Origin of the sequence: Streptomyces sp. NPDC087901 (genome assembly GCF_044742205.1) — a bacterium.
In the GTDB taxonomy this organism is placed as follows: domain Bacteria; phylum Actinomycetota; class Actinomycetes; order Streptomycetales; family Streptomycetaceae; genus Streptomyces.
In genome coordinates this window covers 1-57,531 of the sequence record NZ_JBIUUC010000011.1, presented here as the reverse complement: position 1 = coordinate 57,531, position 57,531 = coordinate 1, and the positions used below count along the sequence as shown (strand labels likewise).

The 57,531-nt window shown below is 70.2% G+C and carries 47 protein-coding genes, 1 tRNA gene and 1 pseudogene (1 of these 49 only partly in view); 19 read left to right on the top strand and 30 right to left on the bottom strand.

The window, feature by feature from the left end; translation table 11 throughout:
* The 3 genes from ACIOEW_RS28885 to ACIOEW_RS28875 all read right to left on the bottom strand — a co-directional run.
* Positions 1-576 carry the beginning of an HD domain-containing protein gene (locus tag ACIOEW_RS28885; protein ID WP_362549327.1) on the bottom strand. Its footprint begins 1,554 nt before the window's first position, so 576 of the gene's 2,130 nt are visible here — the first part of the coding sequence; it begins with the start codon at positions 574-576; its stop codon lies beyond the left edge, outside the window.
* Between the two features lie 141 nt (positions 577-717).
* On the bottom strand, positions 718-1,590 hold the full coding sequence (dapF, locus tag ACIOEW_RS28880) for a diaminopimelate epimerase (protein WP_401967157.1): 873 nt from the start codon (positions 1,588-1,590) through the stop codon (positions 718-720).
* Between the two features lie 95 nt (positions 1,591-1,685).
* Entirely contained in the window at positions 1,686-2,126 is a 441-nt protein-coding gene (locus tag ACIOEW_RS28875; protein WP_362549531.1) for a hypothetical protein, read from the bottom strand.
* Positions 2,127-3,193: 1,067 nt separating this feature from the next.
* Between ACIOEW_RS28875 and ACIOEW_RS28870 the strand changes: the two genes are divergently transcribed.
* Together ACIOEW_RS28870 and ACIOEW_RS28865 are read left to right on the top strand one after the other, a co-directional pair.
* Positions 3,194-3,514: a nitrilase-related carbon-nitrogen hydrolase gene (locus tag ACIOEW_RS28870; RefSeq protein WP_401967154.1), complete on the top strand. Its 321-nt coding sequence runs from the start codon at positions 3,194-3,196 to the stop codon at positions 3,512-3,514.
* On the top strand, positions 3,445-3,912 hold the full coding sequence (locus ACIOEW_RS28865) for a nitrilase-related carbon-nitrogen hydrolase (protein ID WP_401967426.1): 468 nt from the start codon (positions 3,445-3,447) through the stop codon (positions 3,910-3,912). Before ACIOEW_RS28870 ends, ACIOEW_RS28865 begins: the two co-directional genes overlap by 70 nt.
* 379 nt (positions 3,913-4,291) lie before the next feature.
* On the opposite strand, the gene ACIOEW_RS28860 is transcribed toward ACIOEW_RS28865, so the two are convergent.
* The gene (locus ACIOEW_RS28860) at positions 4,292-4,609 is read right to left on the bottom strand and encodes a transposase (RefSeq protein ID WP_401967151.1); all 318 of its coding nucleotides are present in this window, start codon (positions 4,607-4,609) and stop codon (positions 4,292-4,294) included.
* 202 nt (positions 4,610-4,811) lie between these two features.
* A complete protein-coding gene (locus ACIOEW_RS28855; protein ID WP_401967148.1) occupies positions 4,812-6,041 on the bottom strand; it encodes a PP2C family protein-serine/threonine phosphatase in 1,230 nt (409 codons plus the stop codon).
* A gap of 320 nt (positions 6,042-6,361) precedes the next feature.
* Between ACIOEW_RS28855 and ACIOEW_RS28850 the strand changes: the two are divergent.
* Positions 6,362-6,517, top strand: a pseudogene (locus ACIOEW_RS28850) (IS1380 family transposase); the annotation flags it as partial.
* Positions 6,518-6,582: 65 nt separating this feature from the next.
* Here ACIOEW_RS28850 and miaA read toward each other — a convergent pair.
* A complete protein-coding gene (gene miaA, locus ACIOEW_RS28845; protein WP_401967145.1) occupies positions 6,583-7,521 on the bottom strand; it encodes a tRNA (adenosine(37)-N6)-dimethylallyltransferase MiaA in 939 nt (312 codons plus the stop codon).
* Positions 7,522-7,757: 236 nt separating this feature from the next.
* On the opposite strand from miaA, the gene ACIOEW_RS28840 reads away from it, so the two are divergent.
* Positions 7,758-8,021 carry an antitoxin gene (locus ACIOEW_RS28840; protein ID WP_350997310.1) on the top strand — a complete coding sequence of 88 codons (264 nt, stop codon included), beginning with the start codon at positions 7,758-7,760 and terminating at the stop codon, positions 8,019-8,021.
* A gap of 79 nt (positions 8,022-8,100) precedes the next feature.
* Here ACIOEW_RS28840 and ACIOEW_RS28835 read toward each other — a convergent pair whose 3' ends face one another.
* A complete protein-coding gene (locus ACIOEW_RS28835) occupies positions 8,101-8,814 on the bottom strand; it encodes a class III extradiol dioxygenase subunit B-like domain-containing protein (protein WP_401967142.1) in 714 nt (237 codons plus the stop codon).
* Between the two features lie 76 nt (positions 8,815-8,890).
* A complete protein-coding gene (gene miaB / locus ACIOEW_RS28830; RefSeq protein ID WP_362549311.1) occupies positions 8,891-10,411 on the bottom strand; it encodes a tRNA (N6-isopentenyl adenosine(37)-C2)-methylthiotransferase MiaB in 1,521 nt (506 codons plus the stop codon).
* Between the two features lie 123 nt (positions 10,412-10,534).
* Here miaB and ACIOEW_RS28825 point away from each other — a divergent pair, with 123 nt between their 5' ends.
* Positions 10,535-11,533, top strand: a complete 999-nt coding sequence (locus tag ACIOEW_RS28825; RefSeq protein ID WP_362549308.1) for a TAXI family TRAP transporter solute-binding subunit — start codon at positions 10,535-10,537, stop codon at positions 11,531-11,533.
* 25 nt (positions 11,534-11,558) lie between these two features.
* Here ACIOEW_RS28825 and ACIOEW_RS28820 read toward each other — a convergent pair whose 3' ends face one another.
* Both ACIOEW_RS28820 and ACIOEW_RS28815 read right to left on the bottom strand, forming a co-directional pair.
* The gene (locus ACIOEW_RS28820; RefSeq protein ID WP_362549305.1) at positions 11,559-12,953 is read right to left on the bottom strand and encodes a HAMP domain-containing sensor histidine kinase; all 1,395 of its coding nucleotides are present in this window, start codon (positions 12,951-12,953) and stop codon (positions 11,559-11,561) included.
* 15 nt (positions 12,954-12,968) lie between these two features.
* On the bottom strand, positions 12,969-13,661 hold the full coding sequence (locus tag ACIOEW_RS28815; protein ID WP_356322011.1) for a response regulator transcription factor: 693 nt from the start codon (positions 13,659-13,661) through the stop codon (positions 12,969-12,971).
* A gap of 320 nt (positions 13,662-13,981) precedes the next feature.
* Between ACIOEW_RS28815 and ACIOEW_RS28810 the strand changes: the two genes are divergently transcribed.
* From ACIOEW_RS28810 to ACIOEW_RS28775, 8 genes are all read left to right on the top strand, one after another.
* Entirely contained in the window at positions 13,982-14,770 is a 789-nt protein-coding gene (locus ACIOEW_RS28810; RefSeq protein ID WP_350997293.1) for an amino acid ABC transporter ATP-binding protein, read from the top strand.
* A 69-nt stretch (positions 14,771-14,839) separates the two neighbouring features.
* The gene (locus tag ACIOEW_RS28805) at positions 14,840-15,682 is read left to right on the top strand and encodes a glutamate ABC transporter substrate-binding protein (protein WP_362549301.1); all 843 of its coding nucleotides are present in this window, start codon (positions 14,840-14,842) and stop codon (positions 15,680-15,682) included.
* A gap of 74 nt (positions 15,683-15,756) precedes the next feature.
* On the top strand, positions 15,757-16,422 hold the full coding sequence (locus ACIOEW_RS28800; protein WP_362549298.1) for an amino acid ABC transporter permease: 666 nt from the start codon (positions 15,757-15,759) through the stop codon (positions 16,420-16,422).
* Positions 16,419-17,309: an amino acid ABC transporter permease gene (locus tag ACIOEW_RS28795; protein WP_401967135.1), complete on the top strand. Its 891-nt coding sequence runs from the start codon at positions 16,419-16,421 to the stop codon at positions 17,307-17,309. The genes ACIOEW_RS28800 and ACIOEW_RS28795 overlap by 4 nt, the downstream gene beginning before the upstream one ends.
* Before the next feature lie 241 nt (positions 17,310-17,550).
* Positions 17,551-19,164 (top strand): FAD-dependent monooxygenase, encoded by a 1,614-nt coding sequence (locus tag ACIOEW_RS28790; RefSeq protein ID WP_401967132.1) that lies wholly within the window; start codon positions 17,551-17,553, stop codon positions 19,162-19,164.
* A 32-nt stretch (positions 19,165-19,196) separates the two neighbouring features.
* Positions 19,197-19,283: a putative leader peptide gene (locus ACIOEW_RS28785; RefSeq protein WP_362549525.1), complete on the top strand. Its 87-nt coding sequence runs from the start codon at positions 19,197-19,199 to the stop codon at positions 19,281-19,283.
* 74 nt (positions 19,284-19,357) lie between these two features.
* Positions 19,358-19,894 (top strand): cysteine dioxygenase, encoded by a 537-nt coding sequence (locus tag ACIOEW_RS28780; protein ID WP_362549289.1) that lies wholly within the window; start codon positions 19,358-19,360, stop codon positions 19,892-19,894.
* Entirely contained in the window at positions 19,891-20,301 is a 411-nt protein-coding gene (locus tag ACIOEW_RS28775; protein WP_401967129.1) for a rhodanese-like domain-containing protein, read from the top strand. Before ACIOEW_RS28780 ends, ACIOEW_RS28775 begins: the two co-directional genes overlap by 4 nt.
* A 218-nt stretch (positions 20,302-20,519) precedes the next feature.
* Here the strand turns inward: ACIOEW_RS28775 and ACIOEW_RS28770 are convergent, their stop codons facing one another.
* Positions 20,520-23,075: an FtsX-like permease family protein gene (locus ACIOEW_RS28770; RefSeq protein WP_401967126.1), complete on the bottom strand. Its 2,556-nt coding sequence runs from the start codon at positions 23,073-23,075 to the stop codon at positions 20,520-20,522.
* Positions 23,072-23,737 (bottom strand): ArsR/SmtB family transcription factor, encoded by a 666-nt coding sequence (locus ACIOEW_RS28765; protein WP_401967124.1) that lies wholly within the window; start codon positions 23,735-23,737, stop codon positions 23,072-23,074. Before ACIOEW_RS28765 ends, ACIOEW_RS28770 begins: the two co-directional genes overlap by 4 nt.
* Before the next feature lie 507 nt (positions 23,738-24,244).
* Between ACIOEW_RS28765 and ACIOEW_RS28760 the strand changes: the two genes are divergently transcribed.
* Positions 24,245-24,880, top strand: coding sequence for a hypothetical protein (locus ACIOEW_RS28760; protein WP_401967122.1), 636 nt, complete (start codon positions 24,245-24,247; stop codon positions 24,878-24,880).
* A gap of 124 nt (positions 24,881-25,004) precedes the next feature.
* Here ACIOEW_RS28760 and recX read toward each other — a convergent pair whose 3' ends face one another.
* From recX to ACIOEW_RS28740, 4 genes are all read right to left on the bottom strand, one after another.
* Positions 25,005-25,754 (bottom strand): recombination regulator RecX, encoded by a 750-nt coding sequence (gene recX / locus ACIOEW_RS28755; RefSeq protein WP_362549274.1) that lies wholly within the window; start codon positions 25,752-25,754, stop codon positions 25,005-25,007.
* 3 nt (positions 25,755-25,757) lie between these two features.
* Positions 25,758-26,888 carry a recombinase RecA gene (recA, locus tag ACIOEW_RS28750; protein WP_362549271.1) on the bottom strand — a complete coding sequence of 377 codons (1,131 nt, stop codon included), beginning with the start codon at positions 26,886-26,888 and terminating at the stop codon, positions 25,758-25,760.
* A gap of 301 nt (positions 26,889-27,189) precedes the next feature.
* Positions 27,190-28,401 (bottom strand): AI-2E family transporter, encoded by a 1,212-nt coding sequence (locus tag ACIOEW_RS28745; protein WP_401967118.1) that lies wholly within the window; start codon positions 28,399-28,401, stop codon positions 27,190-27,192.
* A 184-nt stretch (positions 28,402-28,585) separates the two neighbouring features.
* Positions 28,586-28,780, bottom strand: a complete 195-nt coding sequence (locus ACIOEW_RS28740; protein WP_362549265.1) for a DUF3046 domain-containing protein — start codon at positions 28,778-28,780, stop codon at positions 28,586-28,588.
* Between the two features lie 79 nt (positions 28,781-28,859).
* Here ACIOEW_RS28740 and ACIOEW_RS28735 point away from each other — a divergent pair, with 79 nt between their 5' ends.
* On the top strand, positions 28,860-29,774 hold the full coding sequence (locus ACIOEW_RS28735) for a hypothetical protein (protein WP_401967116.1): 915 nt from the start codon (positions 28,860-28,862) through the stop codon (positions 29,772-29,774).
* Positions 29,775-29,807: 33 nt separating this feature from the next.
* On the opposite strand, the gene ACIOEW_RS28730 is transcribed toward ACIOEW_RS28735, so the two are convergent.
* From ACIOEW_RS28730 to ACIOEW_RS28720, 3 genes are read right to left on the bottom strand one after another with little or no spacing between them, the layout of a single operon-like run.
* Complete coding sequence (locus ACIOEW_RS28730; RefSeq protein WP_401967113.1) at positions 29,808-30,113, bottom strand: AzlD domain-containing protein; 306 nt, start codon at positions 30,111-30,113, stop codon at positions 29,808-29,810.
* The gene (locus tag ACIOEW_RS28725) at positions 30,110-30,943 is read right to left on the bottom strand and encodes an AzlC family ABC transporter permease (protein ID WP_401967111.1); all 834 of its coding nucleotides are present in this window, start codon (positions 30,941-30,943) and stop codon (positions 30,110-30,112) included. The genes ACIOEW_RS28730 and ACIOEW_RS28725 overlap by 4 nt, the downstream gene beginning before the upstream one ends.
* A gap of 10 nt (positions 30,944-30,953) precedes the next feature.
* Positions 30,954-31,817, bottom strand: coding sequence for an AraC family ligand binding domain-containing protein (locus tag ACIOEW_RS28720; RefSeq protein ID WP_401967108.1), 864 nt, complete (start codon positions 31,815-31,817; stop codon positions 30,954-30,956).
* 183 nt (positions 31,818-32,000) lie between these two features.
* Between ACIOEW_RS28720 and ACIOEW_RS28715 the strand changes: the two genes are divergently transcribed.
* The 3 genes from ACIOEW_RS28715 to ACIOEW_RS28705 all read left to right on the top strand — a co-directional run bounded on the left by ACIOEW_RS28715 (position 32,001) and on the right by ACIOEW_RS28705 (position 38,541).
* On the top strand, positions 32,001-36,668 hold the full coding sequence (locus ACIOEW_RS28715; RefSeq protein WP_362549251.1) for a DEAD/DEAH box helicase: 4,668 nt from the start codon (positions 32,001-32,003) through the stop codon (positions 36,666-36,668).
* Between the two features lie 173 nt (positions 36,669-36,841).
* Positions 36,842-37,669, top strand: coding sequence for a DNA-formamidopyrimidine glycosylase family protein (locus ACIOEW_RS28710; RefSeq protein ID WP_401967105.1), 828 nt, complete (start codon positions 36,842-36,844; stop codon positions 37,667-37,669).
* Positions 37,670-37,776: 107 nt separating this feature from the next.
* Positions 37,777-38,541, top strand: coding sequence for an SDR family NAD(P)-dependent oxidoreductase (locus ACIOEW_RS28705; RefSeq protein WP_362549245.1), 765 nt, complete (start codon positions 37,777-37,779; stop codon positions 38,539-38,541).
* A gap of 676 nt (positions 38,542-39,217) precedes the next feature.
* Here ACIOEW_RS28705 and ACIOEW_RS28700 read toward each other — a convergent pair.
* The 10 genes from ACIOEW_RS28700 to ACIOEW_RS28655 all read right to left on the bottom strand — a co-directional run bounded on the left by ACIOEW_RS28700 (position 39,218) and on the right by ACIOEW_RS28655 (position 54,086).
* Positions 39,218-39,412 (bottom strand): CsbD family protein, encoded by a 195-nt coding sequence (locus tag ACIOEW_RS28700; RefSeq protein WP_362549242.1) that lies wholly within the window; start codon positions 39,410-39,412, stop codon positions 39,218-39,220.
* 109 nt (positions 39,413-39,521) lie between these two features.
* On the bottom strand, positions 39,522-39,992 hold the full coding sequence (locus ACIOEW_RS28695; RefSeq protein ID WP_362549239.1) for a DNA starvation/stationary phase protection protein: 471 nt from the start codon (positions 39,990-39,992) through the stop codon (positions 39,522-39,524).
* A 244-nt stretch (positions 39,993-40,236) separates the two neighbouring features.
* Complete coding sequence (locus tag ACIOEW_RS28690) at positions 40,237-40,620, bottom strand: helix-turn-helix transcriptional regulator (RefSeq protein ID WP_362549236.1); 384 nt, start codon at positions 40,618-40,620, stop codon at positions 40,237-40,239.
* Between the two features lie 109 nt (positions 40,621-40,729).
* Positions 40,730-41,239 (bottom strand): nicotinamide-nucleotide amidohydrolase family protein, encoded by a 510-nt coding sequence (locus ACIOEW_RS28685; protein WP_362549233.1) that lies wholly within the window; start codon positions 41,237-41,239, stop codon positions 40,730-40,732.
* Positions 41,236-42,048, bottom strand: a complete 813-nt coding sequence (pgsA, locus tag ACIOEW_RS28680; protein ID WP_401967100.1) for a CDP-diacylglycerol--glycerol-3-phosphate 3-phosphatidyltransferase — start codon at positions 42,046-42,048, stop codon at positions 41,236-41,238. The genes ACIOEW_RS28685 and pgsA overlap by 4 nt, the downstream gene beginning before the upstream one ends.
* On the bottom strand, positions 42,045-43,523 hold the full coding sequence (gene rimO / locus ACIOEW_RS28675; RefSeq protein ID WP_401967097.1) for a 30S ribosomal protein S12 methylthiotransferase RimO: 1,479 nt from the start codon (positions 43,521-43,523) through the stop codon (positions 42,045-42,047). Before rimO ends, pgsA begins: the two co-directional genes overlap by 4 nt.
* Positions 43,524-43,657: 134 nt before the next feature.
* Positions 43,658-44,458, bottom strand: a complete 801-nt coding sequence (locus ACIOEW_RS28670; RefSeq protein ID WP_362549227.1) for a helix-turn-helix domain-containing protein — start codon at positions 44,456-44,458, stop codon at positions 43,658-43,660.
* Between the two features lie 204 nt (positions 44,459-44,662).
* Positions 44,663-47,437 (bottom strand): DNA translocase FtsK, encoded by a 2,775-nt coding sequence (locus ACIOEW_RS28665; RefSeq protein WP_401967094.1) that lies wholly within the window; start codon positions 47,435-47,437, stop codon positions 44,663-44,665.
* A gap of 242 nt (positions 47,438-47,679) precedes the next feature.
* Complete coding sequence (locus tag ACIOEW_RS28660; RefSeq protein ID WP_401967091.1) at positions 47,680-48,357, bottom strand: two-component system response regulator; 678 nt, start codon at positions 48,355-48,357, stop codon at positions 47,680-47,682.
* Positions 48,358-48,602: 245 nt separating this feature from the next.
* Positions 48,603-54,086, bottom strand: a complete 5,484-nt coding sequence (locus ACIOEW_RS28655) for a HAMP domain-containing protein (protein WP_362549218.1) — start codon at positions 54,084-54,086, stop codon at positions 48,603-48,605.
* Positions 54,087-54,500: 414 nt separating this feature from the next.
* Here ACIOEW_RS28655 and ACIOEW_RS28650 point away from each other — a divergent pair, with 414 nt between their 5' ends.
* Positions 54,501-57,119: a SpoIIE family protein phosphatase gene (locus tag ACIOEW_RS28650; protein WP_362549215.1), complete on the top strand. Its 2,619-nt coding sequence runs from the start codon at positions 54,501-54,503 to the stop codon at positions 57,117-57,119.
* A gap of 81 nt (positions 57,120-57,200) precedes the next feature.
* Here the strand turns inward: ACIOEW_RS28650 and ACIOEW_RS28645 are convergent.
* A tRNA-Thr gene (locus ACIOEW_RS28645) sits at positions 57,201-57,273 on the bottom strand.
* Positions 57,274-57,531: the final 258 nt, after the last annotated feature.

Genomic DNA, 57,531 nt, shown 5'->3' with positions numbered 1-57,531 from the left:
CTGCTTCTCGGGGCGCATCACGCCGAGCGTGCGCATGTTGTGCAGCCGGTCGGCGAGCTTGATCGACATCACGCGGACGTCGTCGCCGGTGGCGACGAGCATCTTGCGGAAGGTCTCGGGCTCGGCGGCGGCCCCGTAGTCGACCTTCTCCAGCTTGGTCACGCCGTCGACGAGGTAGCAGACCTCCTCGCCGAACTGGTCCCGCACCTGATCGAGGGTCACCTCGGTGTCCTCGACCGTGTCGTGGAGGAGCGAGGCGGTCAGGGTGGTGGTCTCGGCGCCGAGCTCGGCGAGGATGAGGGTGACCGCGAGCGGGTGCGTGATGTACGGCTCGCCGCTCTTGCGCATCTGTCCGCGGTGCGAGCTCTCCGCGAGGACGTAGGCCCGGTGCAGCACGGAGAGATCGGCGTCGGGATGGTGGGCCCGGTGTGCCTCGGCGACATGGCCGATGGCGTCCGGCAGCCGGTCCCGGGAGACCGGGCCGAGCAGGGCGACCCGGCCGAGCCTGCGGAGATCGATCCGGGGACGGCCCCGCCTGCGGATGGGAGCACCTGGGTTGGTGGCCTCTGCGCTCATGGGGCACCTCCGGCAACGTCGACCGGCGGTGGGAAGGTGCGGTCGCGCCTCCGGGTCCGGTGCTTGATGCTACCGACCCCACCACGTGGCGGAGTCCGGCTCTCGCCCAGCGTGAAACGGATCACCCATTCGAGCGAAGCTCTATCCCCTGAGCGTTTCGAGCCAGACCGGATCGATCATGCCCTCGGCGACGATCACGGCCGCTCCGGTCATCTCGATCTCACCGTCCGGGTGCTCGGTGATCACCAGGGTGCCGCCCGGCAGATCGACGGTGTACGTGACCGGAGCTCCGGTCTCCGCCGGGTCCGCCGCGTCCCGGCGGGCCGTGGCGACGGCCACGGCGCAGGCGCCGGTGCCGCAGGAGCGGGTCTCGCCCGAGCCTCGTTCGTGGACCCGCATCGCGACGTGCCGGGGCCCGCGGTCCACGACGAATTCGATGTTGACCCCGTCGGGGTAGACGGCGGCGGGCGCGAAGGACGGCTCGCGGAACAGGTCTCCGGCGTGAGCCAGATCGTCGACGAAGGCGATCGCGTGCGGATTGCCCATGTTCACGTTGAGGGCGTCCCAGCTGCGGCCTCCGACGGTGACGGTGACCCGGTCCGCGGGAAGCAGGGCGCGGCCCATCGAGACCGTCACGTCGCCGTTCTTGGCGAGGTGCACCTTCTTCACGCCGCCGCGGGTGGCGACCGCGAGGTCGCCCTCCTCCACGGCGCCGGCGCGCTGCAGGTAGCGGGCGAAGACCCGCACGCCGTTGCCGCACATCTCGGCGATGGAGCCGTCGGCATTGCGGTAGTCCATGAACCACTCGGCCTCGCCGGCCATGGCCTGCGCCTCGGGGTGTGCGGCGGACCGCACAACGTGCAGCAGACCGTCACCGCCGATCCCGGCGCGGCGGTCGCACAGCCCTGCGACGAGAGCCGCGGGCAGGTCGAGGGCGTTGTCCGGGTCCGGAACGATCACGAAGTCGTTCTCGGTGCCGTGGCCCTTGAGGAAGGCGATCTGCGAGTTGGTCACAGGACAACTGTACGAGCCCGCACCGACGGCTCGGAGAACCGGCCCGCCGGAAGGGGAGGGTCGCCCGGGCCGTCAGCCACGGCCCGGCCCGGTCCTCAGTTCTGCAGTCGCGCCACGCGCCAGACGGCCAGTGCGACCAGTACGGCGCACACCGCCACGTACAGCGCGATCACCCGCCAGTCGGCCCGCTCCCCGGAACCCCTCGACGGCAGTCCGGGCCAGGTGTACCCGACGCGGCGGGCCGCCATCATGCCCCAGCCCGCGGCGCAGCAGCTGATCAGCAGCCCCAGCATCGCGACCACCGGGCCGCCGTCACCCACCTCGAAGGCGAGCGGGAAGGCGAACATCAGCGATCCCAGCGCGGCGAGCATGACGATCGGCGCGAGCTGCCAGATACGCATCCGCCGGGCGGGACGCAGCTCCACCTCGACCTCGGGGGTCACAGCGAGCTCATCGGGCCCGTCGGGGCTCAGGCCTCCTGCTTCGTGCTGCGTGTCCGGTGCGTCTTGCTCTGTGTCGCGAGGGCCGGCCTCCATCGCCACGCGCCCTCCCAACTCGGACTGGTCGATCGATGCTCGATGATGGCACGCCACAGGTCGCCGAATTGACGGGCGGGGCTTCCCGATGCCATCACGTGATCAGGCTGTTATAGCCCCGCTTCAGGGTTTATGCAGGTCAGACGCCTGCTGCTGGTCAGCCAGTCAGCAAGAGGTCAGCAATAGGCCCAGGTCAGCGCCGGATTGACCGGTCGTAACCAGCCCGAAGAGGGTCCATCTCAATCATGCCGAACAAGCTTGCGCGGGGTATGGGCAGCTCCTTCAAGCCCTGCGAGCGCCCCGGCCATCGGGCCGCCCGCACCTCTGCGCAATCCGCTTCCGCAACACCCGGGGTAAGCAGGCCGAGCAGTCCGGCTTCCCCACCCAGGACGCCGCCATCGAGCGCCTGACCGAGCTCTGCACGGCCCGCAGGGCCAATCCGAGAAGCATCGCCGAACAGCAGGAAATTCTCGGCGAGATGGCCTTCGATGAGTACGCGAAGGCATGGTTCGCCCGCAAGCACGGTCTCACCGGCAGCACGAAAGCAGCGACCGAGTCCCGGGTGCGCAGCCACCCCTGTCCGGAGATCGGCTCGCGGAGGATGCACACCTTGGACAGCTTCGTGGTGGAAGCTTCATCACTGCCATGGAACGCAGCGACGTCGGCGCCGCGGCCCGGGCACTGCCTTCCTGCGGGTGAGGGGAATCCTCTGAGGACGCACACCGGCGCGGAATAACAGGTCTCGACCCGCTACTCGATGTCAGCCCGCCGAAGTGCCGCCCACGCCCGACCGTGATCCCCGCCAAGGAACAGGTCGGCCTCCTGCGCGTGGCCCGCGAATGGCTATGACGCCCTGCCCGCAAAAGGACGCGAACAGCATCCTGACGGCAGCGGCGGAAGCCGCGCACATCACTCCGGCGAGCCTGGCAGACGCCATGGTGGCCGGCTCGCGCGGAATGGCAGTCCCGGCGCACCTGGAGCGGGCGGTGCGACGAGCCGTGGAGCCTGACTCTTCGATCATGAGGCCTCCGGCAGTACCCCGGCCGGCGTCGACACGGTGGGCTGACATGCTCAGCTCTGTGAAGATCGCGACAGCCCAGTTCACCTGTGTTCCTGCTGACATCCCGGCCAATGTGCGGCAGATGGCCGCCCTCACCGACAAGGCGCGTGTGCTGGGTGCCGAGCTCGTGGTGTTCCCTGAGCTGGCGCTGACCGGGTACGAGCTCAAGGCCCTGCTTGCCCGCCGTGATCTCTGGGTGCAGGTGGACGATCCGCGACTGGATGCGGTCCGGGCGAGTGGTGTCGCCACGGTCGTCAACTGCGCTGCGGCCACCGACGGGGAGCGGCCTGCCATCGAGACGCTGGTCTTCGGGTCCGACGCGAACTGATCACCACGTATCGCAAGCAGCGCCTGTTCGAGCACGAGCAGGACGTATTCGTAGCGGGACAGCACGACGGCCGATTCGAGCTCGGAGGGCTGCGCTTCGCCCTCGCCACGTGCTTCGACAACCACTTCTCCGAGCTGGTCTCCCGTGGTGCCGCCGATGGATGTCAGGTGCATCTGGCCAGCTCGTTGTATGGCACGGGCGGCGGAGTGAAAGAGCTGGCGGCGGTGTATCCGGGCATCGCCAAGGACTTCAATCTTCACGTCGTCGTGGCCAACCATGTCGGCCCTGCCGGTGCGTGGACCGGCTGTGGCGGCTCCGCGCTGTGGGCTGCCGGCGGCGACCTCCTCGCGCAGGCCGACGCCGGCACGACCATGGTGGTCACCGCAGAAGTCGGATAGAGCGTGGCATGGATCAGCAGCGCAGCCAGATCAGAAGCGCGGCAGCGGTAGCGGTCCCCCGGTAGACGCAGCCGCGCTTGTCGTAACGCGTGGCAATGCCTCTGAACTGGTTCACCTTGTTCACCGCCCGCTCGGTGGTGTTCCGAGCTTCGTACCGCGCCTTGTCGAAGCCGGGAGGCCGGCCACCGCGCAATCCCTTTAGCGGGCGGGCGGACTGGTGCCGTGTCAGCCGGGGTTCGCCCCGTCGCGACGCCATGCACGCACTCTCGCCGCACCGGCCGAAAGCCCAGGTGCATCCAGTACGAGGGCTTCCGGCCGGCACGCCGAGAGCACGCACCTGAGGCCGCTCCTGTGCGGGCAGACCCTGACTGACGCGCCACTAGCTGTCGCCCTTCTCCGGGATCACGTGTCGGATGCCGCGTCGACGCAGATAGACGCTGATCACGCCGTTGCTGTTGGCCCTGTCGGCGCCAATGCTGTCCTGCAGCCGCCGAGGTCTGCGCAGCCCCAGCCGTGGAACGCGAATGTGCTCCAGAACTTGATCGAATTGGGTGCAGTCGGCCCGCTGTCCCGGAGCGATGACGAGTGAGAGTGGACGGCGCCTACCGTCCGCCGCCATGTGGATCTTTGTGGTCAGCCCGCCACGGGAGCGGCCAAGAGCTTCGCCTGCTGCACCGCCTCCGCCAGGAACGGACACAGGTCCACGTGAACGCGGCCGCCGCGCGCAAGTGAACTGATCTCTGGCCCCTTATTGAGACTCTGGACGGCGTCGGTGGCGGGGCTATCGGTGCCGCAGCGGCATGTTGGTGAGCACGAAGCCACATCGCCCAGTCGCCGGACTCCGGCCCCACCAGCAGGCTGCCGATGCGGACAAGCAGCATGCGCGCGAACGGGACTACTTACAGGCGGATGATGACCAGGGCCGTGTCGTCCGTGTTGCCGCCCGGTGGGAGGAGGTCGGCCAGCAGGGCGTCGGCCAGGTCTTCTGGTTCGGCTTGCCCATGCCGGACGAGGGAGTCGGCGAGGCGGGCCAGGCCGGTGTCGATGTCTTCGGTTCGGCGTTCGACCAGCCCGTCGGTGTAGAGAACCAGCGTGGCGCCGTTGGCGAAGGTTGTAGTGGCCTCCGGCCGCGGGACATGTTCGGGGCGCGCGCCAAGAGGCGGATCGGTCGCTTGGCCGAGAAAGGTCACGGTTCCGTCGGCGTGGAGGAGTGCTGGTGGCGGATGACCTGCGCTGCTGTACTTGATGGTGTGGGTGCCCCAGTCGATCAGGGCATGCACCACAGTGGTCGACTCGGCCCCGTCGACACTGCGGGCATACAGGCCGAGTGCCTCCAGGGCCTCGGCCGGCCCCTCGGCGACACGGGCGGCCGCGCTCAGCGCACTGCGCAGTTGTCCCATGACGCAGGCCGCCGACAGTCCGTGGCCGACGACGTCGCCGACGGAGACCGCGATACGGTCATTTGGCAGGTCGACCAGGTCGTACCAGTCGCCGCACACGTGCAGGGTACCTACCGCTGGCCAGTAGCGGACGGCCGTCCGGCGGTGCCCGACCGGCGTGGGGGCGGGAAGCATGGCCGCCTGCAGCGCCAGGGCGATTTCCCGATCGCGCGCCTGCGCGCTGCGAAGGCGTTCATTGATGTCCTGCAGTTCACGGGCACGGGTGTACAGCTCGGCCTCCAGCACGCGTGCGTGACTGTTGTGGCCGGGGCCGCCGCGGGCGCGGATGAGTTCGGTGACCTCCTCCACCCGGTGAACGATCAGCACCACGTGACCTTCGGGGTCCAGCACGGGCGCGTTGATCGGGCTCCAGAAGTGCTCCACCCAACGGCCGGGCCGCTCGGCGTCCTCGATGTCGTAGCGCAGCAGCGCCATGGTGTCGCGTTCACCGGTGGCTACCGCCCGCAGCATCGACGCCCTGGTCTCCCTCATGCCGGCCGCGGCCCGGTTGTTGGGGTTCTCGGGGAACACGTCGAAAATGTAGCGGCCGAGCAGTTGCTCACGGGTGCGCCCGGCCAGCCGCAGGAAGTCGTCGTTGGCATCGGCGTACAGCAGGTCCGGGGTGAGCAGCGCCACCATACCGGGCAGTGCGTGGAAGACCGCCGCGTAGTCGATCTGCGGTGTCCTCATGTGCTGTCCGCCTCGTCGTCGGCCTTCACGATGTGCCGATTTCCACGATAGGGGGACCACGTCACCGAACCTGAACACTGGTCCCGACCAGATACGTCACTCACCTGGACGGCCCCGGCCACCGGACGACGGCCCCGCCTGTGACGTGCCTGCGGAGACACCGTCAAACCCGCCGGACCGCCGACGTGCGTGATCACCGCCGACCGACCATCTCCATGGCGGGTCGCGGACCCGTGATCGACCGAACGTTGCGACCATCGGACAAAGACCTCCAAGTGGTCTCGCACGGAGGCTCGACAACAGCGCGGGTCCGGGGACTGCTGGTCGATGTCGCCATGCTTCGGGCCGAACCGGCTCTGCTCGGCCCGGTGGCCTCCGATCCGACAGTCTCCCGCCTCATCGACGTCCTGCCCGTAGCCGGACCGAAAGCCCTGATCGCGATCCGCTCAGCCCGAGCACAAGTACGCTTCCGTGTCCGGGGGCCCGGCCGGGGATGAGGCAGTACAGCATTGGCCCCCACCGTCGCTGTCCCGTCATGGGATCACGCTGTAACCGCTCGTTCGACCAACGCCAGCGCCCGGCCCGGGAGTTCGCCGCGATGCTCCATGGAACCGTTCAGCCACTGGACGCGCGGGTCGCGGCGGAACCAGGAGTCCTGGCGGCGCGCGAAGCGTTTGGTGGCGCGCACGGTTTCGGTGCGCGCCTCGTCCTCGGTGCACTCCCCTGCCAGCGCGGTGAGCACCTGCTGATAGCCGAGCGCCCGGGAGGCGGTGCGTCCTTCCCGTAGACCCCGCGCCTCCAGGGTGCGCACCTCGTCCACGAGTCCGGCCTCCCACATCCGGCCGACCCGCACCGCGATGCGTTCGTCGAGCTCCGGGCGTGCCACGTCGACGCCGATCTGGATGGCGTCGTAGACCGCATCGTTACCAGGGAGGTTGGCGGTGAAGGGCTTGCCGGTGATCTCGATGACCTCCAGGGCCCGCACGATGCGCCGGCCGTTGCTCGGCAGGATGGCGCGGCCCGCCTCGGGGTCGGCAGCGGAAAGCCGCTCGTGCAGCGCTCCGGAGCCGTGCTCGGCCAGCTCCGCTTCCAGCGCGGCCCGGACGCCGGGGTCCGTCCCGGGGAACTCCAGGGCGTCGATCGCACCCTTCACGTACAGCCCGGAACCGCCCACCAGGACGGGCGTGCGGCCCTCGGCGAGCAGCCGGTCGATCTCGTTGCGGGCCAGGCGCTGGTACTCCGCGACGCTGGCGGTCTCGGTGACATCCCAGATGTCCAGCAGTCGGTGGGGCACGGAACCGCGCTCGTCGAGCGTCAGTTTGGCGGTGCCGATGTCCATCCCCCGGTAGAGCTGCATGGAGTCGGCATTGACCACTTCGCCCCCGAGCTGCTGGGCGAGGAACACCCCCAGGTCGGACTTTCCTGCTGCGGTGGGACCGACGACGGCGATGACCCGCGGTGCGGGAGCTGAACTTCTCACTGCCACAGTCTCGCAAACCTCGGGGCCGTTCCCGAATGGGCGATGCGCGGGCCGTGGGGTGGCCACCTGGTCACGCTCAGCCGAGTAAAATGGTGTCTACATATGGGTGGTTTCTCATGGTTCCGCCGTTTTCTCCAGAACTGCCGATGCCTCGACCGGGAGAGTGCGGGGCGGCAGGGCGGGTACCGGGGCCGGAGAGAGCACGCGCACGCAGCCCCCAGCAGAGAAGGTGTCCGATGGGCTTCATGGACAATTTGAAGGCGAAGCTGAGCCCCGCGAAGGACAAGGTGAGCGACCTCGCGCAGCAGCACGGGGACAAGATCGACCAGGGGCTCGACAAGGCCGCGCGGACAGTGGACGCGAAGACCAAGGGCAAGTACAGCGACAAGATCGTGTCCGGCACGCAGAAGGCCAAGGGCGCCGTGGACCGACTGGCCCACAAGGACGGGGACGGTACGCCGCCCGCCCCGGGCAGCACTCCGCCGCCGCCCGCTTCCTGACACCGGGCAGGCGCGACAGCACGACGGCCGTGGAGCCGCAACGCTCCGCGGCCGTCGTGCGTGCGGTGCGCAAGGACGGTCAGGACCAGGCGGCGACCATGTAGCCCACACCGTACGGCGCGTCGTCGTACAGCAGCCGGCCGTCCAGTCCGGCACCCTCGGCCGCCCCCGCGAGCACCTGCCAGGGCGCGCGGCCCGCAACCTTGAGTTCGTACGCCAGCGCCTCGTCCAGCGCGATCAGCGCATCCGTGTCCGCCGCCCCCAGCGCGTGCGAGGCCGCCGCGTCGAACCCGGCGGCGCGCTCGTCGAGGTAGCCGGGCGACTTCAGGGTGCGGCAGGCACTGCCGTCCCCCATCACCAGCAGCGCGACCCGGTCCGCGCGGGCGGCCAGCGCGCGCCCGGTCTCCGTGCAGCGGCCGGTCTCCAGCGGCTCCCCCACACCGAGCGCCTCGACCGGGGTGCCCGCCCATCCGGTGCGGGCCAGCAGCCACGCACCGACCGCGAGCGACGGGGCGAGCGGGCGCTCGGCGACCGTGCCCAGGTCCCGCCCCAGCCGTACGTCGAGGTCCACACCGAACTCCTGGAAGCCACCGGTGGCGCCCTCGGGGTGCGGTCCCCGGCCCGCGAGGTCCGCCGGGCCGATCACGATCAGCAGATCGGGCCGGGAGGCCGCGAGGACGCCCAGGGCGTCGGTGCACGCGGTCCTGGCGGCATCGAGCTCGGGCGCGGCACCGGCGGCGACATCGGGGACCAGCAGCGGCGGACAGGGGCAGACAGCGGCGGCGACAAGCATGAGGGGCAGCGTACTGTCCGGCCGCCGGACCCCGCGCGGGAGGCCGCCGGACCCCGCGCGGGAGCCCGTGCGCCCGTCAGTCGCAGCCGCAGCCCGGTGCCGAGGCGGCGGGCAGCGGTGCCGGGGCGCCGATCCCGGGCAGGCCCAGCATGACGCCGGCCGGCTTGACGGCCGCGGCGGCGGTGCGCTTCTCCCAGGCGTCGCCCGAACGGGTCCGCCGCACCCCGAGGGGCGCGCCCTCGGCAAGGAGGTGGTGCGGGGCCGCGTAGCTGATCTCGACGGTCACCACGTCGCCCGGCCGTACGTCCTGGTCGGGCTTGGTGAAGTGGACCAGGCGGTTGTCGGGGGCGCGGCCGGACAGCCGCTGGGTGGCGCCGTCCTTGCGGCCCTCACCCTCGGCGACCATGACGTCCAGCGTGCGGCCGACCTGCTTCTTGTTCTCCGACCAGGAGATCTCCTCCTGGAGGACGGACAGGCGCATGTATCGCTCCTGGACGACCTCCTTGGGGATCTGCCCGTCCATGTCGGCGGCGGGGGTCCCGGGGCGCTTGGAGTACTGGAAGGTGAAGGCGTTGGCGAAGCGCGCCTCACGGACCGCGTGCATGGTCTGCTCGAAGTCCTCCTCGGTCTCACCGGGGAAGCCGACGATGATGTCGGTGGAGATCGCGGCGTCCGGCATCGCGGCCCGCACCTTGTCGATGATGCCGAGGAAGCGTTCCTGCCGGTACGAGCGCCGCATCGCCTTCAGGACCGTGTCCGAGCCCGACTGCATCGGCATGTGCAGCTGCGGCATCACGTTCGGCGTCTCGGCCATGGCCGCGATCACGTCGTCGGTGAAGTCGCGCGGGTGCGGCGAGGTGAAGCGGACCCGCTCCAGGCCCTCGATCCGCCCGCAGGCGCGCAGCAGCTTGGAGAAGGCTTCGCGGTCGCCGATGTCGGAGCCGTACGCGTTGACGTTCTGGCCGAGCAGGGTGATCTCGGAGACGCCCTCGGCGACCAGGGCCTCGATCTCGGCCAGGATGTCGCCGGTCCGGCGGTCCTTCTCCTTGCCGCGCAGCGCCGGGACGATGCAGAAGGTGCAGGTGTTGTTGCAGCCGACGGAGATCGAGACCCAGGCGGCGTACGCGGACTCGCGGCGGGTGGGCAGCGTCGAGGGAAACGCCTCCAGGGACTCGGCGATCTCGATCTGCGCCTCCTCCTGGACGCGGGCGCGCTCCAGCAGCACAGGCAGCTTGCCGATGTTGTGCGTACCGAAGACGACGTCGACCCAGGGGGCCCGCTCGACGATGGTGTCGCGGTCCTTCTGTGCGAGGCAGCCACCGACCGCGATCTGCATCCCGGGGCGCTTCGTCTTCATCGGGGCGAGCCGGCCGAGGTTTCCGTAGAGCTTGTTGTCGGCGTTCTCCCGCACCGCGCAGGTGTTGAAGACGACGACATCGGCGTCGCCGTCGGAACCCTCGGGCGCCCGCACGTAGCCGGCGTCCTCCAGCAGCCCCGACAGCCGCTCGGAGTCGTGGACGTTCATCTGGCACCCGTAGGTGCGCACCTCATAGCTTTTTCTGACGTCCACTGCTTCGCTCCGGTTGCCGCTGCTCATGCCACAAGGGTAGGCGCTGCACGGACGCCTCCCGCCGCGGGCGGTTTCCAGGCCGTCGCGGTAGCGGGGAGATCCGCGGGCACCCCTGGCCAGGGCGGGGAAACACCTGGCAGGATCGCCGCCATGCTCCCGGCACTGTCCCGAATCGGCCGTCGTCGCTCGCTTCGTGCGGGCGCCGCCCTCGTCGTCGTGCTCGGACTGCTTCTCTGGTGGCTGCTCCCCCTCGGCGACCCGGCGCCGACCGGGACGCTGAAGTTCAGCACCGGGGTCCGCAGCGGCGTCTACGAACGGTACGGCGAGCGACTCAAGGGGGCGCTCGCCAAGGACCTGCCCGAGGTGTCGATACAGCTGCAGACCAGCGAGGGCTCGCAGCAGAACATCGCCCGGGTCGCGACGGGCGAGGCCGACTTCACCATCGCGACCACCGACGCCGTCGCCACCTATCTCAGGGACGGCAAGCCTGGCGCCGACCGGCTGCGCGGCTGCGTCAGGCTGTACGACGACTACATACAGCTGGTCGTGAAGCGGGAATCGGACATCCGCAGGGTCGCGGATCTGCGCGGCAAGACGGTCGCGGTCGGACAGCCGGGGTCGGGGGTGCGGCTGGTCGCCGACCGGCTGATGACGGCCGCGGGTCTGGACCCCGTGGGTGACGTGACGGCGGTGCCGGCCGGGATCGACACGATGCCGGAGCTGCTGGAGGGCGGCCGGCTCGACGCGTTCTTCTGGTCCGGCGGGCTGCCGACCACCGCGGTGGCGGAGCTCTCGGACCGGTTCTCGGTCCGGCTGGTCCCGCTGGAGGACACGCTCATCAAGGAGCTCCAGGCAGCAGGCGGGTCCACCCGCTACTACCGCTCGGCCGTGATGCCCGCCGACGCCTACGCGAACGCGCAGCAGGGGCAGGCCGTCCCCACGGTGGCGGTCGCCAACGTGCTGGTGACCACGGACCGCACCGACGCGGCGATGACGGAGGCGTTCACCCGGACCGTGATCGACAGCCGGGACCGGATCGGGCGCGAGGTGCACGCCGCGCAGCTGGTGGACCTGAGGACGGCGATCTACACGGATCCGCTGCCGCTGCACGAAGGGGCCAAGCGCTACTACCGCTCGGTCAAGCCCTGAGATCCTGCCCCGGTGGCCCGGCGCCTCAGCCCTGCGGCCCGTTGCGCGGCACCGAGACCGTCACGCGCAGCCCGTGCGGTTCGTTCCGCGCGCAGGACAGAGAGCCTGCGCTCGCGGCGAGGAGCGCCTTGGAGATGGAGAGGCCGAGGCCGGACCCCCGTACGTTCTGATGCTGGGAACTGCGCCAGAACCGGTCACCGACGCGCTCCATCTCCTGCTCGGTGAGCCCCGGTCCGCCGTCCGCCACGACGACGGTGACGCAGGTGCTGTCGGAGGCGACCGTGACCCGGACCTCCTCGTCCTCGGGGGTGAACTTGAGGGCGTTGTCGATGATGGCGTCGAGAGCGCTCGACAGGGCGATGGGATCCGCCCAGGCGGTGACGGCCGAAAAGCCGTCCGCCCGCAGCCGTACACCCTTCTCCTCGGCCACCGGCCGCCAGGAGGCGACCCGTTCGGAGCTGAGTGCTCCTATGTCCGTGAGCTGCAGATCCGCACCGGTGTGCTCGGCCAGCGCCAGATCGAGCAGGTCGTCGAGAACCTGGCCGAGGCGCTTGCCTTCCGTACGCACGGAGGCGATCTCCTGGTTGCCCTCGGGCAGTTCGAGGGCGAGCAGCTCGATCCGCAGCAGCAGTGCCGCCAGTGGATTGCGCAACTGGTGCGAGGCATCCGCGACGAAGGCGCGCTGCTGCTCCAGCACGTCCTCGACGTTGTCGGCCATCTCGTTGAACGAACGGGCCAGGCGCCTGAGTTCCGGGGGCCCGCCCGACGCCGCCACCCGGGACCGCATCCGGCCGCTGGCGATGTCGTGGGCGGCGGCGTCCAGCGTCCGCACGGGGAGCAGGACCCAGCCGGTGAGCCGGTTCGCGGCTCCGACGGCCACCAGCATCGCGATCACCTCGCCCGCGGCGATCAGCAGCCAGCCGCGGAGCGTGGCGGCGCGCATCTGGCCCGTGGGCGAGTCGATGACGACGACGGCGATCACATCGCCGTCCCGCACGACGGGAGAGGCGACGACCACCCGGCCGTCCTGCCAGGGCCAGACCTGGGGCGGATCGTGGCTGCGGCGGCCGAGCAGCGCCTCGTTGAACGCCTCGCGGCCCTCGCCCTCGACGGGCAGCCGCCAGGCCCCCGGCGCCTTGGCCATCGCGGAGTCGTCGCGGTAGAAGACGCCGGCCCGGATGCCGTACACGGAGTCGTACGTCTCCAGCTCGCCCTGGAGCGTACGGCGCCGCTCGTCGTAGCCGCTGGTGCGCTCGGTGATGAACTGGGCGAGTGCGGCGAAGCGTGCCGTGTCGTCGATGCGGTCGATCACGACGCCCTGCTGCTGGGCCGCCGCCACGCTGACGGCCAGCGGGAAGCCCAGCGCGAGCAGGACGGCCGCCATGAGGACGATGAGGAGTGGAAGCAGCCGGGTACGCAACAGGACGTACGCCTTCTACGCGGACGGTGCGACGAGGCGGTAGCCGACCCCGCGCACGGTCTCGATCAGGGCGGGCAGCCGCAGCTTGGAGCGCAGGGAGGCGACATGCACCTCCAGGGTGCGTCCCGTCCCCTCCCAGCTCGTACGCCACACCTCGCTGATGATCTGTTCCCGGCGGAACACCACCCCGGGCCGCTGGGCGAGCAGCGCGAGCAGATCGAACTCCTTGCGGGTGAGCTGGACTTCGCTCCCGTCGACACTGACCCGGCGGGTCGGAAGCTCGATGTGCACATGCCCCAGGCGCAGCGCTGCGACGGGCGTGGGAGCGGTGTCCTCGTTGCCCGTCTTGCGCCGGCTGACGGCGTGGATGCGGGCGAGGAGCTCACCGGTGTCGTACGGCTTGGTCACGTAGTCGTCGGCGCCGAGGTTGAGTCCGTGGATCCGTGAGCGGACATCGGCCCGCGCCGTCACCATGATCACGGGTACGGAGCTGCGCTTGCGGATCTTCCCGCAGACCTCGTATCCGTCCTGGTCGGGCAGGCCGAGGTCGAGGAGCACTACACCGAAGGGTTCCGTGTCGGTGGGAAGGAGCGCCTGCAGGGCCTCCTCGCCGCTGCGGGCGTGCACCACCTGGAAGCCGTGCCGCGCGAGGATCGCGGACAGGGCGGCGGCGACGTGGTTGTCGTCCTCGACGAGCAGCAGTCTCATGGCCCCCCTCTCTCTCCGTATGCGCGGTGTCTGTGCGGGCACGTACACCCCTGGTCACTTCCCCGTACCGGGGCGTTTCACGTCAGGGTGTATCAGGGCATCCACTCCGATGACCGGTGGGCCAGTCAAGTGCCCGCCCGTTACATCCGGGTTTCCGTTATGCACCCGGTACGCCCCGGGGCCCCGCAAGGCGCCCTGTTCACACGGAGTGTCCGGTTGCCGCCGGATCGTTATGCTCAATTTCCGCTCAGATGTAATGACGCTGGTCGCACTGCGTCACTAAGGTCCTTCCCAACCGAGGAGGACGGAGCAAGAAGCCGATGAGCGGAGTTTCAGTGACCAAGGGCGCCGAGGACGCTGCACCCGCGCCCGGCGGCGACCTGGTTGTCCTGAGCAACGTCAACAAGCACTTCGGCGCGCTGCATGTGCTCCAGGACATCGACCTGACGATCGCCCGTGGCGAGGTCGTGGTCGTCATCGGACCCTCCGGGTCCGGGAAGTCCACGCTGTGCCGCACGATCAACCGCTTGGAGACGATCGACTCGGGCGCGATCTCGATCGACGGAAAGCCTCTGCCCGAAGAGGGCAAGGAGCTGGCGAGGCTGCGTGCCGATGTCGGCATGGTCTTCCAGTCGTTCAATCTCTTCGCACACAAGACGGTGCTGGAGAACGTGACGCTCGGCCAGCTCAAGGTCCGCAAGGCGGACAAGAAGGCGGCCGAGGACAAGGCGCGTTCACTGCTCGACCGGGTGGGCGTCGGGACGCAGGCCGACAAGTACCCCTCCCAGCTCTCCGGCGGCCAGCAGCAACGTGTCGCGATCGCACGGGCGTTGGCGATGGACCCGAAGGTCATGCTCTTCGACGAGCCGACCTCCGCGCTCGACCCGGAGATGATCAACGAGGTGCTGGAGGTCATGCAGCAGCTCGCCCGCGACGGCATGACCATGGTCGTCGTCACCCACGAGATGGGCTTCGCGCGTTCCGCGGCCAACCGGGTCGTCTTCATGGCGGACGGGAAGATCGTCGAAGAGGCCACGCCCGACCAGTTCTTCAGCAACCCGCGCAGTGACCGGGCCAAGGACTTCCTGTCGAAGATCCTTCACCACTGATGGAGCCTTCGGCGCCGGTTTCCTGACCGGCTGATCACTCACATCGCGTCAACTCTAGGGAAACTCACCATGCAGCTTCGTAAGGTCACCGCCGCCTCGGCCGCCGTGCTCGCCCTCGCCCTGACCGCTACCGCCTGTGGTTCCGACGACAAGGACGACGCGTCCGGTTCGGGCGGCGGCAAGAAGATCACGATCGGCATCAAGATCGACCAGCCGGGTATCGGCCTGAAGACCCCGGACGGCAAGTTCACCGGCTTCGACGTCGATGTCGCCACGTACGTGGCCAAGGAACTGGGCTACGACGCCAAGGACATCAACTTCAAGGAGACCAAGAGCGCCGACCGCGAGACGGCGATCGACCGCGGCGACGTGAAGTTCATCGCCGCCTCGTACTCGATCAACGACGAGCGGCTGCAGAAGGTCGACTTCGCTGGTCCGTACCTCCTTGCCCACCAGGACATCCTGGTCCGCGCGGACGACGACTCCATCAAGTCGCCCGAGGACCTGAACAACAAGAAGCTCTGCTCGGTCGCCGGCTCGACCTCGGCGAAGAACGTCCACGACACGCTGGCCCCGAAGGCGCAGCTCCAGGAGTACGGCGGCTACTCCGAGTGCCTGACCGGCCTGGAGAACAAGGCTGTTGACGCGCTGACCACCGATGACAGCATCCTGGCCGGTTACGCCGCCCAGGACGCCAACAAGGGCAAGTTCAAGCTGGCCGGCTTCAAGATGACCAACGAGAACTACGGCATCGGCCTGAAGAAGGGCGACGCCGACCTCAAGAAGAAGATCAACGACGCGCTCACCAAGATGGTCTCGGACGGCTCGTGGGACAAGGCCGTGGAAGCCAACTTCGGTCCGGCGGGCTACAAGAACGAAGAAGCTCCGAAGATCGGCAACGTCGTCAAGTGAAGCAGGGCTGACCGGGCGCGCCGCCACTGACGGCGGCGCGCCGTGCCCTCCTACACGCGGAAGCGCGGGAGATCGTGTTCGACTTTCTTGATGGTTACGACCTGTTGGGGGCCTTCTGGGTGACGGTGCAACTCACCGTCTACTCCGCCCTCGGCTCCCTCATATGGGGAACGCTGCTGGCCGGCATGAAGGTCAGCCCGGTCCCCCTGATGCGCGGTTTCTCGACCGGCTATGTGAACGTGGTCCGGAACATTCCGTTGACCGTGATCGTCCTCTTCTCGTCGCTGGGCCTGTTCCAGACGCTCAACGTCAAGCTCGGCGCCAGCGACTTCACAGACATCAACTTCCGGCTCTCGGTGCTCGCGCTGAGCGCCTACACCGCTGCCTTCGTGTGCGAGGCGCTGCGGTCCGGCATCAACACCGTCCCGGTCGGTCAGGCCGAGGCCGCGCGCGCCCTCGGGCTCAGCTTCACCCAGGTGCTGCGGCTGATCATTCTTCCGCAGGCGTTCCGGTCGGTGGTCAATCCGCTGGCCAACGTACTCATCGCCCTGACGAAGAACACCACCGTCGCGTCGGCGATCGGGGTGGCGGAAGCCTCGTACCTGATGAAGGGCATGATCGAGGCCGAGGCCCAGCTGATCCTGATCTCTGCGGTGTTCGCCTTCGGCTTCGTCGTCCTGACCCTCCCGACCGGCCTCCTTCTCGGCTGGGTGAGCAAGAAGGTGGCGGTGAAGCGATGAGCTCCGTCCTCTATGACGCCCAGGGGCCGCGCGCCAAGCGGCGCAACATCCTGTACACCGTGCTGTTCGTGCTCGCCGCGGCGGCCGCGGTGTGGTGGGTGTACGACGGCCTCGCCTCCAAGCACCAGCTCGACTGGATCAAGTGGAAGCCGTTCTTCACCAGCTCCCAGCCGTGGGAGACGTACCTCTGGCCGGGGCTTCAGAACACGCTCAAGGCCGCGTTCTTCGCACTGATCATCGCGCTGCCGCTGGGCGCCCTGTTCGGGATCGGCCGGCTTTCGGACCATCGGTGGCTGCGGGCTCCGTCCGGTGTGGTCGTGGAGTTCTTCCGCGCCATTCCGGTACTGATCCTGATGATCATCGCGAACGCCGTGTACTCCGAGTACACGAACATCGACACCGACACCCGTCCCCTGTACGCCGTGATCACCGGTCTGGTGCTCTACAACGCCTCGGTGCTCGCCGAGATCGTGCGCGCAGGCATCCTGACGCTCCCCCAGGGGCAGACCGACGCGGCCAAGGCGATCGGCATGCGCAAGGGCCAGACCATGGTCTTCGTTCTGCTGCCGCAGGCGGTCACCGCCATGCTGCCCGCGATCGTCAGCCAGCTCGTGGTGATCGTGAAGGACACCGCGCTGGGTGGCGCGATGATGACGTTCCCCGAACTGCTGGCGTCCGTCCGGCCGATGTCGGCCAACTACGGCGCGAACACCATCGCGTGCTTCACGATCATCGCCGTGATCTACATCGCGGTGAACTTCTCCCTCACCTCGTTCGCGAGCTGGCTGGAGCGACGGCTCCGGCGGAGGAAGAAGAGCGACGGCGAGGGGGGCGCACCGACGACGGTCGGTGAGCCGGTGCTCGTCATGGACTCGGCCTCCACCTGACGCATCGTCGACAGATCTCCGCGCGAGGGGCGGTGGCGCACATGCCACCGCCCCTCGCCGCGTTCCGGTGTCACTTGACGCACGCACCCCCAGTAGGTTGCATACGTTCTGTGATCGCGCCCCGAGCCTCCGCTGCCGCATCTCCTTCGACGCCGCCCTCCGTCTCAGGGGCCGCCCCGGCCTCCTCGCTCCGCTCGTGCGCCTCCGTGCGTCCGGCCACAGGTGTTCCGGGGGCCGCGCCGTGGACCCGGTGATCATCGTCGGTGCCGGGCCGGTCGGCCTGGTGCTGTCGCTCGCTCTCGCGGCCCAGGGCGTGCCGTCCGTGCTCCTCGACGAGGACCCGGGCAAGGACGAGACGCGCCCGGCCCGCACGGTCGTGCTGCGCGAGGACACCGCCGATCTGGTGGAGCGGCTCGGCTGCAAGACGCTCCAGGACGAGGGCCTGCGCTGGTCCGGCTGGCGGTCCATGCGGCGCCGGCAGCTGGTACGCGAGCTCCCGCTCGGCGAGGGTGCACCCGACGGCGATCCGCCGGCCGCCCCCGTCCACGTACCGCAGCACGCGCTGGTGCGGGGGCTGCGGGACGCGGTCGCCGCGCAGGAACTCGTGCAGACCGCGCGGCTCAGCCGCATCGACACGCTGGAGCAGGACCCGGACGGGGTCACGGTGCACACGCGCGAGCCCGGTTCCACCTGGTGGCGCGGGAGTTACCTGGTCGGCTGCGACGGGGCACGGTCCACCGTGCGCAAGCTCCTCGACATCCGGTTCCCCGGGCGTACGGCGGTGGAGCGGCATGCCGTCGCCGCGCTGCGCACCGAGCTGCCCTGGCCCGGCGAAGCCGTACTGCACCGGCTGCCGCCCTGGCGCACCGGTGGTGCCGAGGTCACCGCGCGGCCGCTCCCGGACGGTGTCTGGCGGCTGGACTGGCTGCTGCCGCCACGTGGCGAACTCGTCACGCCGGACGCCCTCGTCACCCGGGTCCGGGACACCCTGGCGGGCTGGTGCGGCGAGACACCCCCGTACGAACTGCTGGACACCGGCGTCTACACGCTCCACCACCGGCTCGCCCGGAGGTGGCGGGTGAAGAGGGCTTTCCTCGCCGGGGACGCCGCACATCTGCTGGGCGCCCTCGGCACCCAGGGGCTCGACGAGGGGCTCCGGGACGCCGAGAACCTGGCGTGGAAGCTGGCATTGGCCTGGCATCAGGGCGCGTCCGATGTGCTCCTCGACAGCTACCAGGCCGAGCGCCGGGCGGCGGTCGCCTCGCGGCTGCGCGCCGCCGACCAGTCGCTGCCGATACTGCGGGGCGGCGGGGGTCTGCGGACCCTGGTCCCGGGGAGCGCACGGGGGCACGATTCGCTGCTCACCGACGGGCATCTGGGTTGTGGCCCTCTCGGTGCGCCCCCGTCCTACTCCCATTCCCCCCTTGCGCCCCCACGCGCCGAGGCGCACACCACCGTGGGTACGCCCCCCGGTGCGCCGGTCGCGGATGTACGGGTCACCGCGCCGGACGGAACGCCCGTACGGCTCAGGGAACGGCTCGGGCAGGGGCATCTGCTCGTGGTGCTCGTGGCGCCGGGTACGGGGGTCTGGGACCGGCGACACTGGATGCGGGCCGGGGTCATGCCCCGGCTCGTCGAGACGGTCGACGGCATGCCGGTGAAGGCCGAGCTGCTGGTGACCGAGAGCTATCCGGGTGCATCCGCGCACACCGTGCTGCTCGTCCGGCCGGACGGCCATCTCGTGGAGTCGTTCGGCGGGGTCAGGCCGGCGGACCTCCTCGCGGCGGCGGACGCGGCGCGCGGCGGCGCGGTCCTCGCCTCCGTACGCTCCGGCCGGACCGCAGACGTCAATTGACCGACGCAGGCGCGCATGGTCTACTCCGGAACATGACCGACACCGATGTGCGCCTGTGGCGGAGGGTCCATGTGGACCTGCTCCGCTATGCGGGCTGTGTGTGTCGCCCGTCCTGCTGAATCGCCTTCTCCTGCTCCGTCGCGCGCTGTGACGTGCGGCCGGGGCGTCCACGCGAACTCTCAGGACGGTCCCTGTGTCTGCCTCCCCCTCACCTGTTCCCGTACGTACGTCCGACCCCGGTCCGACCGCCGCGGAACTGCTCGACTTCGTCCGCCGCACCGCCGCGGACACCGCACTCATCGGCTCGCTCCCCCTCGACCCCGAGGGCCGTACCTGGATCCGGCTCGACGGACCCGGCGGCAGCGAGGCCTGGCTGATCGGCTGGCCGCCCGGCACCGGAACCGGCTGGCACGACCACGCCGACTCGATCGGCGCCTTCCTCACCGCGGCCGGCACGCTGAAGGAACACTCGCTCGCGGCGCGGCTGCCCACCGACGGCTGGAAGACCCTCGAGCTGGCCGAGGACATCGACCGGTCACGGGAGTTGACCGCAGGTCAGGGCAAGGCGTTCGGCCGGCACCACGTCCACGAGGTGCTGAACGAGTCCGTCACGGAGCACGCCGTCTCCGTCCACGCGTACTACCCGCCGCTGCCTCAGATCCGGCGCTACAGCCGCACCGGCGCGGTGCTCCGCCTCGAGCAGACCGAACGCCCGGAGGACTGGCAGTGAGCGACGTGCGGCACGAGGGTGGGGACGACCAGGTCGGGATCGACGAGCTCCTGGAACGGGTCCGGGCCGGATACGAACGGCTCGGACCACAGGAGGCGAAGGCTGCGGCCGCGGAGGGCGCCCTGCTCGTGGACATCCGCTACGCGGAACTGCGGGCGCGGGACGGGCTGATTCCCGGGGCTCTGGTCGTCGAGCGCAACGAACTGGAATGGCGGCTGGACCCGCAGGGCAGCCACCGCGCGGCGGAGGCCGTGAGCCACGGTCTGCAGGTGGTGGTGATCTGCAACGAGGGGTACGCGTCGAGCCTCGCCGCCGAGTCGCTGCACCGGCTCGGGCTGTACCGGGCGACGGACCTGATCGGCGGCTTCCAGGCCTGGCGCGCGGCGGGGTTCCCGGTCGAGGTGTGACCGGGGGGCGGACCGCGAGCCTCTCTGGACCAGGGGCCTCTCCGGACCGGTGACCGCTTCGGACCGGTGACCGCTCCGGACCGGTGGTCTCTCCGGACCGTTGGCCTCTCCGGACCGGGGCCCTGGCAGGCTCCCGGTCGAGGCATGAAGCCCGGCAGGCTCCCGGTCGAGGTGCGGCCGGGAGCCTCACCGGCCCGGGGAGGCTCCCGGGCCGTCGGTCACCGGCTCGTGACGGCCTCGACCGGGCGGGCCTTCAGGGCCAGCCGGCCGGGCAGTGCCGTCGCGATCAGGGCGAGCAGCGCGGCGGCGCCCACCACGGCCGCGTACGACAGTGGCCTCATGGTGGGCGCCGCACCGCCCGTCATCCCGATGCTGAAGGCGGTCAGTACGGCGAGCGCGATCCCGGTGCCGAGAGCGGCAGCGACGAGCAGGACCGACAGTGCCTCGATACGGAGCATCCGCAGCACCTGTCGGCGGGTCGCCCCGGCCAGCCTGAGGAGCGCGAACTCCTTGAGCCGCTCGGAGACCGACATGGCGAGCGTGTTGACGACGGCGATGGCGGTGAAGGCCAGGACCAGCCCCATGGCGAGCAGATTGACCTCGGCGTTCTCCTGCTGACGGTCCACCTGGAGCCGGTCGGCTGCGGCAGGCGGGACAACCGTGACGCCCGGGAACTTCCGTACCACGGCCGCCAGTTCGCCGCGGCTCGCGTCGCCTGCGACCAGGACGGTCGCCGCTAGGGGATTGTCCATGTGCTGGGCGAGCAGGTCGTGCGGAAGCGTCAGATCGCCGAAGCCCAGCCCGCGGCGGTAAACGGCCGCGACCGTGAGGGTGGCGGGGGTGCCGTCGCCGAGGTGCAGGTTCAGTTCGCTGCCGGGGCGCAGGCCCAGCTGGTCGGCGGCCAGTTCGCTGATCGCGGCGGAGCGGGAGTCCGCGGCGAACGAAGCGAGCGACCCGCCCGTCACGTCGGGGTCCCAGGTGTGTGCGAGACCTGCTGGGGTGACTCCCTGGGCCGGGTACTTGGTGAGCCCGACCCGGACGGTCGTGCGGACAACCTCCGTCGCGGCGGTGACCCCGGGCGTCGAACGGGCCGCCTCGGCGGCATCCGCCGGCACGCCGGGGCCCTGCGCGCCCAGCACCCAGGTGGCACGGACGCCCTCACGGGCCTGGGCCAGGGCGGCGTCGCCGAGCGTCGGCTGGACGAAGAGAACCGTGCAGGTCATGCCGATGAGCAGGGTGAGCGGGGTGACGACGGAGGCCATCCGGGTGGAGTGCCCGCGGATGTTCGCCGTGGCCAGGATGCCGACGTGTCCGGCCACCCGGAGCACGCCTGCCAGCAGAACGGCGGCCCCTCGGACAAGGAGCGGGCCGAGCAGCGACACCGCCGTGGCCAGCACCACCACGGCCAGGAAGGTCACCGGTGTCGAGGCGGCCTCGGTGTGCAGGATGCTCAGTACGGCGACGAGCACCCCGCCGCCGATGAGCAGGACCAGACCGGCGGCGATGCGGCCCCGTGCCGGGCGGCGGCGCTCGACCGCGGACTCGGCCATGGCCTCGGCGGGCCGGAGGCGGGCGATACGACGGCCGGAGATGCGGGCGGCGGCCCAGGCACCGAGGAGTGTGACGGCGAGGGCGGCGCAGGCGGGAAAGATCCCGGCCGTCCGCTCCAGCGTCGCCGGAACCACGCCCATGTCGATGAATCGACTGTGCAGCCAGTCGGCCAGCGGCAGCCCGGCAAGCGCGCCCAGCGCGCCGGCGACGGCACCCACCACCAGCGCCTCACGGCCGAGCAGGCGGCGGATCTGCCGTGACGTGGCGGCGATGCTACGCAGCAGCGCCAGTTCGCGGTGGCGTTGCTGGATGGAGAGCGCGAAGGTCCCGACGACCACGAGTACCGCGACCAGCAGCGAGGTGCCGCCCATGGCACCACCCATGGAGACCAGCTTGACCCGTGCGGCCGCGGCATCCAGGAACTCCACCGGGCCGCGTTCGTCTCCCGTCGAGACCTGGGCGGTGGTGCCCTTGAGGGCTTGCGCGACCTGCTGCTTCAACCGGTCGGTGTCCACACCGGCCGCGGGCAGCACGCCCAGTGCGGAGACCTGGCCGGGGCGGGCGGCAAGGCGTCGGGCCTCCGCCGTGGAGAAGAACAGCGAGGTCTGCTGCCGGAGTTCGCCGTGCCCGTCCGGGGCGGCGATGCCGCTGACACGGTAGGTGCGAGGAGCCCGGGTGGACTGCACGGTGAGCCGGTCGCCGGTCGTGAGGCCTGCCCGCTCGCTGAGTCCCCGGTCGATCACGACCTCATCGGCGGAAGCCGGGGCACGGCCTGCGGTGAGGGCGAACGGGGTGAGCGGGGCGGAGTCCCAGGAGTGGCCGTACGAGGGCAGGGCGCTGCCTCCCGCGTGGCCGGGGAGTCCCAGGGGCTCGGCGAGGAAGGTGAGTTCGGGAACGACCGCCCGCACACCCTCCAGGGTGCGAATCCGGTCGGCAGCGGTGGCGGGGAGCCAGGCGCGTTCGGCGACCGGCTTGGCCTTGTGTTTGACCTTCGTCTTCCCGTTGCCCTTGTGCTTCACGGTGGTCCGGTGGACGTTCTGGTCCGCGGAGACGAGGAGGGGCGTCGCGGCGTAGCGCTCGGTGGCGATCCGTCCGCGCAGGCCCGTCTCCAGGAGGGTGCCGCAGGCGGTGACGAGTGCGGCGGCGCACATGAGGGCAAGTAGCGCTCCGAGGAATCCCCCTTTGCGGTGGCGGATCGTCCGCAGGGCATAGCGCAGCATCATGATGCGTCCGTCTCTGTGCTGTTGTCGTCCGTGGAGGCATCTCCAGATCCGAGGGCCTCGTTGCCCGGCCCGGGGAAGGCGAGCAGGCGGGTGTGGACCGTGCGGGCGCCCGGCGGGGTCTCTGCGTCGGGGCGCTTGTAGCGGTTCATCAACGCGATGTACTCCTCGAAGAACTCCTGGAGTTCGGGGAGCGTGAGCCGCAGCGAGCCGCGTGAGTAGGTATGGCCGTCGGCCCATCCGTCGGCGTCCCGCTCGTCGGCGCCCCGGGTCACCGCAGCACCGCTCTCGCGCTGGAGCCGCTCGAAGAGCGCGAGATCGGCGGCGTACGCATGGCGGTTCAGCTCGTCCATGACGACCCGCATCCCGGGTGTCCGGCGGGACGGCGGCGGAAACCGGCGGTCACCGGGAACGGCCCGCCACCATCGCGCCCTGCGCGCACCCGGCTCCTGCGGCACGGTGTCGGCGACGAAGCCGTACCGGGCCAGTTCGCGCAGGTGGTAGCTGGTGGCCCCGGTGTTCAGGCCCAGAGCGCGGGCAAGGAGCGCCGATGTCGCGGGGCCGTGCAGGGTGAGGTGTTGAAGGATCTGCTGGCGTCGCGGCTGGGCGAGGGCCTTGAGGGCGGCCAGCTCCGTGATCTCGGTACCACCGGGCTTCTCTGGCATGCATCACACACTGCTCTGTGCACAGATACCTGTGCACTGGAGCGTTCCGGCGTCTTCGTAGGGGGGCTTTCCCCCGTGCCATGACCAAGGAAGGGGGGCACCCGCGCCGTGGCCGGGCGGCCAAGCGCCGTGGCCGAGGCGGGGCCGCGCCGTGGCCTCGCGCCGGGGCCTCGCGCGTGACCGGGCCAGGCCCCGCGCCGCGCCGAGGCGGGGCCGCGCCACGACCGGGCCGGGCCCCGCGCCGTGGCCGCGCACGCCCCCCGGCCACGATCCGTCGGCTCGTGTCCCCGCCGCCGCCCGGGTCCCTTCCCCAGCTTTGATCAACCGCTTCGAATCACCGGTGGGATGCCCGGTGGGAATCACCGGCGGGATCCCCGGAATCCGTAGCAACACACCCATTTGGCCTTGCTCCGGTGGAGCGAACCGCGGGCCGGACGGACATTCGGCTCAACGCCAAGCACCGCTACGGCGTCGCCATGCCACCGCTACGACGGGGAGCCCGCACCCATGCCGACCACCGCCCTCACCCCCGACGAACTCGACGTCCAGGCCGCTCGCCTCCACGACACGGAGGCCTGGCAGCAGATCGTCACGGGCTGGGAACTCACTGCCCCGGAGCCCCCGCACCCCGTCTCACCCGAAGACGCGCAGGCGAGGCCAGCCCCCTCGGGCGACTGGCGCAGTCTGCTGTCCGTGCCTGTGGATCAGCTCATCGCCGACACGGTGCGCGCGCTGCCCGCGGCCCTTCCGCGCGAGCGTCCGCTTCCCGGGCGTCTCGGTGCCGTACTGCCCGACCGGCTCCATGCCTGGCGCCGCATCGGACAGCCGGAGGTGCGACCCTCCGTCCACCTCGCCCATGCACGGCAGATCCTCACCGAATGGGGCTGGCAGAACACCCCCTACCGGCTCCGTAACGCCCGGGGTGCCCGATGCGTCTGCGGCGCCATGCTCACTGCGCACCGCCTGGGATACGGATCGGTGCACACCGTCGACCGGGCCGGCGCCTGGCTGATCTCCGAACTCCGCTCCCAGGGCTGGACCGGACTGATCGGGCCCTGGAACCGCTACCCGGGGCGCACAGCCGCGGACGCTCTCGCCCTGATCGACGCCACCATCAGCCGTGCCGCCCGCGCCGGGCAGTAGCGGCCGGCCAACGGCGAACGGGTACGACGTGACCGGACCGAACCGGAGGCAACCAACCGAACGAGCGCGAGCGCGCTGAGAACCGGACCGGACCGTGACGCTCTGAACGAGCTGCCGGTGACACTCAGAACGGGTCGTCCAGCCCCTCGGTGTCCTCGCCTTCCTCCTCCAGGGCCCGGCGCACCACCCGCAGGGCCATTCCCTCCCCGTACCCCTTGCGGGCGAGCATCCCCGCAAGGCGGCGAATCCGCTTGTCGCGTTCCAGGCCCCGGGTGGACCGGAGCTTGCGTGCGACGAGCTCACGCGCCGTCTCCTCCTCCTGCTCGGAGTCGAGCTGACCGACGGCCTCGTCGATCACGGAGGCGTCCACGCCCTTGGTCCGCAGCTCACGGACGAGCGCGCGGCGGGCCAGACCGCGGCCGTGGTGCCGGGATTCCACCCAGGCACCGGCGAACGCGGCGTCGTCGATCAGCCCGACGTCCTCGAAACGCGACAGCACTTCTTCGGCCACCTCGTCCGGGATCTCCCGCTTGCGCAGGGCATCCGCGAGCTGCCGGCGGGTGCGCGCGGTCCCGGTGAGCAGCCGCAGGCAGATGTTGCGCGCCTGCTCGACCGGGTCCCGCGGCTCCCCCTTCTCGGCCCTCGACGAGGAAGGGGAGCCGCTGCTTCTGGAACGGGAGCGGGAACGGCGCCCGGCCCCCTCGCCGAATCCATTCCCCGAACCCGTGCCTCTGCCCTCGCCGGCCCCCGTTGCCGGCTCGTGGAAGAGGTCGGATTCGCCATCGGATCCGGTGGTGTGTCCGGCGGCGGATTCGGGGCCGGGACCCGCGCCGGATTCTGCGGCGCTGCCCGGCCACTCCGTACGACGCGTCACGGTCTAGCTCTTGGCCGCCGCCGTCTTGGCCGGCTTGGCCTTGCCGGCCGGAGCGGGCACCGACTTCGCGGCGCCGTCGGCCGGAGCCGCTGCGGCTCCTGCGGCGTCCGCGCCGGGCTCGGCCGATGCAGTCTCGGGCCGCACACCGACGCCCAGCTTCTCCAGGATCTTCTTCTCGATCTCGTCGGCGAGATCGGGGTTGTCCTTGAGGAAGTTGCGGGCGTTCTCCTTGCCCTGGCCGAGCTGGTCGCCCTCGTACGTGTACCAGGCGCCGGCCTTGCGCACGAAGCCGTTGTCCACGCCCATGTCGATCAGTCCGCCCTCGCGGCTGATCCCGTGGCCGTAGAGGATGTCGAACTCGGCCTGCTTGAAGGGCGGCGCGACCTTGTTCTTGACGACCTTGACGCGGGTGCGGTTGCCGACGGCGTCGGTGCCGTCCTTGAGCGTCTCGATCCGTCGGATGTCGAGGCGCACCGAGGCGTAGAACTTGAGCGCGCGGCCACCGGTGGTGGTCTCCGGCGAGCCGAACATCACACCGATCTTCTCGCGGAGCTGGTTGATGAAGATCGCGGTGGTCTTGGACTGGTTGAGCGCGCTGGTGATCTTCCGGAGCGCCTGGCTCATCAGACGGGCCTGCAGACCGACGTGCGAGTCGCCCATCTCGCCCTCGATCTCCGCACGGGGCACCAGGGCCGCGACGGAGTCGATGACGATCAGGTCGAGGGCGCCCGAGCGGATCAGCATGTCCACGATCTCGAGAGCCTGCTCACCGTTGTCCGGCTGGGACAGGATGAGGTTGTCGATGTCGACACCGAGCCGCTTCGCGTACTCCGGGTCGAGTGCGTGCTCCGCGTCGATGAAGGCCACCGTGCCGCCGAGCTTCTGCGCGTTCGCCACGGCGTGCAGCGTCAGCGTCGTCTTACCGGAGGACTCCGGCCCGTACACCTCCACCACACGGCCGCGCGGCAGGCCGCCGACGCCGAGCGCGACGTCGAGCGCGGTCGAGCCGGTGGGGATCACCTCGATGGGCTCGTTCGGCCGCTCGCCCAGGCGCATCACCGCGCCCTTGCCGAATTGCCGTTCAATCTGTGCGAGTGCGGCGTCCAGCGCCTTCTCGCGGTCGTTTCCTGCCATGGGTTCCACCCGATTTGCTTGAGTCGATCGCTTCACGTCAAAGACGCTAACCCCTGCCACTGACAATGGGCCTCGACGTCCTCCCGGCCTGTGGACAACTCCACGGTCGAGCCCGGGAAAACCCGGCCGGAATCCCATGAGAACGGATGTTCGATTTTGGTGTCAAGCGCACCACGCCGCACCGACTCGCCCCAAGGATAGCGCCCTAGCATCGGCGAACCGGGGAGTCAATGACACGTGAGCGACGCCATACCGAATACCGGCCGTAAGGGGACAACGCAGCCCGGAGGCACCCCACGCCTCAGGAGCGCGACTGAGGGCCCGGGCCCCGTCCCTCCTCGCCCTGACCCTCCTCGCCTTCTCCCTCCTCGCCTTCTCCCTGCGCGTCCTCGGCCTCGCCCTCAGGGGCACGCCAGAGCCGGCGCAGCCGCACGGACAGCGATTCGCCGCGCCGCCACTGATGGCGTCCGTGCACCCGGGGATCGTCCGTGACGTCGTAGCGCTTCACATAGGCGCCGAGGAAGGCCTGCAGCGTGGCCACGGCCGGGATGGCGATCAGCGCACCGACGGCCCCCATCAGTGCCGTACCGGCGACGACCGAGCCGAAGGCGACCGCCGGGTGGATGTCGACGGTCTTCGAGGTCAGCTTGGGCTGCAGCACGTAGTTCTCGAACTGCTGGTACACCACGACGAATCCGAGGACCCACAACGCGTACCAGGGGTCGACGGTGAACGCGATCAGCATCGGCAGCGCGCCCGCCAGATACGTACCGATCGTGGGGATGAACTGCGAGACGAGCCCGACCCAGACCGCGAGCACCGGCGCGTACGGCACGCCGAGGGCCAGCAGCAGGATGTAGTGCGCGATGCCTGAGATGAGCGCCATCAGGCCACGCGAGTAGAGATATCCGCCCGTCTTGTCGACCGCGATCTCCCAGGCCCGCAGCACTTCCGCCTGGCGGGCGGGCGGGAGGACGGAGCACAGTGCGCGGCGCAGCCGGGGGCCGTCGGCCGCGAAGTAGAACGAGAACAGGAAGATCGTCAGCAGTCGGAACAGGCCGCCGAGGACCGTGGTGGACACGTCGAGTACGCCGGTCGCACTGTTCTGGACGTACTTCTGCAGCCAGTCGGAGTGCAGCAGGCTGTCCTGCACCTCGACGCGGGAGAGCTCCGTGTGGAAGGTCTGGTTGACCCAGTTGATCACCGAGTCGAGGTACTTCGGGAAGTCCTCCACCATGTCGACGATCTGGCCCGCGAGCATCGAACCGAGCAGCACGACGAATCCTGCGCCGGCGATCAGCACGCCGAGGAAGACCAGGAAGGTGGCGAAGCCCCTGCGCATGCCGCGAGCCGACATCCGGCTCACCGCGGGCTCGATCGCGAGCGCCAGGAAGAAGGCGATCAGCACATTGATCAACAGGCCGATGAGCTGGTCGAACGCCCAGCTGCCGAGCCGGAAGCAGGCGTAGAGCGCCAGCGCCAGCACCATGGCACGCGGCAGCCAGCCGGGCATGCGGGCACTCCCCGTGCCGGACGGCGGGGCGGGTGGCGCGGCCGGCGGGACGGGCGGGGTGGGGGGCGGCTGGGTCTGAGCTGTCTCGTCTGTCGGTGCCACGGAGCAAGTCTCGCCTACTGCTGGGACAACCGGGCGCGCACCCCGGAAGACGGGCCTCCGCCGCGCCGCGCCGGCCTGCGCCTCAGCGTCTGTCCGCGGGGATGCCGACCGCCGTGCAGACCCCGCGCCAGACGTCCTTGGCCTCCCACCCCTCGTCAAGGGCCTGCCACACCGTGCGCCCGCCGAGCTCCGCCATCACATGGTCACGCGCGAAGGAATCGGCGTATCCCGCGCCGAAGTGGTCCGCCATCCGTTCCCAGAAAATCGTCAACCGCATGCCACCAGTATCCCGCTCCTGAGAGTGCAGCCGGGCCGCCCGGCCTTGCCGAGAGCGCTTACCGTCCTACGGTCGGTCCATGGCTGGAACCGGAACAAGTCCCCTCAACCGTGCCGAGCAGTTCATCTGGCTCACGGCCCGTGTCCTCGAGCAGCGGCGATTCGCCCATCACTTCCTGAAGGGAAGTGCGGACGCCGTGGAAACGGCGCTCGCCGCCTATCTCAACGAGGACGGCGGGTACGGGCACGCGCTCGAACCCGATCTGCGCGGCCCCGTCAGTCAGCCGCTGCACACCGCACACGCGCTGAGCGTCCTCGACTCCATCGACCGCTGCGGCGGGCTCCGGGTGGAACGCATCTGCCGATTCCTCACCGCCGTGTCCACCAAGGAGGGAGCCTTACCTGCTCTGCTTCCCTCACAACGCGGCTACCCGGCCGCGCCGTTCATCCCGATCGTCGACCATCCCCCTGCCGAGCTCCTGGTCACCGGGCCCGTCGTCGGGCTGCTCCACCGCAATTCGGTGTGGCACGCCTGGCTGTTCCGGGCCACCGACTTCTGCTGGGCGGCCGTCGACGCACTGGAGGTGTCGCACCCCTATGAGATCGAGGCCGCGGTCGCCTTCCTCGACGGTGCGCCGGACCGGCCACGCGCCGAGGCCGCGGCCGACCGGCTCGGACGCCTGGTGCGCGACCAGCGGCTCGCCGTCCTGAACCCGGAACGGCGCGCGGAGTATCCGGTGGCGCCCGGATATGCGCCAAGTGAGCAGCACTTTTCGTACGACTACGCCCGCGCGCCCGAATCGCTCGCCCTGCGTTGGTTCACCGACGCGGAGATGGATCGCGCGCTGGACCATCTGGCGGCCGGGCAGGAGGCGGACGGCGGCTGGCCGGTGACCTGGCGGCAGTGGGCGCCGGGAACCGCCCTGGAGGGGCGCCCCCTGGTCACGCTCAGAGCCCTGCAGACCCTGCGGGCGTACGGGCGCGGCCTGGATTGACCACGCCGAGCAGGGACCGTCCGTGTGCGCCGGCTAGCCGAGCGCGCGCACGCCGGCGGTGACGGCCACGGCCACTCCCACGACGACGAGGAAGGGCGCGCGGAGGACGAGGGCGAGAGCCGCTGCGGCGAGGCCCGCGCCCTTGGCGTCGAGCACCAGCTGCTGTCCGTCGCCGAAGGCCTGCTGCGCGGTCAGAGCGGCCAGCAGAGCCACCGGCAGAAGGGCGGCGAGACGCTGCACGAGGGGGCGCTCCAGGGCGCCGGCCGGCACCAGAAGGCCGAGGAGCTTGGCGAGGTAGCAGCCGACGGCGGTCAGCGCGATGGCGATCCAGACGTTCATCGGCCGTCCTCCGGCGTGGTGGTGCACTGTTGCCCGACATCCCCGATATCCCCGGCATCCCCGGCATCCCGGGCTTCCCTCGGGCCCGGCGCCGTGTCCTTGTCGCGTCCCGTCAGAAAGAGGACGACGGGCGCCGCGAGCGCGGACAGCAGTACGGGCACCCCGGCGGGCAGTACCGGCAGCAGACCGAGGGCGAGCAGAACGGCGAGCGCGGCGGTGACCCGCTCCGTCGTGCTCCTCAGCATCGGTGCGAGCAGGGCGAGGAAGGCGGCGGGACCTGCCGCGTCCAGCCCCCAGGCGGCGGTGTCGCCGAGCGCCTCGGCACCCAGCGCACCGACCAGCGTGGTGAGGTTCCACAGCACATAGAGCGTGAGCCCGGTGACGGTGAAGCCGATCCGGGCAGCCCGCCGGGTGGGCTGGGGCAGCGTCACAGCCGTCGTCTCGTCGATCACCCACTGGGCGGCGAAGGGGCGCACGGCCCGCGGGAGCGCGAGAAGCTGCGACAGCCGCAGGCCGTAGAAGGAGTTGCGTACGCCGAGGAAGAAGGCGCCGGCCGCCGCGGTGTACGGGTTGCCGCCGGCGGCAAGTGCGCCCACCAGAGCGAACTGCGAGGCGCCGGTGAAGACGAGGAGGCTGAGCGCGCAGGTCTGCAGCAGGCTCAGCCCGGATCCGGCCGAGGTGACGCCGAAGGCGAAGCCTGAGAGACCGACGGCCATGCCGACGCCGAGAGCGTCACGTACGACGGCGGCGTCCGGCTTGGCACCGGCGGTGCTCGCACTGCTGTCGGGCGGGCCGACCGCGTTCTGAGGGGGTGCTGTCTGTTCTGCCACGTCCGGCACGCTATCCGGGCAGGTCGGGGCCGGTCTTGTACGTTCTTGCGCGTTCGCGCCGGTAGGCGCCGGGTGGCACCCCCACGATCCGGGTGAAATGGCGGTTGAGATGCGGCTGGTCGGTGAAGCCGACCGCGGCGGCAGCCTCGGCGGGGGTGGTGCCCGCGTCGAGCATCCGCCGTGCACGCCGGACCCGGGCGTCGGTGAGCCAGGTGTGCGGCGGCATCCCGTACTGCTTCTTGAAGGCACGGAGCAGGGCGAACGGGCTCGTGCCGAGTTCGGTGGCCAGTGCCTCCAGGGTGGGCGGCTCGGTCATCCTGCTCTCCAGTACGGCACGGGCACGCGTCGCGTCCCGCACGCCGGCCGCCCTGGCCGTGCCGGCGGGCAGCGCACTGCCGTGCCGGGTGAGCAGACGCGTGACCATGACCCGCAGCACGCTGTCCGCCGCGAGTGCGTTTCCCTCCTCCGCCGCGCGGTGGACCTCCCCGATCAGCCGGGCCGCGTACGGATCGACGACTCCGGTCTCCGTGAAGCCGACCGTGCCGCGCAGGTTCGTCGTATCGGCCGCGATGTCGTTGATCACCTGGGAGGACGGGTAGAGCGTGGCGTACACCCACCCCTCGGGCACACCGGCGCGGGCGGTGTGCGTGACCTCCGGATTGATCATGACGACGGTGCCGGGCCCCGCGTGGATCGTTCCGCCGGGCAGCCCGACGTCCTCGACACCTTGGGTGATGGTGCCGAACACATAACCCTCGTGGCTGTGGCGGGGGAAGGTGTGGCGGATGTAGCGGGCCCGCAGCAGGTCGAGGTCGGGCAGTTCCGCGTACTGCCAGTGCCTCGCCCATTCCGCCGGTCCCGATACTGCTGCCATGGTCGAATTCTCGCAGTTCGCGGGGCCCGGGGACATCGGCGCAACGACCGTCGTCGCGAGCCCCGGGGGACATCGGCCCAAGCGCCGGCCGAGGGCGTCGCGGCCTCGGTCACGGACGGCTGCACGGCGCCGGCCGGGCCGTCTCCGCAGCCGTTGTCAGTGGCGGGGTGCACGATGGGGGACATGACCGGCTCCGCACTCGATTCGTTCTCCCCCGCGACCCGCAGCTGGTTCACGGGGGCCTTCAGCGCGCCCACAGCCGCGCAGGAAGGCGCCTGGCGGGCGATCGGTGAGGGGTCGGACGTCCTGGTCGTCGCGCCTACCGGATCGGGAAAGACCCTGGCCGCCTTCCTCGCCGCCCTGGACCAGTTGACCGCGGTCCCGCCGCCCGCCGAGGCGAAGAAGCGCTGCCGTGTGCTCTACGTGTCGCCCCTCAAGGCCCTCGCCGTCGACGTGGAGCGCAATCTCCGCTCGCCGCTGACCGGTATCCGCCAGGAATCGGCGCGCCTGGGGCTGCCCGAGCCCGAGGTCCGGGTGGGTATCCGCTCCGGCGACACCCCGCCCGCCGAGCGTCGATCGATGGCGACGCGGCCGCCGGACATCCTGATCACCACTCCCGAGTCCCTCTTCCTGATGCTGACGTCCTCGGCGCGGGAGGCGCTGGCCGGCATCGAAACGGTGATTCTCGACGAGGTGCACGCGGTCGCGGGCACCAAGCGGGGCGCCCATCTCGCCGTGTCGCTCGAGCGGCTCGACGAGTTGCTTCCCCGGCCGGCCCGAAGGATCGGCCTGTCGGCCACGGTCCGTCCGGTCGACGAGGTCGCACGCTTCCTCTCGCCGCAGCGGAGGGTGGAGATCGTCCAGCCGCCGTCCACCAAACAGTTCGATCTGTCGGTGGTCGTGCCCGTCGAGGACCTGGGGGAGCTCGGCGGTTCCCCCGCCACCGACCCGGACTCCTCCGGCCAGGCGGACAAACCGTCGATCTGGCCGCATGTGGAGGAGCGGATCGCGGATCTCGTCCAGTCCCACCGCTCCACGATCGTCTTCGCCAACTCCCGCCGTCTCGCCGAGCGGCTCTGCAACCGGCTCAACGAGATCGCGTACGAGCGCGCCACCGGCGAGACGATGCCCGAGGCCCACTCCCCCGCCGAGGTCATGGCGGAGTCCGGCGCGGCGAAGGGCGCGCCGCCGCTCCTCGCCCGGGCCCACCACGGATCGGTCTCCAAGGAGCAGCGCGCCCAGGTCGAGGAGGACCTCAAGGCGGGCCGGCTGCCCGCTGTGGTCGCCACCTCCAGCCTGGAGCTGGGCATCGACATGGGTGCGGTCGACCTGGTGATCCAGGTGGAGTCACCGCCGTCGGTCGCCTCCGGACTGCAGCGGGTCGGCCGTGCCGGGCACCAGGTGGGCGCGGTCTCCACCGGGGTCGTCTTCCCGAAGTACCGGGGCGATCTGGTGCAGGCGGCCGTGGTCACCGAGCGGATGCGCGAGGGGTCCATCGAGGCGCTGCGGATCCCGTCCAATCCGCTGGATGTGCTGGCCCAGCAGCTGGTCGCGATGGTCGCCCTGGACAGCTGGCAGGTGGACGACCTGCTGGCGGTGACCCGCCGGGCCGCCCCCTTCGCCTCGCTCCCGGAGTCGGCGTTCACCGCCGTGCTCGACATGCTCGCCGGCCGCTATCCGTCCGACGCCTTCGCCGAGCTGCGTCCCCGCGTCGTCTGGGACCGGGTCGCCGGTACGGTCACAGGCCGCCCCGGCGCCCAGCGGCTCGCCGTCACCTCCGGCGGCACCATCCCCGACCGCGGGCTCTTCGGGGTCTTCCTGGCGGGCTCCGACCCCAAGAAGGGCGGCGGCCGGGTCGGAGAGCTGGACGAGGAGATGGTGTACGAATCCCGGGTGGGCGATGTCTTCACGCTGGGCACCACGTCCTGGCGGATCGAGGACATCACCCGCGACCGGGTCCTGGTCTCGCCTGCCCCTGGCGTTCCGGGACGGCTGCCGTTCTGGAAGGGCGACCAGCTGGGCCGTCCGCTGGAGCTGGGGCGTGCGCTGGGGGCCTTCCTGCGCGAGCTCGGCGGGCTGTCCCCCGAGGACGCCCGGCAGCGGCTGCTGGCCGCGGGCCTGGACACCTGGGCCGTGGACAACGTGCTGTCCTACATCGACGAGCAGCGCCGGGCCTGCGGCCACGTGCCGGACGACCGGACCATCCTCGTCGAGCGTTTCCGCGACGAGCTGGGCGACTGGCGCGTCGTTGTGCACTCCCCCTTCGGCGCCCAGGTGCACGCCCCGTGGGCGCTCGCCCTCAGTGCCCGCCTCGGCGAGCGGTACGGCATGGATGCCCAGGTCATGCATGCCGACGACGGCATCGTGCTGAGGCTTCCGGACGCGGACATGATGGGTCTGGACCTCCTCGACTTCGACCCCGTACAGGGCTCGGTCCAGGACCCCGGCGCCGCGCCGCTCCCCCCGGCCAACGCAGCCCTCGACAGTGACCAGCCCCCCGTCGGCGCCGCCGATGTGGCCTTCGACAAGGGCGAGATCGAGCAGATCGTCACGGACCAGGTCGGCGGCTCCGCCCTGTTCGCATCCCGGTTCCGCGAGTGCGCGGCCCGCGCGCTGCTGCTGCCCCGGCGTAGTCCCGGCAAGCGCACACCGCTGTGGCAGCAGCGCCAGCGGGCCTCCCAGCTCCTCCAGGTCGCCTCCGAGTTCGGCTCGTTCCCCATCGTTCTCGAAGCGGTCCGCGAATGTCTCCAGGACGTCTTCGACGTCCCCGGGCTCACCGAGGTGATGAGCGACCTGGAAGCCCGCCGGATCCGCCTGGTCGAGGTGACCACCCAGGAACCCTCCCCGTTCGCCCGCTCGCTCCTGTTCGGCTACGTCGCGCAGTTCCTGTACGAGGGCGACTCGCCCCTGGCCGAGCGGCGGGCCGCCGCGCTCTCGCTCGACTCCCATCTCCTGGCCGAGCTGCTCGGCCGAGCGGAGTTGCGCGAGCTGCTCGACGCCGAGGTCCTGACCGAGCTGGAGCAGGAGCTCCAGTGGCTGGCGGAAGACCGCCGGATCAAGGACATCGAAGGGGTCGCCGATCTTCTGCGGGTCCTGGGCCCGCTCACCGATTCGGAACTGACCGAGCGCGGCGCCGAGCCCCAGTGGGCGCAGGAGCTGGCGTCGGCACGCCGCGCCATCCGGGTCCGGATCGGCGGCGGCGATCACTGGGCGGCCATCGAGGACGCGGGCCGGCTGCGCGACGCCCTGGGCACGGCGCTTCCGGTCGGCGTCCCCGAGGCGTTCACCGAACCGGTGAAGGACCCCCTCGGCGATCTCCTCGCCCGCTACGCCCGTACGCACGGCCCGTTCACCTCCACCGCGGCTGCCGCCCGGTTCGGTCTCGGCACCGCCGTCACCGACGGGGCACTGCAACGGCTCGCGGCCTCGGGCCGGATCGTCCAGGGCGAATTCCACCCCGCCGGAATCGGCCAGGAGTGGTGCGACGCCACGGTGTTGCGGCGGCTGCGGCGCCGCTCGCTCGCCGCGCTCCGCCATGAGCTGGAGCCGGTGCCTCCCGCCGCGCTGGCGGGGTTCCTCCCCCAGTGGCAGCATCTCGGCAGCAGCAGCCTGCGCGGAATCGACGGACTGGCGCGTGCCATCGAGCAGTTGCAGGGCGCGCCCGTCCCCGCGTCCGCGCTGGAGAAGCTCATCCTGCCGAGCCGCGTCAGCGGCTACTCCCCCGCGCTCCTGGACGAACTCACCACCACCGGCGAGGTCGTGTGGGCCGGTGCGGGCGCCCTCCCAGGCAAGGACGGCTGGCTCTCCCTCTATCCGGCCGACAGCGCGCCCCTGCTCCTGCCTCCCCCTCGTCCGCTCGAGCTCAGCGCGCTGCACGAATCCGTGCTGACCACGCTGAGCGGTGGGTACGGGCTCTTCTTCCGCCAGATCGCCGATCAGGTCCGCGCCACCACACACCCTGACTCCACCGACCCGCAACTGGCGGACGCCCTCTGGGACCTCGCCTGGTCCGGCCGGCTCACCAACGACACACTCGCCCCGCTGCGTGCACTGCTCGGCTCCGGGCGCACGGCGGGGTCGACCGCGCACCGCGCCAAACGCAGTGTTCCGCGCGGCCGCTACGGCTCACTGACGGCTGCGGCACGCCCCGTCTCGCGCACCGGTCCGCCCACGGTGTCGGGCCGCTGGTCCCTGCTGCCGCCCTCCGAACCCGAGCCCACGCACCGGGCCCACGCCCTCGCGCGCACCCTCCTGGACCGGCATGGCGTGGTGACCCGCGGCGCGGTCCAGGCCGAGGGCGTCGAGGGCGGCTTCTCTGCCGCGTACCGAGTGCTGTCCGCCTTCGAGGACAACGGGCAGGCGCGCCGCGGCTACGTCGTGGAGGGTCTGGGGGCGGCGCAGTTCGCCATGGACGGCGCGGTCGACCGGCTCCGTGCGGCCGCCACCGCCCGCGACCGCACGGAGCCGGGCGCGGATCCCCGTGCTCTGGTCCTCGCCGCGGCCGACCCCGCCAACGCCTACGGCGCGGCCCTGCCGTGGCCTGAGCCGCCGGCCGGGGCCGGGCACAAGCCCGGGCGCAAGGCAGGCTCCCTCGTGGTCCTGGTCGACGGTGAGCTGACGCTCTACATGGAGCGCGGCGGCAAGACACTGCTGGCCTGGCCGACCGATCCGGACGACCCCGCGCTTCGGGCCGCCGCGGCCGCCCTGGCCGCCTCTGCCCGCGCCGGAGCCCTCGGCACGGTCACGGTCGAGCGCACCAACGGCGCCTCGTCCCTGACCTCACCCCTCGGCCGCACTCTGGAGTCGGCGGGTTTCCTCGCCACCCCGAGAGGCCTCCGCCTGCGCGCCTGATCCCCGCTCCCACCTCAGCACACCGGGGGTGCCACGCCCCGCCGCCGGCACGTCGGGCTGCACACCACACCCAAGCGACCAGGGCCCCAGGCCCATCGCGCCACAGCCGCCCTCCCCCGGATCGCAGGGTCACCCCGCCCGCACCCGCCGCCGTCCCCGCGCATCATGGACGTATGCCCGAAGGAGACACCGTCCTGCAGACCGCGAAACGGCTGCACAGCGCGCTGGCCGGTCAGGTCCTCACCCGGTCCGATCTGCGCGTCCCCAGGTTCGCCACCGCCGATCTCACCGGCCGGACCGTTCTCGACTTCTCCGCGCGCGGCAAGCACCTGCTGACCCGTATCGAGGGCGGCCTCACCCTCCACAGTCATCTGCGGATGGACGGCGCCTGGCGTGTCTATGCCCCCGACGAACGGTGGCGCGGCGGCCCCGCCCACCAGATCCGCGCCGTCCTGGCCAACACCGCGCACACCGCCGTCGGCTACCGCCTCCCCGTTCTCGAACTCCTCCGGACCGGGGACGAGGAGAAGGTCGTCGGCCACCTCGGCCCGGACCTGCTGGGCCCGGACTGGAACGCCGACACCGCGCTGCACCGACTGCTCACCGATCCTGCCCGCCCTCTCGGCGAGGCTCTCCTGGACCAGCGCAATCTGGCCGGCATCGGCAACGTCTACAAATGCGAGCTCTGCTTCCTGGCCCGCGCCACCCCCTGGCTCCCCATCGGCCGACTGCCCGAACACACGGCGGCCCTCCTGGTCACCACGGCCAAACAGCTCCTGGAAGCCAACCGCGACCGCCCGGTCCGCACCACCACCCTCGGCGCCCGGCCCCGGACCACCGGCACTCCGGCTTCCCGCACCCGCCGCCCGAGCGAGAACCTCTGGGTCTACGGCCGGACCCACCGCCCCTGTCTGCGCTGCGGGACACCGATCCGCGCGTCGGAGCAGGACACCCGCCCCACCTACTGGTGCCCCCGATGCCAATCGGGACCCACCCCATAGCGGACGCCCCACCTGGACAGGTGGACGGCCCATCACCGCAGCGCAGTGGACAACCCATCGCCGCACCATAGTTGACGACCCGTCAGAAGCAGTCGTACGGTCCGGTCATGCCCCTCGTCGCGTACGACCTCACCGGCCGCTCCGCGTTCGTCACCGGCGCCGCAGGCGGAATCGGCCGCGCCACCGCCGTCCTGCTGGCGGAGGCCGGCGCCTGCGTCCACTGCGCCGATCTCGACGAGAAGGGCCTCCTGGAGACCCTCGACCTGATCGCGGCCGCAGGTGGCGAAGCCCACACCCATCCGCTCGATGTCACCGACCGCAACCAGGTCCGGGCCGCGGTCGCCGCCGCCGGCGATCTGGACATCCTGGCCGCCGTTGCCGGGATCATGCATACGAGCAGTGTCCTGGAAACCGCTGACGAGGACCTCGACCGTGTGCTCTCGGTCAATTTCAAGGGGGTCCTGTACGCCTGCCAGGAAACCGCCCGCAGGATGGTCGCGCGCGGCGCCCCCGGCTCGCTGATCACGATGGCCTCGGGCGCGGTCGACTCCGCGAGCCCCGGCCTGCTCTGCTACAGCGCGGCCAAGGCTGCCGTGGTCCAGCTGACCAAGACGCTGGCGACCGAGCTGGGACCTCACGGCATCCGGGTCAACGCGGTCGCGCCCGGCTGGATCCGCACCCCCATGACCGCCCGCCACGACGCGGAGCAGCAGCACCGGGCCGAGGCGACGATGGCGCGCATTTCGCCGCTGGGCAGGGTCGGCGAGCCCGATGACGTCGCGCACACGGTGCTGCATCTGGCATCGGACGCGTCGGCCTTCATGACCGGCCAGATCCTCCGCCCGAACGGCGGCGTCGCCATGCCCTGGTAGCGCGCCACGCCCTGCCGACGGACCAGGACCGGCCGCCCGTACGCCAGAACCGGCGCTTCGCGCGACCCGACAGGGCTGACGCACGCCAGGACCGGCCGGCCTCGCGCCACGACGAGCCGGATATCGACGAGCCCGGTATCGACGAGCTGGATATCGGCGACTGCGATATCAGTGACTGCCAGGTACGGCCCACACCGCGCACGCCCCCGGCACAGCGCCGCAGCAAGCCTGTGCCCGCGTCGAATATCCCGGTCGGCCGGGCCGTCTCGGCCACGTGCACGGGCAGGAGGCTGAGCCCCCATCCACCCGCCGCCACCGCCCCCTCGACCGGCCCCGCCTGCGCAGGCTCCAGCACCAGCCGCAGCACGGCCCACCACCACACACCGCCGAGCACGAGCGCCGGCACCCACCGCCGCACCATGGCTGCCTCCTTCGGGCGAACCCCGGGGCCTGTCGTTCGGAGCATGCCGGGTTCTCGGAATCCGTCCTGATCCGAACGGAAGACCTTAGTCCGGCCCGATCACCCTGCGGGAGAGCGCACCGGCGCAGTACCGGCGCGCATGTAGCAGTCGCACGCCTCGCACTCCGTCCCGCCGGACTGCGTATCCCCGCAGCGGGTCCGGTGCAGCGGGGAGCCCCCACCGCTTCCGGTGGGGGCTCCCCGCTGCACTGCCGTTCAGTCCTTGTCGTCGGGGGTCAGGGAGTCCTTGACGCCCTCGGCCCGCTCCCGGGTCTCGCCCATGGCGCCCTTGGCCTTGCCCTTCGCCTGGTCCGCCTTGCCCTCGGACTCCATGCGCTTGTTGCCGGTCATCTTGCCCATGGCTTCCTTGGCCTTGCCTGCGATCTTGTCCTTCGCGCTTTCGTCGGTCATCACAACTCCTTGCGTCGTACGTACCGGACTCTGCCCGATCCCGGGCAGGCCGGTTGGAATGGAGCCCCGGCCGGGCAAGAACCCGCCGGGTGAGTCGGGGGAACCCCGGTCAGGCGCTCTCCGCCTGGAACATCCACGCGTGCTTCTCGAGGTCGGCGGTGAGCGCGATGAGGATGTCCTGGCTGACGGGGTCGGGGTCACCCGTCACCTCGATCCGCTCGCGCATCCGACCGATCACCACGCTCAGGGCGTCCACCAGGGTCCGTACCGCATCGACATCCTTGACCCAGCCCGCAGGCACGGAATCGATGGCCGTGGTCCTGGCGATCGTCCCCGACCGTCCGTCCGGATTGACACCCAGCGCGGAGGCTCGTTCGGCCACCGTGTCGGAGTGCTGGCGGGCGGTGTCGACGACCTCGTCGAGCTGAAGGTGCACGGACCTGAACCGAGGCCCCACCACGTTCCAGTGGACCTGCTTGGCCACCAGGGAGAGATCGACGAGGTCCACCAGGGCGCCCTGGAGCGCATCACCCACGGACTTGAGGTCGGTCTCGGACAGCGGGCTCTTCACCACAGACATGCACGTCTCCGATCTGGTATCCGTTCCGTTCAGCACCAACCACGATGGCACAAACGAAGCAAAACGGTCATCCGGGGAAGTGCTCGAAGAGAGCGTTCCCCGGTCTCATCCATGCGCCTGCCCGCCGGAAGCACGCCAACACCTCCTCCGCCACATCCCCCGCACACCACTCGAACGCGCAGAAGCCCCGGCCCACCCCCTGAGGGGAGGACCGGGGCTCCGGCTTCACACTGAACCGAACGGGTCAGGCGGCGACGACATCCACCGCTTCCGCAGGCGCCTTGATGGTCACCCGCCCCGTCGGTACACCCGTCACCGACGAAACGGAGACGGAATTGAGCATGGGGCGCACCGGTACTGGTACCGGATCACCGGCTGTCGCCGACTCGGCCAGTTCAGCCAGGGACAGCTCATCGCTCACTTCACGCATGAGCTCGGACATCCGTACATCAAGCGCGTCGCAAATGGCGGAGAGCAGTTCGGAGGATGCCTCCTTCTGCCCCCGCTCCACCTCGGAGAGATAGCCGAGCGAAACTCGGGCGGACGAGGAGACTTCGCGCAGAGTACGGCCTTGGCGCTGGCGCTGCCGACGCAGCACGTCACCAAGCAGGCGACGGAGCAGAATCATCGGTGGCTCCCTCCTCGGACCGCGTAGCCGCATCCTTCACGCCCCACCGTACCGCCTAGCGCTGCGGCCGTGCGGGGAGCGATGTCGTGTTCACTCAGGGCTGCAAACATCAATTCCCCCCGTTGTGTTCCGTATCCTGTGCGCTCGCGTACCCGCCGAGTTCGCCGGAGAGCAGTTCGAGCACGCTCCGTACGCTCTCTCTACGGATGTCCGCCCGTCCGCCGTTCAACCGCAGCGCGGTCACTTTCCCGGCGTCACAGGGCCCGCAGACTGCGACGAAGACCGTTCCGACCGGTTGGCCGTCCTGTGGCTCGGGGCCCGCGACACCGGTTGTCGCCACTCCCCAGTCCGCGCCGAGCGCCCGGCGTACGCCCGCCGCCATCTGGCGCGCGACTTCGGCGTCCACTGCCCCTCGCGCCGCCAGAAGCTCCGCGTCCACGCCCAGGACTTCACTCTTGAGGGGGGTCGCATAGGCGGTCACCGACCCTCGGAATGCCTGCGAGGCACCGGGTACGGACGTCAGCTCCGCCGCGACCAGGCCTCCGGTCAACGATTCGGCGACGGCGAGGCTCTCGCCCCGCTCGACGAGCAGCCGCAGCACCTGGGCCGCGGCTGTCACCGCTCGGCCTCCGCGGCACCGCGGTTCCCGGCGACCCGCTTCGGGCCCTTGGCTCCCTCGGAGGCGGTCCCGGCGGTCTCGGCCCGCCTGGAGGCCTGCCCCTCGTCCTTGGCGCTCTCCAGAGCCGCCTCAGCGTTCTCGGCAGCTCCCTGAACGGCAGCCGCCTTCTCCTCCGCGCGCCCCTGACGCCGCAGCACGACGGCCTGGCGCACATAGTCCAGGCCGGTGACGACCGTCAGCACGACGGCCACCGCCATCACCCAGAAGCGCATCGTGGCCAGTGGACCGGTCAGTGCCAGGACGTACATCCCGACGGCGGTCCCCTGGGCCAGCGTCTTCATCTTCCCGCCACGGCTGGCCGGGATCACGCCGTGCCTGATCACCCAGAACCGCAGCACCGTGATGCCGAGCTCGCGGAAGAGGATCACACCCGTGACCCACCAGGGAAGATCACCGAGGTACGACAGACAGATCAGCGCCGCACCCATGATCGCCTTGTCGGCGATCGGGTCGGCGATCTTCCCGAAGTCGGTGACCAGGTCGTACTTACGCGCCAGATGCCCGTCGAACACGTCGGTGATCATCGCGACGGCGAACGCGGCCCAGGCGATGGAACGCCAGGCCGGGTCGTATCCGCCGTCGTGGAGCAGCAGTACGACGAATCCGGGAACCAGCACCAGCCGCGCCATGGTGAGCAGGTTGGCGATGTTCCACAGGCTGGCCTGGTTGACGGCCGCAGCACCCAGTTTTCCGCCGCGGACCGGCGTCGCGCCGGTACCACCTGCCGCGGATGCCGGTGCTCCGGTCATCTGGCTACCTCCGCAAGTTCACGACACTCGGCCACCAGGTCCACACCTTCGGTGCCCACTACCTTTGCCTCGACCATACGGCCCGGGACAAGCCCCTCGCGTGCGGTGAAGAGCACCTGACCGTCCGTTTCGGGCGCCTGGTGAGCGGCGCGGCCCACGGCGCGCGACTCGTCCTCGGTGGCCTCGACCGACTCGACCAGGACCTGGAGCGACTCACCGACGCGCTCCTCGGCCCGCTGCGAGGTCAGCTCCTCGGCCAGCTGCGAGATGTGTGACAGCCGCTCGGCGATCGTGTCGGCGTCCAGCTTGTTCTCGTACCCGACCGCCTCGGTGCCGTCCTCGTCGGAGTAGCCGAAGACGCCGATGGCGTCGAGACGGGCACCGGTGAGGAACCGTTCCAGCTCCGCAAGGTCCGCCTCGGTCTCGCCGGGGAAGCCCACGATGAAGTTGGAGCGCGCGCCGGCCTGCGGTGCCTTGCTACGGATGGTGTGCAGGAGCTCCAGGAAGCTGTCCGTGTCGCCGAAGCGGCGCATCGCGCGCAGCACGCCGGGGGCCGAGTGCTGGAACGACAGGTCGAAGTAGGGCGCGACCTTCGGCGTCGAGGTCAGGACGTCGATCAGACCGGGCCGCATCTCGGCGGGCTGCAGGTAGCTGACGCGAATGCGCTCGATGCCCTCGACGTCCGCGAGCTCCGGAAGGAGTGTCTCCAGGAGGCGGATGTCGCCGAGGTCCTTGCCGTACGAGGTGTTGTTCTCGGAGACCAGCATGACCTCCTTCACACCCTGCTCGGCCAGCCAGCGGGTCTCGCCCAGGACGTCCGAGGGCCGCCGCGAGATGAAGGAGCCGCGGAAGGACGGGATGGCGCAGAAGGAGCAGCGGCGGTCGCAGCCCGAGGCGAGCTTCACGGAGGCGACGGGGCTGGTGCCCAGCCGACGGCGCAGAGGCGCCCTCGGGCCGGAGACCGGCGCGACTCCCTCCGGGAGATCGGCGGGGGCAGGTGCGGCCTCCTGGGCGTGGCCGGGGAGGGCGACGGCTGCGTCCTGGCGGTCGGCCGGGCTGATGGGCAGCAGCTTGCGGCGGTCGCGCGGGGTGTGGGAGGCGTGGATGCCGCCGTTGAGAATGGTCTGGAGGCGGTCGGAGATGTCTGCGTAGTCGTCGAATCCGAGGACTCCGTCCGCTTCCGGCAGGGCCTCGGCGAGGTCCTTGCCGTAGCGCTCGGCCATGCAGCCGACGGCGACGACGGCCTGGGTCCGGCCGTGATCCTTCAGGTCATTGGCTTCGAGCAGGGCATCGACGGAGTCCTTCTTGGCGGCCTCGACGAATCCACAGGTGTTGACCACGGCGACATCGGCATCGGAGGCATCCTCGACGAGCTCCCAGCCGTCCGCTGCCAAGCGGCCTGCAAGCTCCTCCGAGTCCACCTCGTTACGGGCGCATCCAAGAGTGACAAGGGCGACGGTACGGCGTTCGGGCATGGGCTCAAGACTACTTTGTCCCGGCACTGGCCCCGCCGCGCAGGGTTCGACCACTACAGGGAGTGACAAAGGCGGCGAGCCCCCGGCACGATGGCCCGGCGCTCGCCGCCTCTGTGAACTGTCGGATCGTGAGGTCAGCCGACCTCGGGATCGCCCTTGGTGTACGAGAGCCGCTCCACCTGTCCGGGCTGGAACTGGTCCTCGACCTTCTTGCCGTTGACGAAGAGATCGATCGATCCGGCGTCACCGAGGACGAGGTCGACCCGCTCCTTGTCCTGGAAGGTCTTCGTCTCGCCCTGCTGGAGGGTTCCGTCGAAGAGGGACCGGCCGTTGTGGTCCTTGGCGGAGATCCAGCTCTTGCCCTGGCTCGCGCTGAGCTTGACCGTCACCTTGTCCTGGGGCGCTGCCGCGATGGCACTGTCCGAGGGGGCCGGCTTGGGATCGACGGGTTTACTGGACGCCGGCTTGGGTGTGATCTTGTCGGACGTCGGGCCTTCGGCCACCTGGCCGGCGGTCGAGGGCTCGTCACCGCCCTTGAAGAAGGTGAAGCCGACGAATCCGACCACGGCGACGATGGCCGCGACCATGGCCGCGGTCCAGTTGGGCCGCCGGGGTTCGGAACGGATCCGCTCGGCTTCGAACATCGGTGCCGCCGGCGTCGGCGCGGGACGGCCGCCGTGCTCGGCGTCGTACTGCGAAACCAGCGGTTCCGGATCGGTGCCTACGGCACGTGCGAGTGTTCGGATATGGCCGCGGGCGTACACGTCGCCGCCGCAGCGGGAGAAGTCGTCCTCCTCGATCGCGTGCACGATGGGGATGCGCACCCGGGTGGACGTGCTGACCTCTTCGACCGTGAGACCTGCGGCGATACGAGCCTGCTGAAGCACTCGACCGATCGAAGGCCGGTCGTCTTCGGGGGAGTTGCCGATGGACACGGGGGCGCCTTTCGAGCGTGAGCCACCTGCTGGGTGTTCAGTCTAGGGGGGGTACGAAAGGGTGGGGCAACCGGGAGGTAGGACTTTGTACGCCATCAGATTCGAACAGAGTCGGATTCGCCGGACCGCCCCGGGAAGGAACATCCTGCTGTCCCTCCCTTCAACTTGACGTACGACCCGGCGAAACGGTTGCCCGCAAAACCCTTACGAACCGGTTTCCCCACGGATCAGCGCCAACACCCCGTCGAGCTCGTCCGGTTTCACCATGACGTCGCGCGCCTTGGAGCCCTCGCTGGGGCCGACGATGTTCCGCGACTCCATCAGGTCCATCAGCCGGCCGGCCTTCGCGAAACCCACCCGCAGCTTGCGCTGGAGCATCGATGTGGACCCGAACTGGGTGGAGACGACCAGCTCAGCGGCCTGGCAGAGCAGATCCAGATCGTCGCCGATGTCCTCGTCGATCTCCTTCTTCTGCTTCGTCCCGACCACCACGTCCTCGCGGAAGACGGGGGCCATCTGATCCTTGCAGTGCTGGACGACCGCCGCGACCTCGTCCTCGGTGACGAAGGCACCCTGCATACGGGTCGGCTTGTTCGCCCCCATCGGCAGGAACAGTCCGTCACCCTTTCCGATGAGCTTCTCGGCTCCGGGCTGGTCGAGGATGACGCGGCTGTCGGCCAGCGACGAGGTCGCGAAGGCGAGACGGGAGGGCACGTTCGCCTTGATCAGACCGGTGACGACGTCCACCGAGGGGCGCTGGGTGGCGAGCACCAGATGGATACCGGCGGCGCGGGCCAGCTGGGTGATGCGGACGATCGAGTCCTCGACGTCCCGGGGGGCCACCATCATGAGGTCGGCCAGCTCGTCGACGATCACCAGCAGATACGGGTACGGCGACAGCTCCCGCTCGCTGCCCTCCGGCGTCTTGAGCTTGCCGGTGCGGACGGCGTGGTTGAAGTCGTCGATGTGCCGGTAGCCGAACGCGGCGAGGTCGTCATAACGCAGGTCCATCTCGCGCACCACCCACTGGAGCGCCTCGGCGGCCTTCTTGGGGTTGGTGATGATCGGCGTGATCAGGTGCGGAATACCCTCGTACGCGGTCAGCTCGACGCGTTTCGGGTCGACCAGCACCATGCGGACGTCCTCCGGCGTCGCCCGCACCATCACCGAGGTGATGAGGCAGTTGATGCAGGAGGACTTGCCGGAACCGGTGGCACCGGCCACCAGGACGTGCGGCATCTTCGCGAGGTTGGCCATTTCGTACCCGCCCTCGACGTTCTTGCCGAGCGCGACCAGCATCGGGTGGTCGTCCTCCGCCGCGTCCGCGAGCCGCAGCACGTCGCCGAGGTTGACCATCTCCCGGTCGGAGTTGGGGATCTCGATGCCGACCGCGGACTTCCCCGGGATCGGGGAGATGATCCGGACGTCGGGGCTGGCGACGGCGTACGCGATGTTCTTGGCGAGCGCCGTGATCCGCTCGACCTTCACGGCGGGTCCGAGCTCCACCTCGTACCGCGTCACCGTGGGACCGCGGGTGAAACCGGTGACAGCGGCGTCGACCTTGAATTCGGTGAAGACGTTGGTCAGCGACGCGACGATTGCGTCGTTGGCGGCGCTGCGGGTCTTGCCGGGGCCGCCCCGCTCCAGCAGGTCGAGCGAGGGCAGCGAGTAGGTGATGTCGCCGGAGAGCTGGAGCTGCTCGGCGCGGGGCGGCAGCGGCTGCGACTGCGAGCGGTCGGGCGCCTGCTTGGTCAGGTCGGGCACGCCCCCGGCGGGCGAGGACGCCTTCTCCCCCGGCCTCCGGGCCGGCTCCGCCTCCCTGGCACCGGGCACCGGAGTGCCCGTGCGCTCGCGGTCCACCGAGACGCCCTGGGTGAGGTCGGCGACGACCGGCGAGGGCGGCATGCCGTTGAGCACCGCCCCGTCGAGCGCGGCGGCTGCGGCGGCGGCGACGTCCACGGCGTCCATGGTGCGGTTCATCGCCGGCTGCACGGAGGGCCTGCGCGGCCTGCGGCGCTTGGAGAGCGCGTCGGTCTCCGCCCGGTCGGGGTCGTACTCGTCGGGCGCCTCGGAACGGCGGACGGAGGAGCGGCGCGAACCGGCGGGCAGCGACTCACGCCACTGCTCGTCGTACCGCTCGTCGTCGTCCTCGTCCAGCGCCTCCGGGTCGTACACCGGGTCGATGATTCCCAGCTTGGAACCGAGCAGCCGCAGCCGCTGCGGAATCGCGTTCACCGGGGTCGCCGTCACGACCAGCAGTCCGAAGACGGTCAGGAGCAGGAGCAGCGGTACGGCGAGCACCTCGCCCATGGTGAAGATCAGCGGTTTGGAGGCGGCCCAGCCGATGAGGCCGCCCGCGTCCTGCATGGCCTCGGTGCCCTCCTCGCGTCCCGGCGATCCGCACGCGATGTGGACCTGTCCGAGCACGCCGATGACCAGCGCGGAGAGCCCGATGACGATGCGGCCGTTGGCCTCGGGCTTCTCCGGATACAGGATCAGCCGTACGGCGACGGCGCCCAGCAGTATCGGCACGAGGAGGTCGAGCCGGCCGAAGGCTCCGGTGACGAGCATCTCGACGAGGTCGCCGACCGGGCCGCGGAGATTCGACCAGGTGCCCGCGGCGACGATCAGCGCGAGGCCGAGCAGCAGCAGCGCGACGCCGTCCTTGCGGTGGGCGGGGTCGAGCCCCTTGGCACCGCGCCCTATGCCGCGGAACATCGCGCCGACGGCGTGGGCCGCACCGAGCCAGACGGCGCGCACCAGGCGGTACACACCGCTGGTGGGCGACGGCGCCGGTTTGGGCGCTGCGGCCTTCTTGGCCACCGCCTTCTTCGCGGGTGCCTTCTTGGCGGGTGCGGCTTTCTTCGCCGCGGTCTTCTTGGCGGGCGCGGCTTTCTTGGCCGGGCCCGGGGCACGGCCGGCGCGCTTCGCGGTGCCCGCCGTGCCCTGGGAACCCTTGCCGGACGTACGTGAGGCCATGGGGCCGAGGTTACCGGTGTCTGCGGCAGTGAACACGTGCGCGTGCCGGTTCACCCGACCGTGTCGCCGTACGGCGGCCGCAAACTGACGTTCCCTCACCGGTCACACGGACACTGCATGCCCGCCGGCCGGGGATGTCCGTACCGGGACACGACCGCCGACCGGCCGCTCTCTCGGCTCAGTTGAGGCCCCGCCGGCCCGAAGGGACCTGACGGAGAGGGGCGGTACAGCCCACGGCCGCGCTACGAGGGAAGGGGCATGGGTCCGCCACCGGTGCCGGGCTCCAGGGCGTCCAGCGCCCGGCGCAGCCCGGTCAGCTTCCGTTCGAGGTGCGCGGCGGTGGCAACGGCCCCGGCGTCCGCCGACTCGTCGTCCAGCTGCTTGGAGAGGGCCTCGGCCTGCTCCTCGACGGCCGCGAGCCGCGCGGAGAGTTCGGCCAGCAGCCCGGCGGGCTCCTTCTCGCGGTTCACACCCCCGTGACCGCCGCCCTCCAATTGGAGTCGCAGCAGCGCCGCCTGCTCACGCAACTGGCAGTTCTTCATGTACAGCTCGACGAAGACCGAGACCTTGGCACGCAGCACCCAGGGGTCGAACGGCTTCGAGATGTAGTCCACCGCGCCGGCCGCATAACCCCGGAAGGTGTGGTGCGGGCCGTGGTTGATCGCGGTGAGAAAGATGATCGGGATGTCCCGGGTCCGTTCCCGCCGCTTGATGTGCGCCGCGGTTTCGAACCCGTCCATGCCCGGCATCTGGACGTCCAGCAGAATGACCGCGAAGTCGTCCGTGAGCAGCGCTTTGAGCGCCTCCTCCCCTGACGATGCCCGGACCAGTGTCTGATCGAGCGCAGAGAGGATGGCCTCCAGCGCCAGCAGATTCTCCGGCCGGTCATCGACCAGGAGGATCTTGGCCTTCTGCACCATGGCCCGTCCTCCTCGTCCCGGAATTGCACCGGGCGCCGCCCCAGGGGACGGCTCCCTTACGCCGTCCGTCCTTGTGCCGGTCATGGTAGCCGCACCCCGCCCGTCACCACACCCTGTCACCGCGATGTCACTGTGCACACAGGGAAAACGCGGTGAGAGACCAGAAGGTTCCCCGAAAATCGCGCTCCCACACTCCTTCCGACACAGGCAATCAACAGAACACGATTGATTCGCTCAATTTCCGATCACTCTCCGCGCATCCACTGCTCCATAACCGAAAGCAGATGATCAGAGTCGACCGGCTTGGTGACGTAGTCGGATGCTCCGGACTCGATCGCCTTCTCGCGGTCGCCCTTCATCGCCTTGGCGGTCAGCGCGATGATCGGCAGACCGGCGAACTGCGGCATCCTGCGGATCGCCGAGGTCGTCGCGTAACCGTCCATCTCCGGCATCATGATGTCCATCAGTACGACCGTCACATCGTCGTGCTGCTCCAGGACTTCGATCCCCTCGCGCCCGTTCTCCGCGTACAGAACCGACAGCCCGTGCTGCTCCAGCACGCTGGTGAGCGCGAAGACGTTACGGATGTCGTCGTCGACGATCAACACCTTCTCGCCGCCGAACCGGAACGTCCTGCGGACCTCCGGCTCCTCCTGGCCGCCGAGCGTCCACGGCTCCTGCGGGGACTGCCGCTCCGCCGGAGAAGCCGCCCGGGGCGGCAGCGCGGGCTGCTGCCGCGCACCGCCCAGCGCCTTGCGCCGACGCCTCAACAGCCCCGCCGCACCGCCCTGGTCGTGCACGCTCCCCGGCCTCCCGGAGGCCTCCCCGAAGGTCTGGAAACCGGGTCCGGAGCCCTGCCCCATCCCCTGGCCGGCCTCGGGAAGCCGGCCGCTCTCGACCGCCGCACCGTGCATCTCGATGGGGCCGGGGCCGATCTGCGGGTAACCCTGCGGCGGGAGTTCGCTCGGGTGCAGCGGCAGGTACAGCGTGAACGTCGAGCCGCGGCCGGGCTCGCTCGCCGCATGGATCTCGCCACCCAGCAGCCGTGCGATCTCCCGGCTGATGGAAAGGCCGAGACCGGTACCGCCGTACTTGCGGCTGGTCGTCCCGTCCGCCTGCTTGAACGCCTCGAAGATCACCAGCATCTTGCTCGACGCGATCCCGATACCGGTGTCGGTCACCGAGAAGGCGATCAGATCAGCGTCGGCGTCCCGCAGTGAACCGGCTTCCAGCAGCTGCTCACGAATGGCGTTCGGCACCTCGGCACCGGCGTGCCGGATCACCAGCTCGACGGCGCCGCCGTCGGTGAACTTCACCGCGTTGGAGAGCAGATTGCGCAGCACCTGAAGCAGCCGCTGTTCGTCGGTGTGCAGCGTGGCCGGGAGTTCCGGAGACACCCGTACGGAGAAATCCAGCCCCTTTTCCGCGGTCAGCGGCCGGAACGTCGCCTCCACGTAGTCGACCAGCTGAACCAGGGCGATCCGGGTCGGACTGACGTCCATCTTGCCCGCCTCGACCTTCGACAGATCCAGGATGTCGTTGATCAGCTGGAGCAGGTCGGAACCGGCACCGTGGATCGTCTCGGCGAATTCCACCTGTTTCGGCGACAGATTGCCCTCGGCGTTGTCCGCCAGGAGTTTGGCCAGAATGAGCAGCGAGTTGAGCGGCGTCCGCAACTCGTGCGACATGTTCGCGAGGAACTCCGACTTGTACCGCATGGAGACGGCCAGCTGTTCGGCACGTTCCTCCAGGACCTGCCGCGCCTCCTCGATCTCGGTGTTCTTGACCTCGATGTCGCGGTTCTGCTGGGCCAGCAGCTCGGCCTTCTCCTCCAGTTCGGCATTGGACGCCTGGAGGGCCTTCTGCCGGTTCTCCAACTCCTGGGACCGGTCGCGCAATTGCTCGGTGAGCTCCTGCGACTGCTCCAGCAGCTTCTCAGTCGTGGTGTTGACGCTGATCGTGTTGACGCTGGTGGCGATCATCTCGGCGAGCTGGTTGAGGAAGTCCCGCTGGATGTGGGTGAACGGCTGGAAGGAGGCCAGTTCGATCACCCCGAGGACCTTCCCCTCGAAGAGCACCGGCAGCACGATCACATGCGCGGGCGGCGCCTCGCCGAGACCGGAGGAGATCTTCAGGTACCCCGGCGGCACGTTGTCCACCTGGATCGTCCGCTTCTCCTCCGCCGCCGTACCGATGAGCGTCTCACCGGGCCGGAAGGACGTCGGCATGGAGCCGGCGGAGTAGCCGTAGCTGCCCCGCATCCGGAGCTCGTACGAACCCTCCCTGTCCCCGTCCGCCCCCAGGGCGTCGGCATCTCCCGTCGCCATGGCGAGGAAGAAGGCGCCGTGCTGCGCGGAGACGACCGGCGTCAGCTCGCTCATGATCAGCGAGGCCACGTCGTCCAGATCGCGCCGCCCCTGCATCAGACCGGAGATCCGGGCGAGATTGCCCTTGAGCCAGTCCTGCTCCTTGTTCGTGGCGGTGGTGTCGCGCAGGTTCGCGATCATCGTGTTGATGTTGTCCTGCAGGGCCTGGATCTCGCCCGCGGCATCCACATCGATCTTGAGATTGAGATCGCCGCGGGTCACCGCGGTGGCGACGGCCGCGATGGCACGCACCTGACGGGTCAGGTTCCCGGCCATCTCGTTCACCGACTCGGTGAGGTCGCGCCAGGTGCCGTCCACGTCCCGGACCCGCGCCTGGCCGCCCAGCTGTCCCTCGGTACCCACCTCGCGCGCCACCCGGGTCACCTGGTCGGCGAACGAGGACAGCTGGTCGACCATCGTGTTGATGGTGTTCTTCAGCTCGAGGATCTCACCGCGGGCATCGATGTCGATCTTCTTGGTGAGATCACCCTTGGCGATGGCCGTGGTGACCGTGGCGATCTGGCGCACCTGGCCGGTCAGGTTGGACGCCATCGAGTTCACGGACTCGGTGAGGTCCTTCCACGTACCGGAGACCCCGGGGACGCGCGCCTGGCCGCCCAGTTCACCCTCCGTGCCCACCTCACGGGCGACTCGCGTCACCTCGTCGGCGAACGACGACAGGGTCGTCACCATCGTGTTGACGGTGTCGGCCAGCTCGGCGACCTCACCGCGCGCCTCGACGGTGACCTTCTTCGTCAGGTCGCCGTTGGCCACCGCGGACGAGACGCGGGAGATGTTCCGCACCTGACTGGTCAGGTTGTTGGCCATCAGGTTGACGTTCTCGCTGAGGTCCTTCCAGATGCCCGTCGCCCCGCGCACCCGGGCCTGGCCACCCAGGATGCCCTCGGTGCCCACCTCGCGGGCCACCCGCGTCACCTCGTCGCCGAAGTTCATCAGCTGGTCGACCATCGTGTTGACGGTGGTGACCAGTTCGAGGATCTCGCCCTTGGCGTCGACGGTGATCTTCTTGGAGAGATCGCCGTTGGCGACCGCGGTGGTGACCTCGGCGATGTTGCGGACCTGAAGGGTCAGGTTGTTCGCCATGCCGTTGACGGACTGGGTGAGGTCCTTCCACGTACCGGACACACCCTGCACCTCGGCCTGACCGCCGAGGATGCCCTCCGTACCCACCTCACGGGCGACCCGCGTCACCTGCTCGGCGAAGTTGGAGAGCTGGTCGACCATCGTGTTGAGGGTGTTCTTCAGCTCGAGGATCTCGCCGCGCGCGTCCACGTCGATCTTCTGCGACAGGTCACCGCGCGCCACCGCCGTGGCGACCTGCGCGATGTTACGGACCTGAGCAGTGAGGTTCCCGGCCATGCCGTTCACCGAATCGGTCAGATCACGCCACACACCTGCCACGCCGGGCACCTGCGCCTGGCCTCCGAGACGCCCGTCGGTGCCCACCTCGCGTGCCACCCGGGTCACCTGCTCGGCGAAGGCGGAGAGCTGGTCGACCATCGTGTTGATGGTGTTCTTCAGCTCGAGGATCTCGCCGCGCGCGTCCACGTCGATCTTCTGCGACAGGTCGCCCCGCGCCACCGCCGTGGTCACCTGGGCGATCTGGCGCACCTGGGAGGTCAGGTTCCCCGCCATGAAGTTGACGGAGTCGGTGAGCTCCTTCCACGTACCGGAGACACCGTCGACCCGCGCCTGACCGCCGAGGCGGCCCTCCGTGCCCACGTCCCTCGCCATCCTCGTCACCTGGTCGGCGAAGGAGGACAGCTGCGCCACCATCGTGTTGACGGTGTTCTTCAGTTCCAGCATCTCGCCGGCCACATCGACGGTGACCTTCTGCGACAGGTCGCCATTCGCCACCGCGGTCGTCACCTGGGCGATGTCGCGCACCTGACCCGTCAGGTTCCGGAACGCCGTGTTCACGGAGTCCGTGAGGTCCTTCCAGGTACCCGCCGCACCCGGCACCTCGGCCTGGCCGCCGAGACGTCCCTCGACGCCGACTTCCCGGGCCACCCGGGTCACTTCCGAACCGAAGGACTGAAGCTGGTCGACCATCGTGTTGACGGTGTTCTTCAGCTCCAGCATCTCGCCGGCCACGTCGACGGTGACCTTCTGCGACATGTCACCGCTGGCCACGGCCGTGGTCACCTGGGCGATGTCGCGCACCTGGGTCGTCAGGTTACGGAAGACCGTGTTCACCGAGTCGGTGAGGTCCTTCCAGGTGCCCGCCGCGCCCGGCACCTGCGCCTGGCCTCCGAGCAGGCCCTCGCCGCCGACCTCGCTGGCCACGCGTGTGACCTCGTCCGCGAAGGTGCGGAGCGTCTCGGTCATCTGGTTGATCGTCTCGGCGAGCTGCGCGACCTCGCCGCGCGCGCTCACCCGGACCTTCTGCGACAGGTCACCGTTGGCGACCGCCGTCGTCACCTCCGCGATGCCGCGCACCTGGGAGGTGAGGTTGCCCGCCATCGTGTTGACGGAGTCGGTCAGGTCCTTCCAGACCCCGGCCACACCCGGCACCGTCGCCTGCCCGCCCAGCTCGCCCTCGGTACCCACCTCACGGGCGACGCGGGTCACCTCGGAGGAGAACGAGGACAGCTGGTCGACCATCGTGTTGACGGTGTTCTTCAGCTGAGCCATCTCGCCGGCCACATGGACGGTGACCTTCCGCGACAGATCGCCCTTGGCGACCGCCGTCGTCACCAGGGCGATGTCGCGCACCTGCGCGGTCAACCGGTACGCCATGGTGTTCACGGAGTCCGTGAGGTCCTTCCAGGACCCGGACATCCCGCGCACCTGAGCCTGGCCGCCCAGCTTGCCCTCGGTGCCCACCTCGACCGCGACCCGCGTCACCTGCTCGGTGAACGCGGACAGCTGGTCGACCAGGTTGTTGACCGTACGGGCAACCTTCAGGAACTCGCCGCGCAGCGGCCGTACCGTCTCGTCCGCCGTGTGCGAACGCAGCTCCATCCGCTGTTCGAGATCTCCGTCGGCCACCGCCGACAGCACCCGCCCGACCTCCGAGACCGGACGCGCGAGATCATCGACCAGCTCGTTGGACGCGTCGATCGCGGCGGCCCAGGAGCCCTCGCAGGCCCCCGTCTCCAGCCGCTCGGTGAGCTTGCCCTCCCGGCCGACCACGCGACGCACGCGCGCGAGTTCACCGGTGAGATGCACGTTGCGGTCGGCGACCTCGTTGAAGACCGCCGCGAGCTCGGCCATGACACCGTCGCCTGAGACGGTCACCCGCCTGCGGAAGTTGCCGTCCCGCATGGCCACCAGACCGGAGAGCAGTCTGTTGAGTGCCGCGGCGTCGACCTCGACGGTTCCATTGCGCTGCTTCTTCACGGGCTGTCCGCCTTTACTGCGCGTACCTGTTCCCCGCGCCGCCACGTCAGACTCCACCGTGTCCCTCCCGCAGGGGTTGACCGAATCGCTCGGGCCTTGTCCGAGAGCTTGCCCAGATCATCTGAGGCTCACCGCCACAGCCCACCGTTGACGGGTGACTATGCGGACGTCAAATCGTTGAAACGTACCAGGCCGGAACCGGTCGGGGTGGAGCGTCCCATGGTTGTCCCACATCCCTCCATGAGGAAGCCCACACTTGTCCGGTCACGCGCCTGTTCCTGTCCGTCCTTGCCCGAACCCGGCCCTCGTGTATCCGGCACCTGCACGAAGCGTCTAGCCTGGCAAGGCGAATCGAAGCGGCGATAAACGGGCACAGGACTCGGGAAAGCGACGAGACACCATATGGGGAGTGCTGTGATCACGGCGCGCGCGGCTGCCACCTTCGACCCAGTCGGGCGCTCCGTCGCGACGGCCCGCGCCTTTGTCCGGGACACGCTCCAGGGGTGGGGATACACCGACGTCGTCGACGACGCCGTCGTCCTCACCAGCGAGCTCGTCACCAACGCTGTGGTGCATGCGGGCACGGCGGCGGACGTGCTGTGCCTGCGCACGGAGGACGGTGTCCGGGTCGAGGTCTCCGACCACTACCCGGAACGGGAGATCCCGCTCCAGTCCACCGGGCTGGACTTCGGCAGTCCCGACCGGGAGGGCGGCCGCGGCCTCCTCCTGTGCGCGGCACTCGCCTCCCGCTGGGGAGTCGAGTACTCCCCCACGCACAAACATGTCTGGTTCCAGCTCGATCTCCCCGACCGCCCCGTGGGTATCCGCTCCGCCGGCCCACTGCTCCCCGTCGACCTGCTCCCCGTCACCGACGAACGGGTCAGAGTCGCCGTCATCCAGATCGACAGCACGGGCTCCGTCGCGGCGTGGAACGACGACGCCTCGTATCTGTTCGGGCACACGGCGGAGCAGGTCACCGGCAAGCAGTTCACCGACTTCACCGCCTGGCCGCAGACCCCGGGCACCAACACCGGCATCGCCGACGCGCTGCGCCTATCGCGCTGGGAGGGCAGCTACGGCATGCGCGGCGCCGACGGCCGCACGATCCCGGTCTACGGCTCCCACCTGCGCGTCCGGGACACCCAGGGCGAACCCTCGACGGTGTGCCTGCTGGTGCGCGACTACGAGCGGGCCGTGCTCCAGTCACCGGTACGCACGCCGGTCTCCGATGCGAACACCGAGAGCCGCACGACGGATCCCTTCGAGGTCTTCATCGGCTCTCCCGCCCCCGACGATCTCGACGGGCTGCTCCAGCGCACCGTCGAACGGGCCCGCGACATGCTCGACGCCGACGCGGCCTTCCTGCTGCTGGCGACGGACGACGAGACCGAACTGGAAGTACGCGCCACGACAGGCCTGCCCTCCGCCCGTCAGCGCTTCGCCCGCGTCCCCGTCGAAGCCGGCACCGGAAGGTACGGCTCCGCGCGCATGCCTGCCGTCCATGAGGACCTCGACGCCGTGCCCGGCGCCGTCCCCCTGCTCGGCGACACGGGCATGCGCTCGGTGGTCACGGTCCCGCTGAAGGTCGAGGGGCGGCTCACGGGCTCCCTGGGTGTCGCGGCCGAGGCCGCCGGCCGGTACTCCAACGAGGAGGCCCTGCGCCTCCAGTTCGCCGCCGACCGCATCGCCCTGGCCGTCGAGTCCGCCCGTCTGGGAGAGCTTGAACGGCTGCGCCGCGGCTCGCTCTCCTTCCTCGTCGAGGCGTCCGACCTGCTGGCCGGCACGCTCGACCGCGACCAGACGCTCGCCCTGATGGCACAGATGACCGTCCCCACCCTGGCCACCTGGTGTGCCGTCTACACGATCGCCGACCAGGCCTCGGACCCGTACCTCTCGTACGTACTGCACGAGGACGAGGAGCGCATCGACGGCCTCAAGGCCCTGCTCTCCAAGATCTCGCCGCCCGACCCGGTGCCGACGCCCGGCGCCCGTGTCTGGTCCGCACCGTCGGAGGCCGCCCATCAGGCCGCCCTGCGCACATCGATGCGCAGCATCGGCCTCGGTGACCCCGGCGGGCTCGGCGCGGGCATCCGTACGACACTCGCCACCGCGGCCGCGGTGGGCGGGGAGACCGTGGTCCTTCCTCTGGTTGCCCGCAACCGGGTCATCGGCATGCTCACGCTCGGCAAGCCGTCCGACGACCACTTTCGCCAGGAGATCCTGGAGCTGGCCGAGGACCTCTCCCGCCGGGCCGCCCTGGCGCTGGACAACGCCCGTCTCTACTCGGAGCGCACGGCCATCAGCCAGGCCCTCCAGCGCAGCCTGCTGCCTCCGGGCCTGCCCGATGTTCCCAATGTCGAGATCGAGGTCATCTACCGGGCAGCCGGTGAGGGCAACGAGGTGGGCGGCGACTTCTATGACGTCTTCCCGATCCGCGACGGCGCCTACGGTTTCGCCATCGGCGACGTCTGCGGTACGGGTCCGGAGGCCGCGGCCGTCACGGGCCTGGCTCGTCACGCCCTGCGCCTCCTCGCCCGCGAGGGCTTCGGCGGCCCCGCCGTCCTGGAGCGCCTGAACGCCGCCATCCTGGACGAGGGCGCCCGCAGTCGCTTCCTGACCCTTCTGTACGGGGAGTTGTGGCCGCAGGAGGACGGCAGCGCCCTCCTGAAGGTGGTGTGCGCAGGCCATCCGTTGCCGCTGCGCCTGCGCCAGGACGGCTCGGTCGAGGCAGCGGCGGATCCGCAGCCCCTGCTGGGCGTCATCGAGGACCTGGAGCTGTACGAGCAGACGCTGACCCTGGAGCCGGGCGATGTTCTGCTGTGCGTGACGGACGGCGTCACCGAACGCCGCGAGGGCGCCCGCATGCTCGGCGACGACGGCCTGGCGGACGTTCTGGCCAACTGCACGGGCCTCACAGCGGGCGCGGTCGCGGCACGCATTCTGCGGGCGGTCGAGCGATTCGCCGCCGAGCCGGCCTCGGACGACATGGCCATCCTCGCGATGCGCGTCCCCGAGCCACAGGCCGCTGTATAGCTCGCGTCGACTCCGGACAGTCCAGGACGCCCGGATACGCGAAAGGCCCCCGCCATCTGGCGGGGGCCTTTCGTCTGTCTGAGCCCCAATGCGGAATCGAACCGCAGACCTTCTCCTTACCATGGAGACGCTCTACCGACTGAGCTATTGGGGCCTTGCTGCCCTGCGGCAACGAGCTAAAGCATACCTCGAACCAGGGGGTATGCAAAACCATCTGTCGCACCGTCACCATCCCGCCCACCAGGGGTGTTCCGGGAGCGAGCCCACGTCCTCGCCCTGCCCCGCACCCCCGCCACAGTGCGCCGGCGACCGGGCCTGGAACGCAGAAAAGCCCCGTGCCACAAGGGCACGGGGCTTAACTATCAAAAGGAGTTCGGCGGCGTCCTACTCTCCCACAGGGTCCCCCCTGCAG

Bases quoted from the DNA above. Each gene is read 5' to 3' on its own strand.
- pgsA (WP_401967100.1), bottom strand. From the start codon at position 42,048: ATGACCGGAGCACCGGCATCCGCGGCAGGTGGTACCGGCGCGACGCCG.
- ACIOEW_RS28825 (WP_362549308.1), top strand. From the start codon at position 10,535: ATGCTCCCGGCACTGTCCCGAATCGGCCGTCGTCGCTCGCTTCGTGCG.
- ACIOEW_RS28705 (WP_362549245.1), top strand. From the start codon at position 37,777: ATGCCCCTCGTCGCGTACGACCTCACCGGCCGCTCCGCGTTCGTCACC.
- ACIOEW_RS28665 (WP_401967094.1), bottom strand. From the start codon at position 47,437: ATGGCCTCACGTACGTCCGGCAAGGGTTCCCAGGGCACGGCGGGCACC.
- ACIOEW_RS28660 (WP_401967091.1), bottom strand. From the start codon at position 48,357: ATGGTGCAGAAGGCCAAGATCCTCCTGGTCGATGACCGGCCGGAGAAT.
- ACIOEW_RS28690 (WP_362549236.1), bottom strand. From the start codon at position 40,620: ATGATTCTGCTCCGTCGCCTGCTTGGTGACGTGCTGCGTCGGCAGCGC.
- ACIOEW_RS28695 (WP_362549239.1), bottom strand. From the start codon at position 39,992: ATGTCTGTGGTGAAGAGCCCGCTGTCCGAGACCGACCTCAAGTCCGTG.
- ACIOEW_RS28815 (WP_356322011.1), bottom strand. From the start codon at position 13,661: ATGAGACTGCTGCTCGTCGAGGACGACAACCACGTCGCCGCCGCCCTG.
- rimO (WP_401967097.1), bottom strand. From the start codon at position 43,523: ATGCCCGAACGCCGTACCGTCGCCCTTGTCACTCTTGGATGCGCCCGT.
- ACIOEW_RS28805 (WP_362549301.1), top strand. From the start codon at position 14,840: ATGCAGCTTCGTAAGGTCACCGCCGCCTCGGCCGCCGTGCTCGCCCTC.
- recA (WP_362549271.1), bottom strand. From the start codon at position 26,888: ATGGCAGGAAACGACCGCGAGAAGGCGCTGGACGCCGCACTCGCACAG.
- ACIOEW_RS28870 (WP_401967154.1), top strand. From the start codon at position 3,194: ATGCTCAGCTCTGTGAAGATCGCGACAGCCCAGTTCACCTGTGTTCCT.
- ACIOEW_RS28715 (WP_362549251.1), top strand. From the start codon at position 32,001: ATGACCGGCTCCGCACTCGATTCGTTCTCCCCCGCGACCCGCAGCTGG.
- miaB (WP_362549311.1), bottom strand. From the start codon at position 10,411: ATGAGCAGCGGCAACCGGAGCGAAGCAGTGGACGTCAGAAAAAGCTAT.
- ACIOEW_RS28760 (WP_401967122.1), top strand. From the start codon at position 24,245: ATGCCGACCACCGCCCTCACCCCCGACGAACTCGACGTCCAGGCCGCT.
- ACIOEW_RS28835 (WP_401967142.1), bottom strand. From the start codon at position 8,814: ATGCTTGTCGCCGCCGCTGTCTGCCCCTGTCCGCCGCTGCTGGTCCCC.
- ACIOEW_RS28810 (WP_350997293.1), top strand. From the start codon at position 13,982: ATGAGCGGAGTTTCAGTGACCAAGGGCGCCGAGGACGCTGCACCCGCG.
- ACIOEW_RS28730 (WP_401967113.1), bottom strand. From the start codon at position 30,113: ATGAACGTCTGGATCGCCATCGCGCTGACCGCCGTCGGCTGCTACCTC.
- ACIOEW_RS28840 (WP_350997310.1), top strand. From the start codon at position 7,758: ATGGGCTTCATGGACAATTTGAAGGCGAAGCTGAGCCCCGCGAAGGAC.
- ACIOEW_RS28720 (WP_401967108.1), bottom strand. From the start codon at position 31,817: ATGGCAGCAGTATCGGGACCGGCGGAATGGGCGAGGCACTGGCAGTAC.
- ACIOEW_RS28740 (WP_362549265.1), bottom strand. From the start codon at position 28,780: ATGCGGTTGACGATTTTCTGGGAACGGATGGCGGACCACTTCGGCGCG.
- ACIOEW_RS28765 (WP_401967124.1), bottom strand. From the start codon at position 23,737: ATGCCAGAGAAGCCCGGTGGTACCGAGATCACGGAGCTGGCCGCCCTC.
- ACIOEW_RS28795 (WP_401967135.1), top strand. From the start codon at position 16,419: ATGAGCTCCGTCCTCTATGACGCCCAGGGGCCGCGCGCCAAGCGGCGC.
- ACIOEW_RS28770 (WP_401967126.1), bottom strand. From the start codon at position 23,075: ATGATGCTGCGCTATGCCCTGCGGACGATCCGCCACCGCAAAGGGGGA.
- ACIOEW_RS28700 (WP_362549242.1), bottom strand. From the start codon at position 39,412: ATGACCGACGAAAGCGCGAAGGACAAGATCGCAGGCAAGGCCAAGGAA.
- ACIOEW_RS28785 (WP_362549525.1), top strand. From the start codon at position 19,197: ATGACCGACACCGATGTGCGCCTGTGGCGGAGGGTCCATGTGGACCTG.
- ACIOEW_RS28875 (WP_362549531.1), bottom strand. From the start codon at position 2,126: ATGGAGGCCGGCCCTCGCGACACAGAGCAAGACGCACCGGACACGCAG.
- ACIOEW_RS28735 (WP_401967116.1), top strand. From the start codon at position 28,860: ATGGCTGGAACCGGAACAAGTCCCCTCAACCGTGCCGAGCAGTTCATC.
- ACIOEW_RS28710 (WP_401967105.1), top strand. From the start codon at position 36,842: ATGCCCGAAGGAGACACCGTCCTGCAGACCGCGAAACGGCTGCACAGC.
- ACIOEW_RS28745 (WP_401967118.1), bottom strand. From the start codon at position 28,401: ATGCCCGGCTGGCTGCCGCGTGCCATGGTGCTGGCGCTGGCGCTCTAC.
- ACIOEW_RS28855 (WP_401967148.1), bottom strand. From the start codon at position 6,041: ATGAGGACACCGCAGATCGACTACGCGGCGGTCTTCCACGCACTGCCC.